Origin of the sequence: Streptomyces sp. CA-243310, assembly GCF_050936775.1 — a bacterium.
In the GTDB taxonomy this organism is placed as follows: Bacteria; Actinomycetota; Actinomycetes; order Streptomycetales; family Streptomycetaceae; genus Streptomyces.
This window is the reverse complement of sequence record NZ_JBNJMF010000002.1, coordinates 2,440,981-2,498,280: the sequence shown is the minus strand read 5'-3', so window position 1 is coordinate 2,498,280 and position 57,300 is coordinate 2,440,981. Positions and strand designations below refer to the sequence as shown.

Below are 57,300 nucleotides of genomic sequence, written 5' to 3'. Positions count from 1 at the left end.
CCGTGGGCCCCGCCGTTCGGCGGGGCCCACGGGCGTGCGGGGCCCGGTTTGACCCCCTGGAACCAGGCCCGTAACCTAGACCGTCGGCATGTCCTAGATGATTTTCCGTCTAGTGCGCGTCGCGCTCCTGAGCACCCTCCTCCTCCGTACGTCCGTGTACGCGCCTCGCGCGTGCGCGTCGCCGGGGAGAGGCCGCTCGTCCAATCCGGATCACCGTGGGCCTCGGCCCGCGTGAGCGGCTGGCTTCAGGAGCATCCGTCCCGAGTGAGAGAGAGATCCGCGTGTACGCCATCGTGCGCAGCGGTGGTCGCCAGCACAAGGTTGCTGTTGGTGACATCGTTGAGGTTGACAAGATTTCCACTGCCAAGGTTGGCGACACGGTCGAGCTCTCGACCCTGCTCGTTGTCGACGGCGACGCCGTGACCAGCGACCCGTGGGTGCTGGCCGGGATCAAGGTCCAGGCCGAGATCGTGGACCACCACAAGGGCGCCAAGATCGACATCCTGCGCTACAAGAACAAGACCGGCTACCGCCGTCGCCAGGGTCACCGCCAGCAGTACACGGCGATCAAGGTCACCGGTATCCCCACGGCTGCGAAGTAAGAGGGACTGAGACATGGCACACAAGAAGGGCGCATCTTCCACCCGGAACGGGCGCGATTCCAATGCTCAGCGGCTCGGCGTGAAGCGCTTCGGCGGTCAGGTCGTCTCCGCCGGCGAGATCCTCGTCCGCCAGCGCGGCACCCACTTCCACCCGGGCTCGGGTGTCGGTCGTGGTGGCGACGACACGCTGTTCGCGCTGCAGGCCGGTTCGGTCGAGTTCGGCACGCACCGTGGCCGCAAGGTCGTCAACATCGTTCCGGCCGCCTGATCCAGCTCCTGCTGCATCACACGCGTTCGTAACACCCCGAGGGCGGATCTCAACTCTTCCCGGCGGAAGCCGGGAAGAGAGGTCCGCCCTCGGCGCGTTGTCACATAGACACGTTTAATGGGCGGCAAGGCCTGCCCGGGACATTCCCGTATGTATCTGGAGGAACACCCATGACCACCTTCGTGGACCGCGTCGAGCTGCACGTCGCCGCGGGTAACGGGGGCCACGGCTGCGCCTCCGTTCACCGGGAGAAGTTCAAGCCGCTCGGCGGCCCCGACGGCGGAAACGGCGGCCGTGGCGGCGACGTCATCCTGGTGGTGGAGCAGGCGGTCACCACCCTGCTGGACTACCACCACAGCCCCCACCGCAAGGCCACCAACGGTCAGCCCGGCGCCGGCGACAACCGCTCCGGCAAGGACGGCCAGGACCTGATCCTGCCCGTGCCGGACGGCACCGTCGTCCTCGACAAGGAGGGCAACGTCCTCGCCGACCTCGTCGGCCAGGGCACCACCTACGTCGCCGGTGAGGGCGGGCGCGGCGGCCTCGGCAACGCGGCGCTCTCCTCGGCCCGCCGCAAGGCGCCCGGTTTCGCCCTCCTCGGCGTCCCCGGCACCACCGGTGATGTCGTCCTGGAGCTCAAGACCGTCGCCGACGTGGCGCTGGTCGGCTTCCCGAGCGCCGGCAAGTCCTCGCTGATCTCGGTCCTCTCCGCCGCCAAGCCGAAGATCGCGGACTACCCGTTCACCACCCTGGTCCCGAACCTGGGCGTCGTCACGGCCGGCTCGACGGTCTACACGATCGCCGACGTCCCGGGCCTGATCCCCGGCGCGAGCCAGGGCAAGGGCCTCGGCCTGGAGTTCCTGCGCCACGTCGAGCGCTGCTCGATCCTCGTGCACGTGCTCGACACCGCCACCCTGGAGTCCGACCGCGACCCGCTCGCCGACCTCGACGTCATCGAGGAAGAGCTGCGGATGTACGGCGGCGGACTGGAGAAGCGGCCCCGCCTCGTCGTCCTCAACAAGGTCGACATCCCGGACGGCCAGGACCTCGCCGACATGGTGCGCCCCGACCTGGAGGCGCGCGGTTACAAGGTCTTCGAGGTCTCCGCGGTGTCCCGTACGGGGCTCAAGGAGCTCTCGTACTTCCTCGCCGAGGTCATCGCCAAGGCCCGCTCCCGCAAGCCGAAGGAGGAGGCGACCCGCATCGTCATCCGTCCGAAGGCCGTCGACGACTCCGGCTTCACCGTCACCTACGACGAGGTCGAGGACGTCTACCAGGTGCGCGGCGAGAAGCCCGAGCGCTGGGTCCGCCAGACCGACTTCAACAACGACGAGGCCGTCGGCTACCTCGCGGACCGTCTCGCCCGCCTCGGTGTCGAGGAAGCGCTGAAGAAGGCCGGCGCCCGCGCCGGTGACGGCGTCGCCATCGGCTCCGACGAGAACTCCGTCGTCTTCGACTGGGAGCCGACCGTGATGGCCGGCGCCGAGATGCTGGGCCGCCGAGGCGAGGACCACCGCCTGGACGCACCGCGCCCGGCCACCACGCGCCGCAAGGACAAGGAAGCCAAGCGCGGCGACTCCGCCGAGCAGGAGTACGACGAGTTCCGTCCCTTCTAGGACATGTCCGGATCCTGACGGCGGCCCGCCGCCGTCAAGGGTCCGACGGGGGTCTTGAGGCGACCTTTACCCGGGTCGCCTAGGATCCAGCGGGTGACCAGCATCAATCCCGCAACCGTCTCCGTCGTGGTGATCGCGTACAACGACGCCGGGCTCGTGGGCGAGGCCGTCTCCTCGGCACTCGACCAGGGCCCGGTGGTCGACGAGATCATCGCGGTCAACGACGCCTCGTCCGACGACACCGGGCGGGTCCTGGACGAGCTGGCCGAGCGCCACCCCCGCCTGAAGGTCCTGCACCGCACGGAGAACAGCGGCGGTTGCGGGACCCCGCGCAACGACGGGATCGCGGCCGCGACCGCCCCGTACGTCCTCTTCCTCGACAGCGACGACGTCCTGCCGCCCGGCGCGGCCGACGCCCTCGTGCGGGCCGCCGAACGGCACCGCGCACCGGTGACGGTCGGCGCGTGCGTACGCCGCGAGCTGCCGCAACGTCAGGACGTGCCCTGGGTGCCGGGGCTGTACACCGCGGGCGACGTCATCGAGAGGCCCGCCGACCGGCCCGAACTGGTCCGCGACACCCTCTGCGTCAACAAGCTGTACGCGCGCGCCTTCCTCGACGAGCACGACATCCGCTTCCCCGACGGCCGCTTCGTCTACGAGGACTTCGTCTTCACCGCCCGCGTCCTGGCCGCCGCCCCCCGCGTCGCCGTGATCGACGACCTCGTCTACGTCTGGCACGTGCGCCGGTCCGCCGCCCAGGTGTCGATCTCCCTCGACCGCAAGGACGTCGCCAACTGGCTGTCCAGGATCGAGGCGCACCGCACCGCGGCCCGGATCCTCACCGCCTCCTCCCCGGCACTGGGCCACGCCTGCCAGGTCAAGTTCCTGGAGTACGACCTGCGCATGTACCTGCGCGAACTCGGCGACGACCCCGACTACCAGGCCGCCTGGTGGGCCGCGACGCGCGACTACCTCGACGGGTTCACGGACGCCGAGGTCGAGGCCGCAGGGCCGCACGCGCGCTGGATCGTACGACTGCTGCGGGCCACCCCGAAGCCGCCCGCCGACGTGGAGCGGCTGACGCGCTTCGCCGCCGAGCCCCCCCGCCTGCTGCCGCCGTACGCGAGCACCCCGGACGGGCTGCCCGTGTGGAGCGAGGAGCTGCCGGTGGAGCTGGACGGCATGGCGACGCTGCCGACCGGGGAACTCCCCGTCACCGTCGACGCCCGCCTGAGCGGAACCGCGGGCCTGCGGATCCGCGTCCACGACATGTACGGACGGCTCGCCGCCGCCGGGCCGCGCACCGCGTGGTTGGGCTTCCAGGCGCGCTCGGGCGGGGAACCGGTCCTCGGCGAACCCGTGGAACTGACCCCCGCGACCGACGGGGACGGCTGGACCGCCGAACTGCCGTTCCGGCTCACCGCGCTCGCGGAGGCCGGACGGCGACGCGGCGGACGCGGCATGCAGGCGTGGGGCGTGCAGATCGGAGTGCGGTGTGAGGACGGGAGCTCCCTCGTGATCCCGCCGCGCCCCCTCGACGACCTGCTGCGACGCCGGGCGCTGCCCAGCAGCCGGTACGGTGTTCTGCTGGCGCAGCCGTACCGCACCGCCGCGGGTTCACTGGGCGTGCGTCTCGCACCGGGCGCGTCCGGGGCCATGAGCCTCGTACGCAACCGCCTCGGCAGGGTCAGGGCAAGCCTTCGGTCGGGCTGACAGCAGGACACCGGTCGCAGACGGCCGGCGGAATCGGACAGGACTCGGGAGAACACGGCATGACTTTTCTGATCACCGGTGGCGCCGGATACATCGGCTCGCACGTCGTCCGCGCGATGAGGCTCGCGGGGGAGGAGGTCGTCGTCCTCGACGACCTGTCCACCGGCAACGAGAACCGGGTCCCGGACGGCGTCCCGCTGGTCATCGGCTCCGTGCTGGACCGGCCGCTCCTGGACAAGACCCTCGCCGAGCACCGGATCACCGGCGTGGTGCACCTCGCCGGCAAGAAGCAGGTCGGCGAGTCCGTCGAGAAGCCGCTGTACTACTACCACGAGAACGTGCAGGGCCTCACGGTGCTGCTCCAGGCCGTGGCCGAGGCCGGCATCCGCAACTTCCTCTTCTCCTCCTCCGCCTCCGTCTACGGCATGCCCGACGTGGACCTGGTCACCGAGGACACCCCCTGCCTGCCGCTGAGCCCGTACGGCGAGACCAAGCTCACCGGCGAGTGGCTCGTCCGCGCCGCCGGCAAGGCGCACGGCATCTCCACCGCCTGCCTGCGCTACTTCAACGTGGCGGGCGCCGCCACCCCCGAACTCGCCGACACCGGGGTCTTCAACCTGGTCCCGATGGTCTTCGAGCGCTACGAGGCCGGTGAGGGCGCCCGCATCTTCGGCGACGACTACCCGACCCCGGACGGCACCTGCATCCGCGACTACATCCACGTCGAGGACCTCGCGGACGCCCACGTGGTGGCGGCCCGCAGGCTCGCCGAGTGGGGCGCGCAGGGCGATTACAAGGACCTCACCGTCAACATCGGCCGCGGCGAGGGCGTCTCCGTCCGCGAGATGGTCGAGTTCCTGAACGCCGACACCGGCAACGACTTCGCGCCGGTGGTCACCCCGCGCCGCCCCGGTGACCCGGCGAAGGTGGTGGCCTCCGCCGACCGGATCGCCGCGGAGCTGGGCTGGAAGGCCCGCCACGACGTCCGCGAGATGATCGCCTCGGCGTGGGCGGGCTGGCAGGCGAACAAGGTGGCCGCGCAGCGCTAGCCGTCTCCCCGGGCATCGCCCCGGGCCCTGTCGTCCGCTTCGGACGTGCCACCGGCCCGCCGCCCCGATCACCCGGGCGGCGGGCCGGCGCGCGTTTCAGCGGGCCGGCGCGCGCACGATCCGGGAGACCGTCCGGCGGGCGTGCCGACCGAGCCGGCGGTGCAACGGCAGCGGTACCCGTACGGTGAGCGCCGCCCCGTCGGCCGACCGCACCGGCAGCTCCCGGCTGAACCCCCGGTCCCGTATCCGCAGCCTCACCTGCCACTCGCCCTCCGGCACCCCCCGCACCTCCGTGCGCACCCGCAGCCGACCGTCCGCATCGGTGCCGCCCACCGCCGGCGTGGTGAAGGGGGCCCGGCCCGGCGCGTGCAGCACGAAGTCCACCGGGGCGTCCGCAGGCCAGCCCGGTATGGTCGCCGTCGCCTCCAGGACCGGGGCGCCCACGACCCGTGCCGCGGCAGTGCCGCGCGCGTCGGCGGCCAGCGGTATCCGGGTGGCGCCCAGGTCCAGGTTCACGTGCTGGTGCGCCTCGGAGTGGAACACCGTCGCGGCCTGCGGCGGCTCCCCGGGCGTGCCGTGCACGATCCGGGGCACCGGGGCGGCGTCGTACTCGGCGGCCTTCGGTCTCGGCAGCCACGCCTCCTTGACGAGGGAGCCCGCCGCCACCGCGACCCGTACGGTCCAGATCCCGTCGTCGAGCCGCAGGCCCTCGGCGGCCCGGTTGACGTCCACCGCCGCCTCGTAACCACCCCGCGCGTCGGTCCGCGCCGCCGGTATCCGGATGGTGTGGCCCTGCCGCCGCAGCAGCAGCGCCACCTCCTGCTCCGCGGCCCCGCCCATGCCGTCGAGCCGGGCCGTCCCGCGCAGCCGCAGCACCGGACCGTCCCAGCTGTACGAGGCCAGCTCCTGCCGCAGCACCACCCGCGAGGTCAGGTCGTACAGCTCGTCGGGGAGACCGGCGCCGGGGGCCCGGAAGAACGGGTAGGCGGCGAAGGCGCGACCGCCCTCGATCACGGCGGGACCCAGACCGTCCACGGTGTCGGCGGTGACCACGGCGGTCAGCTCGCGGGTCCGACCCGCCTTGATCAGATGGGCGCGCATCCGCAGCCGGGGCGGCAGCGCGGCGCTGATCCGCTCGGTCAGGTAGGTCTCGACGAGCGGTTCGGCCGCCCGGAGCATCGCCTCGCGGCCCGCCTCGTCGCGGGCCAGGTACGGCTCGGCGAACATGCTCAGCACCTCGCCGTGGAAATGGCGCTCCATGAGCTTGTCCCGCACGGGACCGGCCGGCACGTGATCGGCCACCATCTCCAGGATCTCGCCGACGTAGGCCAGCTGCGCCACCCAGTCGACGTCCTGCTGCGTGGCGTTCGTGCCGTCGCCGCGGCCCTCCAGGTAGTAGCAGTCGTGATCGGCGACCACCGATATCCGGCGGGCGTGCAGCAGGGCGTGCGCGCCGAACGGGAGGTCCTCGCCGAGCAGCCGGCCCTCGGTGAACCGCAACCGGTGCGTGTCGACCAGGCTGCGGCGCCACAGCTTGTAGGCGGCGAGCGTCCAGTACACGGGGGAGTCGTGGAGCGAGACCTCGGCGCTGGTGGTGCGCAGGTCCACCGGGGCGGCCCGCCCGTTCACCCCGACGATCCGCCCGTACACCACGTCGGAGTCCTGCTCCTCGGCCATCCGGACCAGCCGCTCCAGGGCCTCCGGGCCCAGGTAGTCGTCCGAGTCGAGGAAGAACAGGTAGTCGCCGCCCGACGCGTCGATCCCGACGTTGCGCGGCTTCCCGGCGCCACCGGAGGCGGCCTGGTGGATCACGGTGGTGTTCGGGTGCCGGGCCGCCCAGGTGTCCAGCCAGTCACCGGAACCGTCGGTCGAGCCGTCGTCCACGGCGATGACCTCGATCCGGTCCGCCGTGAGGGTCTGGGCGGCCACCGAGTCGAAGCAGCGCCGCAGGTAGCGCCGGGTGTTGTGCACGGGTATGACGACGCTGACGCTCGCGCGGGAGCCCATGGGCGGTTCCTCGGATCGGGTGGACGACATCGGCCGCTCGGCGGCCTCTTGCCCCTCCGTCGAGGGTACGTGGACGGGCCACCACCGAAAAGGGTGATGGCCCGTCGTCCTGCTCCGCTGTTCCCGCTGTTCCCGCTCTGCCCGCAGGTCAGCGGTGCAGCAGCGTGAAGAGATCCTCCCAGCGCCTGCTGATCTCCTCCGTGGAGTACCGCTGGATGTCCTCGCGGGCCTGCTCGCCCATCCGGTCGCGCAGCTCGCGGTCGGACATCAGCGCGTCCAGGCGGCGGCCGAACTCACCGGTGTTCCCGGGCGGGGCGATGAGGCCGTTGACCCCGTCCGAGATGATCTCGTGGACGCCGGGGGCCACGTCGAAGGCGACGCAGGGCACCGCGGTCGCCATGGCCTCCATCAGGGCGAGGGGGAAGCCCTCACCGCGCGAGGACAGGGCGAACACCGCGCTGTCGCGCAACGCGCCGGGGACGTCGGAGGTGCGACCCATCCACTCCACCGAGGAGGAGATCCCCAGCCGGTCGCACTGCGCCTTGAGCGCCTCCTCCTCCGGACCGGAGCCGTAGAGCGTCAGCACCCACCCGGGGTGCTTCGGCGCCACCTCCGCCCAGGAGTCGAGGAGCATGTCCACGCCCTTCTCCTCGTGCAGCCGGCCGATGCTGACCACGCGCTCGGCGGTCCGCAGGGACGGCTCCTCGGGGAAGAACGGCAGCGGGTTCGGCATGGAGCCCACGTTGTCCATCCGCTGGCGGATCCACAGGTCCGCGTCCTCGCGGGTGAGGGCCAGCATCCGGTCCACGTTCTTGTAGAACCGCTTGACCCGCCCGAACCGGGAGGACCTGCGGCAGGTCTCGAAGGACTCGTGGCTCATGCCGACGAGCTTCAGACCGGAGGTGTCCGCCATGGCCACCCACTCCATCGCCCAGACCTGGCTCACGATGACCACGGCCCCCGGGCGGGCCGCCCGGAACAGCTCGGTCAGCTTCGCGGCCTGCGCGCGCATGCCCGCGTCGCGTGCGGCCCGGCGCCGGCGCTCGATGATGTCGAGCTTGCCCTTGAGGCCCCTGAGGGCCTTGATGGAGGGCGGGTGCACGTCGTACAGGGTGGTGGTGCGGTACGGCAGGTCCTCGCCCAGGTCGGCGCGCCGATCCTCGGGGGCCGGCACGACGCCCACCACGTGGACGGCGTGTCCGCGCTCCGAGAAGATCCGGGCCATCTGGTGGGACCAGCTGGTGATGCCGCCCAGCTCGTCCACGCTGTTGGAGACCAGGAAGATGTCCCGGGGCCGCCCGTCGTGCGTCCCGGACATCGCCGCCCCCGTCGTCGCGATCTCGGGGTTCGTCACGGTCGTCGTCTCGATCACCTCGGACATCAGCGGCTCCACCCGGAGAAGAACGTGTCGACGATCCGCTCGGCGGCGTTGCCCCGGTCGTACTCGCCGAACTCGGCCACGAAGCGCTTGCGGGCCTCGGCATGCGGGTCCTGCGCCGTGTCGAGGCTCTTCAGGACGTCGTGGAACTCCTCCTCGGTCCGGAACACCGGACCCGGAGCGTGCTCCACCAGGTCGAAGTAGGTGCCGCGCTCCTCGTGTACGTACGAGTCGTAGTCGTACGCGAAGAAGAGGATCGGCCGGTCCAGCAGCGCGTAGTCGAACATCACGGAGGAGTAGTCCGTGATCAGCGCGTCGGCCAGCTCCATCAGCGGCATCACGTCGTGCCGCGCGGACACGTCGATGACCTTGCCCTTGGCCGTCGGCGGCAGCACCACGTGGTTGAGGTAGTGCGCCCGGACGAGCAGCACGTACCGGTCGCCGAACTCCTCGGTGAACTTCTCCACGTCGAACGGCATCGGGAACGCGCCCGGCGTACGGAACGTCGGCGCGTACAGCAGGACCTTCTTGTCGGCGGGAATGCCGAGCTCGGCGGCCAGCGCACCGCGCTCGCGGCGCCCGTCCGGCGCGTCCTCGGCCTGCCGGGCCCGGACGAGCGCGTCGTTGCGCGGGTAACCCACCCGCAGCAGCTTCGATTCGCCGATCCGGAAGGCCTTCGCGAGGGTCCGCACGTCGTGCTCCGAGCGGCACACGAAGTGGTCGAAGCGGCTCAGGTGCCTCTCCTCCGCGGCCTGCTGCGCGTGCGTGGCCGCCTTCAGACCGGGCTGGTCGAAGCCCATCTTCTTGAGCGCGGACCCGTGCCAGGTCTGGATGTACGTGGTGTCGGGCCGCTTGGCGAGCTTCAGCGGGTAGCTCTGGTTGTCCACCCAGAACTCCGCCCGGGCCAACGCCTTCAGGTAGGGCAGCGACCAGCGGCGCACCAGATGGGCGTCCGCGGGGAAGTCCTTCGGGCTGCCCGCGTACGACCAGAACGCCTCGAACTCCAGGCCGCGGCTGCGCATCTCCTCGTAGATGGCGCGCGGGCTGTCGCTGTACTGCTTGCCGAGCATGCTCTCGAAGACGATGGTGCGCTTCTTCACCGGCAGCCGGCCGTAGACCTCGTGGAAGAGGCGCAGCTTGGTCTTCTCCGAGGTCAGCGTCTTGCGCAGCTCCTTGGCGCGGCGGTAGCCGGCCTTGGCCAGCTTGCCGGGCCTGCCGCGCACGGCGCTCTGGATCAGTTCCTCGATCCGCTCGTTGTCGTGCCGGGCGGAGACCAGCCGGAAGGCCAGGTGGCCCTTGGCCGTGGGCTGCGGCTCGATGTGGTCCGCGACCAGGCGGGTCAGGCGCGGCTTGACGGGCAGCAGACCGCTGCCGAGCTCGCTCTCGCCGATGGTCAGGCGCGTGTTGGTCTTCGCGCCGTCGACGTCCAGGATGACGCGGACGTCCCAGACGGAGTCGATGATGCCCAGCGGACGGAGCCTGGCACTGAGGTCGACGTCGGCTTCCCAGGAGATGACGCTGCCCTCGTTGCGCAGCGCCTTCACGGGGAAGTTGAACGTCTGCAGGCTGCGGCGGCGGGCCCGGAACTCGACCTGGCCCTTGATCTTCGCCTCGGGCCTGATGACACCCAGCGGGTTGGTGATGCGGCCCGCGAGCCGCACGGTGCCGTCGGCCTCCGCGTAGCGCGTCAGCTCGTTGCGCAGGAACAGTTCCCGGATCGGCTTCTGGTGGTAACCGAGGTCCGTGACGTCGAGCACGCTGCGGGCGAACTCGTCGTCGAGGTGCTCGGCGCACCAGTAGATCCGGCCGTCCTTCCTGGCGAGCGGGGAGGACACCTTGTTCCGGTGGGTCAGGGTGTCCACGGCGGGCAGCAGGTTGTCCCAGTCGCCCTGCTGGAGCAGGTAGGCGCAGATGGCCTGGATGGGCTGGACCCGGGTGTACGCCTCGCGGTCGAGGCCCTCCAGGTAGCCGCGGGAGAGCTCGGCGAACTCGCGCCGGTAGGACTCGTCGCGGAACGGCAGGTCACGCAGGTGCAGCACGAGGTCGTGCTTGAGGAACTTGACGTCCTTGGCCGTCTGCATCTCGGTCATGCCGCGCTCCGCCAGGAGGGCGTCGATCCGCCGGTGGATCTCCAACCGGTGGATGTAGTTGGTCATCTCGTGCCGGCGGTTGGTCACGGACTTGACCTTGGCCTGCGCGTAGACGTTCCAGAAGTACACCTGGTTCGGGATCAGGGTGATCTTCTTCGCGGCGAGGTAGGCCTCGGCGATGAACATCAGGTCCTCGTACAGCATCCCCTTCGGGAAGAGGAGGTTGTTGTCGAGGAGGAAGTCGCGGCGGTAGCACTTGTTCGTGGACAGCGTGTCCCACACGAACAGGTCCGGCAGCTCGCTGACCGAGTTCAGGGTGCGGGTGGTGCGGTACAGCCAGGCGTACCACTCGTCGCGCTTCTGGTTGCGGGTGTCCTTGTGGACCCGCACGCACAGCCCCGAGACGATGTCGGCGTCCGTCCGCTCGGCGGCCTCCAGCATGTTGCGGCAGGCGTTCACCTCGAGGATGTCGTCGCTGTCCAGGAACATGACGTAGCGGCCCTCGGCATGGCCGATGCCGATGTTGCGGGGCTCGCCGCCGGCGCCGCTGTTCTCGGGCAACTGGTAGGCACGCACCCGCCCCGGGTGCGCTGCTTCGAGTTCTTTGGCGACCTCGAAGGAACGGTCCTTGCTGCAGTCGTCCACGATCACGACTTCGACCCCGTGCAGGGTCTGGTCCAAAACCGACTGGACGGCTGTCGGCAGACGCTCTGCGTCGTTGTAGACGATGACGACCACGGAGACGTCAGGCACGTGCACCTCGATCCCTTTGTTCCATTGCGTTTATCCCGACAAAGCTACCGTGTGCGGCACTCGACTCGGGCAGCGCGGCTCGGCCGTGCATACTTCTCAAGAGGTGGTGGTGTCGAGTCAGTCGTCGACAATCACCCGTTCGGATCCGGCAGGAAGTGTTCATGACCAAGCTGTCCGTAGTTGTTCCTTGCTACAACGAAGAAGCCGTCATCGACCGCTTCGACGCAGAGATCCGCAGGGTTCTCGACGCCCTGCCCATCGAGTACGAGGTTTGCTACGTCGATGACGGTAGCCGGGACGGGACGCTGGAGAAACTCCGCAAGATCGCCGCGGAGTACGGGGACCAGACGCGCTACGTCTCCTTCAGCCGGAACTTCGGCAAGGAGTCGGGCATGCTCGCCGGGCTGCGCGAGGCCACCGGCGACGCCGTGGTGATCATGGACGCGGACCTCCAGCACCCGCCGGAACTCATCGCCACCATGCTCGAGCACTACCGGCAGGGACACGACCAGGTCATCGCGCGTCGCACCCGCGAGGGCGACAAGAAGGTCCGTTCCGCCCTCAGCCGCATGTACTACCGAGGCGTCAACCGCTGGGTGGACGTCGAGCTGACCGACGGGGTCGGGGACTTCCGGCTGCTCTCGCGCCCCGCCGTGGACGCCCTGCTCGCGCTCCCCGAGTACAACCGCTTCTCCAAGGGACTCTTCTCCTGGATCGGCTTCGACACGGTCCACTTCGACTACCGCAACGCCCAGCGCGAGGCCGGCGAGACGAAGTGGAAGTTCGGCGCCCTGCTGAACTACGGCATGGACGGGTTGATCTCCTTCAACAACCGTCCGCTCCGGATCGGGATCTGGCTCGGCGTGTCGTTGGTCGCACTCACCGGCCTCTACGCCCTGTGGACCACCGTGATGGCGATCACGTACGGGGTCGAGTCCCCGGGTTACGTCACGCTCGTGGCGCTCATCACAGGCCTGGGCGGCGTCCAGATGATCATGCTCGGGCTGATCGGCGAGTACATCGGCCGCATCTACTACGAGTCCAAGCGCCGCCCGCACTTCCTGGTCAAGGAAGCGCACGGCGCGGAGCGGGTGCCCGGCGTCTCCGAAGCCGTGATCTCGGAGCGCAGCCGCCGATGACTTCGAACGTCCCCGCCCCCGGTCACCCCCCGGTGACCGGGAGCACCCCGGCGCCCCGGAGCACCCGACGGGAACAGCTGGGGCAGATCATCCGCTTCGGCCTGGTGGGCGGCGTCAACACCGCGACCTTCTTCGGCATCTACCTGCTCCTGCACCCGTGGATGCCGTACTTCGCCGCGTACACGCTCGCCTTCCTGCTGTCGATGGTCGGCTCGTTCTTCATGAACACCTACTTCACCTACCGGACCCGGCCCACGTGGAAGAAGTTCGCGCTCTTCCCGCTGACGAACATCACCAACTACGTCATCCAGTCGGTCGGCCTGTTCGTCCTGGTGCAGTGGGCCGGCATGGACGACCGGATCGCCCCGCTCGTCGCGGCCGTCGTGGCCATCCCGTTCACCTTCCTGCTGTCCCGCAAGATCCTGGTCCCGGGCGCCGCTGCCGCGACGGAAGCCGAGCCGGCCCGCGGTTCGTCCACCCTCTGAAACCCGCGCGCGGCCCCGACGGGCCACCCCGTAGATTGAGTTCCCGGCACCTGCGGCAAGGCGCCGGGAACATCAGGCAAGGGGCAAGGGGACAGACGTGTCAGCGGCTAGGCAGAGCGTCGTGGACGCCCGCAGGATCGTGGTCAAGGTCGGCTCCTCCTCCCTGACCACCGCCACCGGCGGGCTCGACGCGGACCGGGTGGACGCCCTGGTCGACGTACTGGCCAAGGCCCGCAGCGGCGGCGAGAAGGAGATCGTCCTGGTCTCCTCCGGCGCCATCGCCGCCGGACTCTCCCCGCTGGGCCTGCGCCGCCGCCCCACCGACCTGGCCCGCCAGCAGGCCGCCGCCAGCGTCGGACAGGGCCTGCTCGTCGCCCGGTACACCGCGTCCTTCGCCCGCTACGGCATCCGCGTCGGCCAGGTCCTCCTGACCACCGACGACACCAGCCGGCGCGCGCACTACCGCAACGCCTACCGGACGCTGGACCAGCTCCTCGCCATGGGCGCGCTCCCGGTCGTCAACGAGAACGACACCGTCGCCACGGACGAGATCCGGTTCGGCGACAACGACCGGCTCGCCGCCCTGGTCGCCCACCTCGTCCGCGCCGACCTGCTCGTGCTGCTGTCCGACGTGGACGGCCTCTACGACGGCGACCCCTCGCTCCCCGGCACCACCCGCATCGACGAGGTGCGCGGCCCCGAGGACATCGAGCACGTCTCCATCGGCAGCGCCGGCAAGGCGGGCGTGGGCACCGGCGGCATGGTCACCAAGGTCGAGGCGGCCCGCATCGCGGCCGCCGCCGGCATCCCCGTCGTCCTCACCTCCGCCAGCCAGGCCACCGACGCCCTCGCGGGGCGCGGCACGGGCACCCTCTTCCACTCCACGGGCCGCCGCTCGGCGGACCGGCTGCTCTGGCTCCAACACGCCTCCACCCCCCAGGGGCACCTCGTACTGGACGACGGGGCGGTGCGCGCCGTCACCGAACGCGGCAGCTCCCTGCTGGCCGCCGGGATCGCCGGCGTCGAGGGCGACTTCGTCGCCGGGGACCCGGTCGAACTGCGCGCCACCGACGGCCGCGCCGTGGCCAGGGGGCTGGTCAACTTCGACGCCAAGGAACTCCCGCAGCTCCTCGGCCGCTCCACTCGCGAGCTCGCGCGGGAGCTCGGACCCGCGTACGAGCGGGAGGTCGTCCATCGTGACGATCTGGTCCTGCTGCAGGGCTGAGGTTCGGCAAAACCGCCGCGCGGCCGGCCGAGGACTGGTCAACTGTGTGGGGCGGACACGCGTAGCGCAGACAGGAGGCGGCTGGTGAGACGAGCGCTGACCAGCGTCGGCACCGGGGACGGTGACGGCGGCGTTGGCGGGGGCGGCAACGGGGACGGGCCGGACACCTCTCGCCTCTGGCACGTCACCCTGAGCGTCTCCGGCAAGCCGGCGCCGTTGTCCGAGGTCCGGCGCGGGCTGGAACAGCTCGCCCATGACCATCCCTTCCTGCTGACCAGCCGGTACGCCGACGACCACGCCGAGATCCGGTACTGGGAGGAAGCCCGCGACCTGCACGACGCGGCCGCCGTCGCCCTGCGGCTCTGGGGCGAGCACCGGTCCTCGGCGAAGCTCCCGCCCTGGGAGATCGTCGGCCTGGAGGTCATCGACCGCGCGACCTACCACCAACGCGTGGCGGAGGGCTACGGCCCGCCCCCGGCCCACCCGGTGGGCGTGCACCCCTACTGAGCGCGAGGACGTGCCCGGGGGCCCGTGAGACGGCCCCCGGGAGCCGCCCGCCCGCGGTGACCTGTCGCGCGGTGGACCGCCCCGCGGTGGGCCACCCCGCGGTGGGCCACCCCGCCGGGGGCCGTCTCGCGGGGTGAAATCCTCTCGGCCCCGTCCGGACCGGGGCATACCCTGGGCCGCATGACCTCGCTCGACGACGCCACCGCAGCCTCCCCCGTGATCGCCACCGCGCAAGCCGCCCGGACGGCCGCCGCAGCCATCGCCCCACTCCCGCGGTCCGCCAAGGACGCGGCCCTCCTGGCCATCGCGGACGCGCTGGAGGCCCGTACCGCGGAGATCGTCGAGGCCAACGCCCTCGACACCGACAAGGCCAGGGAGGCGGGCACGAGCGAGACCGTCATCGACCGTCTCACCCTGACCCCCGAGCGCGTCGCCGCCATCGCCTCCGACGTCCGCGACGTGGCCGCCCTCCCCGACCCCGTCGGCGAGGTCGTCCGCGGCTCCACCCTCCCCAACGGCATCGACCTCCGCCAGATCCGGGTACCGCTCGGCGTCGTCGGCATCATCTACGAGGCCCGCCCCAACGTCACCGTCGACGCCGCCGCACTCTGCCTCAAGTCCGGCAACGCCGTCCTGCTGCGCGGCAGTTCCTCCGCCTACGCCTCCAACAGCGCCCTCGTCACCATCCTCCGGGACGCCATCGAGTCCGCCGGACTGCCCGCCGACGCCATCCAACTCGTCCCCGGCGAGTCCCGCGACTCCGTCCGCGAGCTGATGCGCGCCCGCGGCCTCGTCGACGTGCTGATCCCGCGCGGCGGAGCCTCGCTCATCAAGACCGTCGTCGAGGAGTCCATCGTCCCGGTCATCGAGACCGGCACGGGCAACTGCCACGTCTACGTCGACGCCCAGGCAGACCTCGGCATGGCCGTGGACATCCTCGTCAACTCCAAGGCGCAGCGCCCCTCGGTCTGCAACTCCGCCGAGACCCTCCTCGTCCACCGGGACATCGCCGCCGCGTTCCTGCCGCTCGCCCTCGACGCCCTCGCGGACGCCGGAGTGACCGTCCACGGCGACGGCGAGATCCTCTCGTACGCCGAAGGGACCAAGGTCACCGCGCTGCCCGCCACCGACGAGGACTGGGCGGCCGAGTACCTCTCCTACGACATCGCCGCGGCCGTCGTGGACTCCCTCGACGACGCCGTCACGCACATCCGCCGTTGGACCTCGGGACACACCGAGGCGATCGTCACCACCTCGCAGGCCGCCGCGCGCCGCTTCACCCAACTGGTCGACTCGACCACCGTCGCGGTGAACGCCTCCACCCGCTTCACGGACGGTGGCCAGTTCGGCTTCGGCGCGGAGATCGGCATCTCCACGCAGAAGCTGCACGCCCGGGGCCCGATGGGCCTTCCGGAGCTCACCTCCACCAAGTACATCGTCACCGGCGACGGTCACGTCCGGTAGTCGTTCCGGGAACCCGGGGCGGCCGGAATTCGGCGGACACCCTGCCCAAAGCCGCCCCCCAGGTCTACGCTGGTCCCGTGCCGGACGACGTGGGGGGCAAGCCGTTCCCGGACGACGGGGAGCCCGACGACGACCGCGGAGGCGCGGATCAGCACTTCGCCTCCGTGGTGTTCGACGAGGCCTTCGTCCGGAGCGCCGAGATCCATGAACCGAGCGCGGCCGAGCGTCAGCGGGCCGCCGACCGGGCGCGTGCCGAGGCCGAGGCCGCACGCGTGGCGGGCGGCTGGACCACCGAGGACGAGCACGACGGCTACTCCTACGGCCACCCCGACGGGTACGGCCTCGACGAGCCCGGCTGGGAACACGGCCCCCACGGCCACGGTCACGGCTACGCGGAAGGCCCTTACGGGGTCTACGGCGGCAGCATGCGCCCCTACCGCGGCCGGGCACCCTGGCTGCGCCCCGTCGCCTGGGTGCTGGCCTTCGTGATGGGCCTCGGAATGATCGCGCTCGCCTTCAGCGCCGTGTACCGCAGCGCCTCAGGAGACGCGGACCACGCACCCGCCCCAGCCAGCACCCCGCAGCGCGAAGTCACCGGCGTCGGAGCGTTTACGTACCCCGTCGGCCGCCAACCCTGAAAGTACGCCCCGCTTGCGTTCACCGGATTCGGGGGCTTCTCTGAAGCGGGGACAGCGGGGAGAAGCGATGGCCGTTCCAGGAGACCCACCCAATGGCGCCCCCGACGGCATCGGCGAGGGCGATGACGAGTTCCGGTCGGACGAGTACCGGTCGGTCGTGTTCGACGAGGACTTCGTGCGGGCCGCCCGCCTCCAGGAGTACTCCGCCGAGGAACGCATGGGCGAGCACGCCCGGGCGGTCCGCAGCCGGTCCCTCTGGTCGGGAGGCGGCTCCTCGGGCCACCGCGACGGCACACCGGGCCGCGGCGCCCGGCAGGGCCTGCTGCTCGTGCTCCTCATCGCCACGGCCTTCGCCGCCGCCGTCTACATGGGCCTGCGCAACCCGTACGTGCCCGCGCCCGGCGCCACCGCGGAACAGCTCGCGGCCACCGTCGTCCCGCTCGCGCCGACCACCGTCGTGCCCGGCGGGAACCCGGCCGACCTGTTCGCGAAGAGCCCGGCGGCCGAGTACCGCATCGGAGCGGCCGGGATCACCCTGCCGGCCGTACGCCGCACCCACCATTTCAGCGAGAGCCAGATCGTCTCCGCGCTGTCCATCGCCAAGGACTACCTGGTGCAGTCGGCGCTGGACCCGGACGTGCTCGCCGGGACCGCCTCACGGCCCGTACGGGTGCTGCTCGACCCAGATCAGCTCGCTCAGTTCGACCGGAGCATGACCGCGCCCGTCGGCGACGGGCGGCACGCCGCCACAGGGTGGCTGGTGCGCTTCGATCCCACCGTCGCCGCCGTGGCCGACCCGAGGGTCCGGGTGAGCGGCGTCCTCGCCTACCAGGAGATCTCCGCCCAGGTGCTGGAGGTCACCACCGACCACACCTTCGTCTACGCCGTACGCTCCGCCGGCCGGCAGCCCTCGGCCGCCGACGGCGCCTCGCTCTTCACCGTCCGGCGGGAACTGCGGCTGCGGCTCGACCGCGAGGACCTCGTCGCACGCCGGGCGGAGCTGGCCTCCGCCTACGTGATGGCAGGCCCCCAGGACTGCGCCTCCGAGCCCGCGGCGTCCTTCCGGCCGCTGCTCGCAGGGGCCGGACCCACCACCGTCGGCCCGGCCGCGAGCGACCCGTACGCCACCGGCCACCCGCGGCGCACCGCCGGGCTCTGCGGGATCCTGGCGCCGCCCACGACCCCCCAGGCCCCTCCGCCGGCAGCCGTCGGCCCCGTCAGCCCCGTCAGCCCGGCTGTTCCGTAGCGCCGCCGGGGGAGCCCTTGCCCTCGCCGGCGCCCGCGGAACCGTTTGCCGCGCCGGCCCCGGTGAACTTGTCCCGGAGCTTGCCGCCCAGGTCGCCCGCGCCGCCGGCGAGGTCGCCGACCAGCTTCATCAGCGGGTCCTTGCTCGTGCGCACCGAGTCGGCGTAGTGCGAGGCGGACTGCCGGAAGGAGTCGCTCACCGAGGCGTCCTTGTCCTCGTCCCGCCTCGGGTAATGGCCGTCCATGATCCGCTGGTAGTCGCGGTTCTGCGACCACTTCTTCAACTCGGCCGCGCGGACCGTGGTGAAGGGGTGCGAACGCGGCAACACGTTGAGGATCTTCAGCACGGAGTCGCGCAGGTCCCCGCTCGACTCGTACTCCTCGGCCTGGGCCAGGAAGGCGTCCACGTTCATCTCGTGCAGGTGGTTGCCGCCCGCGATCTTCATGAGGCCGCGCATCGAGGCGTTGACGTCCTGGCCCACCAGCAGCCCGGCCCGGTCCGCCGACAGCTCGGACTTGCGGAACCATTCCCGCAGCGCGGTGACGAGCGCCATGATCGCCACGTTGCCCAGCGGGATCCACGCGACCTTCATCGCCAGACCCGTCAGGAACAGCAGCACCGTGCGGTAGACGGCGTGTCCGGACAGCGCGTGGCCCACCTCGTGGCCCACGACCGCCCGCATCTCCTCCTCGTCGAGGAGTTCGACGAGCCCCGTCGTGACGACGATGATCGGCTCGTCCAGCCCGATGCACATGGCGTTGGGCTTCGGGTCCTGCTGCACGTACATCTGCGGGACCTTCTCCAGGTCCAGGATGTAACAGGCGTCCCGCAGCATCCCGTGCAGGTGCGGGAACTGGGTCTCGCCCACCCGCACCGACTCCGACAGGAACAACAGCCGCAGGCTGCGCTCGGGCAGCAGCCCGCTCAGGGCCTTGAACACCGTGTCGAAGCCGCTCAGCTTGCGCAGCGCGACCAGCGCCGAGCGGTCCGCCGGATGTTCGTACGCCCGCGAGGAAATGCCGGGGAACCTCCTGCGGTTCCGCGCCGGCACCTTCTCGAAACCGGTGTCCGTCATCTTGCCCTCCCCCTTGTTCGGCCTGTCCGCTTCTGCGTCCATCCTCTCCAACGTCCGAGTCGGCGTGAGCGTGCCCAAGGGCCCCGCATACGATGTGAGGGAAGTCTCCGCCCGGTCCCCGACTCGATAGGTATCTGCCTGATGAGCCTCTCCACCACCGCCCACAACCTGGTCGTGCTCGCCTCGGAGGGCGGCGCCGAGCACGGCGGCAACCACGACAGCCTGAGCCCGTACCTGACCGGTGGCGGCGCGTTCGTGCTCCTGCTGCTGATGCTCTGGGTGACCACCCGCCTGAACCGCGACCGCTAGGCCCTGTGGCACGCGCTCGATCGAGGGTCCTCGCCGCCTCACCGGGCCAGTAGGCTCTGCGCTCATGGGAGAGCAGGAAATGCCTACCGGCCCGGTCAAGCGCCGGCTCGGCGTGATGGGTGGGACATTCGACCCGATCCACCACGGACACTTGGTCGCCGCCAGCGAGGTGGCCGCCCTCTTCCACCTCGACGAGGTGGTGTTCGTACCGACCGGTGAGCCGTGGCAGAAGTCGCAGCGGGCCGTGTCGCCCGCCGAGGACCGCTATCTGATGACGGTCATCGCGACGGCCTCCAACCCGCAGTTCTCGGTGAGCCGCATCGACATCGACCGCGGCGGCCCCACCTACACGATCGACACCCTGCGGGACCTCAAGGCGATCAACGACGACGCGGACCTGTTCTTCATCACCGGCGCCGACGCCCTCGCGCAGATCCTCACCTGGCGCAACGCCGACGAGTTGTTCGCGCTGTCGCACTTCATCGGCGTCACCCGTCCGGGTCATGTGCTCACCGACGACGGGCTGCCCGAGGGCGGTGTTTCCCTCGTGGAGGTCCCCGCACTGGCGATTTCGTCCACCGACTGTCGTGCGCGGGTGGCCAAGGGCGATCCTGTCTGGTATCTGGTGCCGGACGGTGTCGTGCGCTACATCGACAAGCGTGAGCTGTATCGGGGAGCCTGAGCTTCCGGTTTCGGAGAGAGGGGCCCGCGGTGAACGACCGACAGGATCCGTACGACCCGTACGCCGCCCAGGAGCAACAGCTCATCGGCTACGACGCGTACGGTCAGCCGGTGTACGGCCCGGTGCCCGCGCAGCCCGCCGACCAGGCGCCCCGGTACGAGCAGCAGCCGGGCGCCTCGTACGAGCAGCAGCACCAGCAGTACCAGGGGTACCAGCAGCCACAGCAGTACGGCTACGACCAGCAGACGTACGGGCAGCAGCAGTACCAGGAGCCGCAGCAGACCTCCCCGGGCGACCCGGGCCGGGAGTACACCCGGGAGTCGTACGGCCAGAACCCCGACCAGGGGTACGAGACCCCTCAGTCCCGGCAGCAGACCAGGCAGTGGATCCCGCAGCAGGGCGCCCCGCAGGCGCCCGCGGAACCCGAACCGGCCCCTGAGCACGCCACGTCCCGGATCCCCGAGCCGCGGCGGCCCGACGCCGGATCAGAGGGGGACCGGGACTACAACACCGGGATGTTCGCCTTCATCGACCAGCCGGACGAGGAGTCCGACGACGTCATCGACTGGCTCGCGTTCACCGAGAGCCGCACCGAGCGCCGCGAGGAGATCCGCCGCCGGGGCCGCAACCGGGTGGTCGCGCTGATCGTCGTGCTCGCCGTGTTCGTCGTCGGCGGCCTCGGCTACCTCTGGTACGCGGGCAAGATCCCCTTCCTCGACGGCCCCGGTGACAAGAAGGGCGCAGCGGCCGCCCCCGGCGCCCAGAAGCGCGACATGATCGTCGTCCACGTGCTCAACACCAAGAAGGGCGGCACCTCCACGGCGCTGCTCGTCGACAACGTCACCACCAAGCAGGGCGCCACCGTGCTGGTGCCCAACACCCTCGACGTCCCCCAGAACGACGGCACGGGCATCGCCCTCGGCAAGTCCGTCGAGGGCGGCGGCCTCGGCACCAAGGACGCGCTCGACTCGGTCCTCGGCACCCGCATCGGCGGCACCTGGCGCCTGGACACCCCCTTCCTGGAGCGCCTGGTCGAGCTGCTCGGGGGCATCGAGGTGGACACCGACACCGCGGTCCCGGCCGACGACAAGGCCAGGACACCGGCGGTGGGCAAGGGCCCCAAGCAGAGCCTCAACGGCGCGATGGCCGTGGCGTACGCCACCCACCGCGGCCAGGGCGAGCCGGAGGCCAGGCAGTTGGACCGGCTGGGCAAGGTGCTGTACGCGGTCCTGCGGAAGATCCCCGCCGACCCGAAGGCGGCGGCCACCACGGTCGAGAGCATGGGCCAGATCCTGGACCCGGCCCTCGACGCGCAGAACCTCGGCGGCCTGCTGTCGCGGATCGGTGAGCACGCCAAGGTGGGCGACTACCGCACCGACGTCCTCGGGGTGAAGCCGGACGGCGGCCTCAGCGACGAGGCCAACAAGAAGATCGTCAAAGAGGTCCTCGGCGGCTCCGCCACGGCCGCGCAGCCCGGCGCCACCCCCCGGGTGGGTCTCAGGGACGCCACCGGGAACGAGAAGACGCAGACCGCGGCGAAGGCGGCCCTGCTCAACGGCGGCTACACCTTCGTCGACGGCGGCAAGGCCGAGGACACGGCCGCGACCTCGCAGATCACCTACCAGGACGACGCCCAGCGGGAGCGGGCCGTCGAGGTGGCCAAGACGCTGGGGCTGCCGGAGACCGTCGTGAAGAAGGCCGAGAACGTGGTCAACGCGGACATCGTGGTGGTTCTGGGTCGGGACTACAAGGCGTCCTGAGGGTCCCGGATCCGGCCCGCACACGGCCCTGAACTGTGATTTCGCCCGCGCGGAACGTTCCGCGCGGGCGGGGTCGGCGGTACATGAGACCCTTGTAAGGATCTGCCCGCCAACCCGAAAGCATGGCCAGTGACCGCCACGGACCGCTCCATCGAGCTCATCACCGCCGCCGCCCAGGCCGCGGCCGACCGGCTCGCGCACGACATCATCGCGTACGACGTCAGCGACGTGCTGTCGATCACCGACGCCTTCCTGCTCGCCTCCGCGCCCAACGACCGCCAGGTCAAGTCGATCGTGGACGAGATCGAGGAGCAGCTGCTCAAGAAGCTCGGCGCCAAGCCGGTGCGCCGTGAAGGCGACCGCGACGCCCGCTGGATCCTGCTGGACTACGTCGACATCGTCGTCCACGTCCAGCACAGCGAGGAGCGCGTCTTCTACGCGCTGGAGCGTCTGTGGAAGGACTGCCCCGAGATCGAGCTCCCCGAGGACGCCAAGCTCACCATCGGCAAGGCCGAGGAGCACGCCAAGCTGCGCGAGGCGCAGGGCGACGACGAACTGGACGGTGATCTGTTCTGAGCGGGAACGACACGGGCACGACCGCATCGACCGGGACGGACACCTCGTCCGGCTCCGGTTCGGGCAGGACCGGCAGGAAGATCGTCCTCTGGCGACACGGTCAGACCGCCTGGAACCTGGAGCGTCGCTTCCAGGGCTCCACGGACATCGAGCTGACCGGGACCGGCGTGGCGCAGGCGCGCCGCGCCGCCCGACTGCTCGCCTCGCTGAAGCCGGACGCCATCGTGGCCTCCGACCTTCGGCGGGCCGCCGACACGGCCGCCGAACTCGCCGCCGTCACGGGGCTCGCGGTGGAGCACGACGAGGCGCTGCGCGAGACGTACGCCGGCGAGTGGCAGGGCCTCACGCACGACGAGATCCTCGCGAAGTACGGGGAGCAGTACGCGGCGTGGAAGCGCGGCGAGCCCGTCCGCCGCGGCGGCGGGGAACTGGAGACCGAGGTCGCCGACCGGGCCGCCCCGGTCGTGCTGAGCCACGCCGACCGGCTGCCGCAGGGCGGCACGCTGGTCGTGGTCAGCCACGGCGGCACCATCCGCACGACCATCGGCCGCCTGTTGGGCCTGGACTCGTACCACTGGGAGGGTCTCGGCGGGCTCTCCAACTGCTGCTGGTCGGTCCTCGGCGAGGGCGCGCGCGGCTGGCGTCTGATGGAGCACAACGCCGGCACGCTGCCGGAACCGGTGCTCGGCGACGACGACTGAGCGCTGCTCTCGGAGGCTTCCACCCGGATTTCACTTTCCGGCTGGTCACAGGCTAGAGTTCTTCTTGTTCGCAGCGCGGAACACCGGAAACGGGGGAAGCGTGGCGGAGAGCGGGGCTATAGCTCAGTTGGTAGAGCGCCTGCATGGCATGCAGGAGGTCAGGAGTTCAATTCTCCTTAGCTCCACAATCAGGATCCCGTCCCCAACAGGGGGCGGGATCCTTGCGTTTGTTCCTTTGGCGTCGGCTGACCTGGCCCGTACCGGCATGGCAGAATCGGACGGCCGGAGGGGGACACGACGGCCCGACGCGGGAGGGAGTCGCTGACGGATGGGTGCACACCGGCGGCGGTGCGACTGGTGCAACAACGGCACGCCGATCGTGCGGGACATGGACCCGGTCAATCCCGACTACCAGTACTGGTGCGAGGAATGCGCGCGGGCGCTGATCATAAAAGGCGACCCGATCGAGACCTACCGCGAGCTGGAAGGGGAACCGATCTATGGCCGCCTGCTCGATGAACACTGCACGCTCAAGCGGTTCTATCAATTCGCGAGAGCGTGACCCGCGCGGCAGACGTGAGCAGTAGGGCGCGAGTGACCGGCGAGGCATGCGAGGCCCCTGTGGGGTGCTTGGCCGGTACGGCCTGAACCTGTGACGGAGTGGATTATTTCGGACATGGCCCGAGGTCGCCGAAACCGATTTTTGGACCAGGGCCATGACCGTGTAATGTTTGGGACGTCGCCAAGGGGAACCGGCAAGGGAAACCAGAACGACAAGCACAACAAGGGGCTATAGCTCAGTTGGTAGAGCGCCTGCATGGCATGCAGGAGGTCAGGAGTTCAATTCTCCTTAGCTCCACAGTGAAGAGAAGCGGGCCACCCGGATCGGGTGGCCCGCTTCTCGTCGTGTCCGCACGGCGGAACGGCCGAGCGGCCCTGGGGGCCGCTGCGGTACCCTGACGCCATGCGTGCCGTACGCCTTCTGCTTACCGAGCCGCGCTGATCAGTCCCGACCCATCGAGCCCCACGGCGGATGCGGTCGGCATCGGCGCGGCGTCCCCTCCTGTGCGAGGGGCTTTTTCGTTTGGGCAGGCAGAGACGGCAGAGACGATCGATGGAGCTTCAGAAATCATGAGCGAGACGAACACCCCGGCCCCCGAGGCGGCCGAGGGGCACCGTTACACGGCTGCCATGGCCGCCGACATCGAGGCACGCTGGCAGGACGTATGGGACGCGGAAGGGACCTACGAGGCCCCCAACCCGACGGGTGACCTGGCCGGGGACCCCGCGGTCGTCGCGCGCCCCAAGAAGTTCATCATGGACATGTTCCCGTACCCGTCCGGCGCGGGGCTGCACGTCGGCCACCCGCTGGGGTACATCGCCACCGACGTCTTCGCCCGTCACCAGCGGATGACCGGCCACAACGTCCTGCACACCCTGGGCTTCGACGCCTTCGGCCTGCCGGCCGAGCAGTACGCCGTGCAGACCGGCACGCACCCGCGGGTGTCGACCGAGGCGAACATCGAGAACATGAAGGTCCAGCTGCGCCGGCTGGGTCTGGGACACGACCGGCGGCGCTCGTTCGCCACGATCGACCCGGACTACTACAAGTGGACCCAGTGGATCTTCCTGCAGATCTACAACTCCTGGTACGACACCGACGCGGCCAAGGCCCGCCCCATCGCCGAGCTGGTCGCCGCCTTCGAGGACGGCTCCCGTGAGGTTCCGGGCGGTCGCGCGTGGGCCGGGCTGACCGCGGGCGAGCGGGCCGACGTGCTGAACGGCTTCCGGCTGGCGTACGCCTCCGACGCGCCCGTGAACTGGTGCCCCGGGCTGGGCACCGTCCTGGCCAACGAGGAGGTCACGGCCGACGGTCGCTCCGAGCGCGGCAACTTCCCCGTCTTCAAGGCCAAGCTGAGCCAGTGGAACATGCGGATCACGGCGTACGCCGACCGCCTGCTGGACGACCTGGACGCGCTGGACTGGCCCGAGGCCATCAAGTTGCAGCAGCGGAACTGGATCGGCCGCAGCGAGGGCGCGCGCGTCGACTTCGCCGTCGGCGAGGACGCCGTCACGGTGTTCACCACGCGTCCCGACACGCTGTTCGGCGCCACCTACATGGTGCTGGCGCCCGAGCACGAGCTGGTCGAGAAGATCGTCCCGGCGGAGTGGCCCGAGGGCACCCGCCAGGTGTGGACCGGCGGCGCGACGAACCCCCGCGAGGCCGTCGACGCGTACCGCAAGCAGGCCGCGTCCAAGTCGGACGTCGAGCGACAGGCCGAGGCCAAGGACAAGACCGGTGTCTTCACCGGCGCGTTCGCGATCAACCCGGTCAGCGGCGCGAAGGTGCCGGTCTTCATCGCGGACTACGTGCTGATGGGCTACGGCACCGGCGCGATCATGGCCGTCCCGGCGCACGACACCCGCGACTTCGCGTTCGCGCAGGCCTTCGAGCTGCCGATGCGCTGCGTCGTGGAGCCCTCCGACGACCGCGACGCCGACCCGGCGGAGTGGGACGACGCGTTCGCCTCCTACGACGGCACGATCGTCAACTCGACCGGCGAGGGCATCACGCTGGACGGCCTGGGCGTCGTCGAGGCCAAGGCCGCGATCACCGAGTGGCTGACCGAACGCGGCGTCGGCGAGGGCACCGTCAACTTCCGCCTGCGCGACTGGCTGTTCAGCCGCCAGCGCTACTGGGGCGAGCCCTTCCCGATCGTCTACGACGAGGACGGCGTCGCGCACCCGCTGCCCGACTCGATGCTGCCCCTGGAACTGCCGGAGGTCGAGGACTACTCGCCGCGCACCTTCGAGCCGGACGACGCCGCCTCGAAGCCGGAGACCCCGCTGTCGCGCAACGAGGCGTGGGTCGACGTGGAACTGGACCTGGGCCGGGGCGAGGGCGTCAAGCGCTACCGCCGCGAGACCAACACCATGCCGAACTGGGCCGGCTCCTGCTGGTACGAGCTGCGGTACCTGGACCCGAACAACTCCGAGGCGCTGGTCGACCCGGCGATCGAGCAGTACTGGATGGGCCCGAGCGAGAACGCCCCGCACGGTGGTGTCGACCTGTACGTGGGCGGCGCCGAGCACGCGGTGCTGCACCTGCTGTACGCGCGCTTCTGGTCGAAGGTGCTGTTCGACCTGGGCCACGTCTCCTCGGTGGAGCCGTTCCACAAGCTCTTCAACCAGGGCATGATCCAGGCCTACGCCTACACCGACGCGCGCGGGGTGTACGTCCCGGCGGCCGAGGTCGAGGAGCGCGACGGCGGCTACTTCCACCAGGGACAGCCCGTCAAGCGTGAGCACGGCAAGATGGGCAAGTCCCTGAAGAACGCCGTCACGCCCGACGAGATCTGCGAGGAGTACGGCGCGGACACACTGCGCCTGTACGAGATGGCGATGGGCCCCCTGGACGTCTCCCGTCCGTGGGACACCCGCGCAGTCGTCGGCCAGTACCGCCTGCTGCAGCGCCTGTGGCGCAACGTGATCGACGAGGAGACCGGCGAGGTCACCGTCGTGGACGGCGAGCCCGGCGAGGACACCCTGCGGGTCCTGCACAAGGCGATCGACGGGGCCGGCGCCGACATGGCCGCGCTGCGCTTCAACACGGCCATCGCGAAGATCACCGAGCTGAACAACGCCCTGACGAAGGCCGGCCGGCCGCTGGAGCGCTCGGTCGCCGAGCGGCTGGTGCTCCTGGTCGCCCCGCTGGCGCCGCACATCGCCGAGGAGCTGTGGCACCGACTGGGCCACGGCGAGTCGGTCGTCCACCACGACTTCCCGGTGGCGGACCCGGCGTACGTCGTGGACGAGAGCGTGACGTGCGTCGTGCAGGTCAAGGGCAAGGTCAAGGCACGGCTGGAGGTGCCGCCGGCGATCTCCGAGGCGGACCTGGAGCAGCTGGCCCTGACCGACGAGGGCGTCGTCGCGGCGCTCGGCGGCGCGGAGATCCGCAAGGTGATCGTGCGGGCGCCGAAGCTGGTGAACATCGTCATCTGACGGGGTACCCCCTGATCCGACGGGGTCAGGGGCCGTCCGGCGGCCGTTCAGCGGTCATCCGGCACGGCTGGGGGTTCTCCCCTACGGGCAGGTTGGGGGTTCGATTGGAACCCCTGGCCTGCCCGTTGCGTTTACGGTGGAAGGGACGGAAAAAGCAGGGGAAAGGGAACCTCATGGAGCCGGGCTCAGTGCTCATCATCGTGGCCCTGTTGATGCTGTTCACCTTCCTGGGGCTGGGGGCGTGGGCCACCGTGAAGGTGATCGGGGCGGCGAAACGCGGCGTGGACCGGACGATCACCCAGGCCCGCCGGACCGTCGAGGACACCACCCTGAAGGCGAAGAGCCTGGGTCAGGTGGGGGTCCCGGGTGCGCTGGCCCAGCTGCGATTGGACCTGCGGACGTCGATGCGGGCCACCCAGCAGGCCCTGTACCGGGGAGCCCAGCAGGATCCCTCGCTGAAGGAGTCCATCGGCCTGTTCGAGCGACTGAGCGCGCACGGGTACGAGCTGGACGACGAGCTGAAGCGGCTGGAGCAGGAATCGGACCGCAAGCGGACCGCTGAACTCCTGCCCGACCTGCGGGAACGCACCGCGAAGATCATCGAGTCCGCCGACTCGCTGCGATGGGCCGCCCGCGACCGGGCGCGACGTTTCGCGCAGGACGACCTGTCCTCGCTGTCCGCGCAGATCGAGGTCGAGTCGGGCGCGCTGCGGGACTGGTCCCGTGAGTCGGTCGACGAGCTCGCGGAGGCCGCCGCGGCCTGGGACGCGGCGCAGGAGCGGTCCTCGGGCCCCACGGCGGCCCCGGGCGCCGGCCCGGCGCGGCCGGCGGCGCTGGACCCTTCCAAGCCGGCGCAGCGCCACCCGTGGCAGAAGACGGCCCGCCCGGAGCCCACCACCTGACACCCGCCGCGGGGGAGGTCACGCCGCGGGGAGGCCACGAGATCACGGGCCGGGGATCCCCCGCAGGGTCCTGACATGGGCCCCAGGCTGCCGGACGGGCTCCTGTGGCGGTAACCTCCGGCTCATGTCCCGCCATGTCGCGATCGTCACCGATTCCACGGCCTACCTGCCTCACCCGGCGATGGCGCGGCATGGGATCACCGCCGTGCCCCTGACCGTGGTGCTCGGCGACGAGGCCCTCGAAGAGGGCACCGAGATCTCGGCACGCAGCCTCGCCCTGGCCCTGCAGAAGCGCCGCTCGGTCACCACGTCCCGGCCCAGCCCGGAGGAGTTCTCCCGGGCCTACCGGGCGGCGGCGGACGCCGGCGCGGCCGGCATCGTCAGCCTGCACCTCTCCGCCGAGTTCTCCGGCACCTACGACGCCGCCGTGGTCGCCGCGAAGAACGCGCCGGTGCCCGTTCACGTCGTCGACACGGGCATGGTCGCGATGGCCCTCGGGTTCTGCGCGCTCGCGGCGGCGGAGGTCTCCGAGGCCGGGGGGTCCGCGGACGAGGCGGTGGCCGCCGCCGAGAAGCGGGCCGCGGACATGTCGGCGTACTTCTACGTCGACACCCTCGACTACCTCCGTCGCGGCGGACGCATCGGAGCGGCGCAGGCGCTCCTCGGCTCGGCCCTCGCGGTCAAGCCGCTGCTCACCCTGGACGGGGGGCGGATCGAGATGCTGGAGAAGGTACGGACCGCCTCCAAGGCCATCGCCCGGCTGGAGGAGCTCGCCGTCGAGCGGGCCGGCGCGGCCCGGGTGGACGTCGCGGTGCACCACCTGGCGGCGCCGGAGCGGGCCGAGAAGCTCGCGGAGCGGCTGCGGGAACGCATCCCCGGGCTGGTCGAGCTGCACGTCAGCGAGGTCGGAGCGGTGATCGGGGCGCACACCGGGCCGGGGTTGTTGGCGGCGGTCGTCGCGCCCCGCTGATCACCGGAACGGGTGGCCGAGTTTTCCACAACGGGTCGTTCATCCACCGGAATTGAAGGCTCCGAACGGGGATCGGGGCAGGCCCCTACCGTCGTGCCATGACGACTCGAACGCGTACGCGCACCCGTACTTCGCGGCCCGTGGGGGCCGCTGCCGCAGCCACCCGCGGACCTGGCCGAACGCACCGTGTCGGCGGTCGGTTCGGCGACGGTTTCGACGAAGCTTCCGGTGACCGCTTCGGCCGCCGTGCCGGTGGTGGGTTCGGTGGACGGGGCGGTGCCGGTTCCCGTGGTCGGGCGGCTCGTGTCGTCGGGCGCCGGCCACGACCGGATCCGTCTGCGGTGCGACGCAGGGCCGAGGCCATGCTGACGCCTCCGCCACCCGACGTGGCGCCCGTGGTGGTGAGATCGGATCCGGTGCCCGAACCGGTGGCGGATCCGGTGACGCATCCGGCGGCGCGCGTCGGGGAAGTGGCGACGGGCGACCCGGCGATGGGGCTCGCGGGCCGGGACGCGTGGTCGCTCGCGGTGCGGGAGCGGATGCCGGTGTGGCTACAGGCGCGCTGCGGGATGCAGCCGAGGACGGTGGCCGCCGTGGCGGTGGTCCTGGTCGGCGCCCTCGGGTTCGCCGCGCAGCAGTACTGGACGGCGAGGCCGGAGTCGGTGACGGCGCCCGCCGTGGTGGCTCCGGCCGCGGGCCCCTCCCCGGCGGCGACCCAAGCCCGGGTCGTGGTGGACGTCAGCGGCAAGGTCCGGGACCCGGGGGTGCGGCGGCTGCCCACGGGCTCGCGGGTCGAGGACGCCCTGGCCGCCGCCGGGGGAGTGCGGCCGGGCACGGACACCACCGGGCTGAACCGGGCCCGGGTGCTCGTGGACGGCGAGCAGGTCGTGGTGGGCGTCCCGGTGCAGCCGATGGCGGCAGGCGGCGCCGCTCCCGGTCAGGGCTCGGCTTCCGGGCGGGGGCCGTCAGGTTCAGGGCCCGGTTCCGCCCCGGGACCGCTGAGTCTCGCCGGCGCCACCGTCGAGCAACTGGACGGGCTGCCCGGGGTGGGGCCGGTGCTCGCGCAGCACATCATCGACTTCCGGACGGCGCGCGGCGGCTTCCGGTCCGTGGAGGAACTGCGACAGGTCGACGGCATCGGCGAACGACGCTTCTCCGAGCTGCGTGCGCTGGTGCGGCCGTGAACGGGGTCGAGCGGTCCGGCCCGACGGACCTGCGCCTCCTCGCGCCGGCGACGGCCACGTGGGTGGCCTCGGCCGTCGCACTGGGGACACCGGCCGGGTGGACCGCCGTCGGGGTGGGCCTCGCGGTGGCCGTCGCGGGCGCGCTGTTCCTCGCCGGTCACCGGCTGCCGGGGCCGTCGTGGGGGATCGGTACCGCCCTTGCCGCCGCCCTGCTGTGTGCGGCGGCCGGAGCCGGGGTGGCGGGGCTCCAGCGGGCCGAGGCGCGCGCCGGACCCGTCGAGGGCGCCGCTCGGGGGCACACCCGGGTCGCGGTGGAACTCACCGTCGAGTCGGACCCCCGTACCGTGCGCGGCGGAGGCGGGCCGCCCGCTGTGGCACTGGACGCGGTGGTGACCCGGATGACCGGCCCCGACGGAACGGCCACCAGGGTCGAGACCCCGGTACGGGTCCTGGCCGGGCACCCGGGTTGGGCCCGGCTGCAGCCCTCCACCCGGGTCGAGGCGGTGGGCCGGCTGGCGCCGGGCCGCGACGGGGAACGGGCCGTGGCACTGCTCCGTCTCTCCGGGGACACCCCGCCGCGGGTCAGCGGCGGGCCGGACGCCTCGCAGCGCGTCGCGGGGGCGCTGCGGGCCGGCCTGCGGGAGGCCACCGAGGGCCTGCCGCCCGACCCCAGGGCACTGCTGCCCGGGCTGGTGGTCGGGGACACCTCCCGGGTGCCTACCGATCTGCACGACGCCTTCCGGGCCACCGATCTGCTGCACCTGCTCGCCGTGTCGGGATCGAACCTGACCGTGGTGCTGTTCCTGCTCATCGGGCCCCCGGCCGGCGCGCAGCGCGCCGAACGCGGCGGACTGGCACCCCGGTTCGGGCTGTCGCTGCGGGCCACCGCCCTGTGCGGAGCGGCGCTCACGTCGGGCTTCGTGGTGGTGTGCCGGCCGGAGCCGAGCGTGCTGCGGGCCGCCGCCTGCGGGGCCGTCACCCTGCTGGCCCTCGCCACCGGGCGGCGCAGGTCGCTGGTCCCGGCCCTCGCCGCCGCCGTCCTGCTGCTGTTGCTCTACGACCCCTGGCTGGCCCGCAGCGTCGGCTTCCTGCTGTCCGTACTGGCCACGGGGGCGCTGCTCACCCTCGGCCCCCGGTGGAGCGAAGCCCTGCAACGGCGGGGGCTGCGGCCCAGGTTCGCCGACGCGGTGGGGGCCGCCGCGGCCGCCCAGGCGGTGTGCGCGCCGGTGGTCGTCGTGCTCACCGCCCGGGTGAGCCTGGTGGCGGTCCCGTGCAACCTGCTCGCCGAACTGGCGGCGGGACCGGCGACGGTGCTCGGCTTCGCGACGCTGGCGGTGGCCCCGCTGTGGATGCCCGCCGCCGAGTGGCTCGCCTGGTGTGCCGGGGTGCCCGCCGGGTGGATCGCCGCGGTGGCGCGGGCCGGGGCGCGACTGCCGGGGGCGGAACTGCCCTGGCCGGGCGGGTTGTCCGGTGGACTGCTGCTCGTCGCCGCGACGGCCGGCGTGCTGCTGCTCTGCGTCCGGTGGGGACGCCGGCGCGGGCTCTGCTCCGCCCTCGCCGTGCTGCTGCTCCTGGCCGTCCTGCGGCCGCCGCAGCTCACACGACCGTTCAAGGGCTGGCCTCCGCCCGACTGGACCTACGTACAGTGCGCCGTCGGCCAAGGGGACGCGGCCGTCCTCGCGGTGAGCCCGGGTACGGCCGTCGTGGTGGACGCGGGGCCGGATCCCGACCCCGTGGACGACTGCCTGCGCGAACTGGGTGTGAGCAGGATCCCATTGCTGCTGCTGACGCACTTCCACGCCGACCATGTGGGCGGAATCTCAGGAGTGCTGCGGGGGCGCACCGTCGGTGTGATCCAGACCACCGGCCTGGCGGAGCCGCATGCGCAGGCCGAGTCCGTTCGCCGAGCAGCCGCGGCGGCTCGGGTGCCCGTCGTGACCGCCGCCTCCGGGGAACACCGCCGGGCCGGAACGCTGGAGTGGCAGGTGCTGTGGCCGACGGCCGACGGCCCGGCGCCGGAGGGGCCGAACGACGCGAGCGTGGCCCTGCTCGCACGGACCTCCGGGCTGACCCTGCTCCTCCTGGGGGACCTGGAACCGCCCGCCCAGCAGGCCCTGTTGAGGAGCCATCCGGAACTGGGGCCGGTGGACGTCCTGAAGGTCGCCCACCACGGTTCGGCGCACCAGGACCCCGGACTCCAGGATCGGGTCAGGCCCAGGATCGCGATTGTTCCCGTCGGTACAAGAAACCGCTACGGGCACCCGGCGCCAGGTACGCTCGCGCGACTGCGGGCGATGGGCGCGACGGTGTTGCGCACCGATACCGACGGTTCGGTGGCGATCTCCGGAAGCGGCCCGCGGTTGCGGGCCTTTCCGTCCGGACGGCGGGGCAGGCGACGCGGGCATACCGGGCACACCCGTTCTGTTTGCCCACAACCCGGCAGCATGATCGAATGCGTCTTCGCCAGAACGGTACAAGTCCACACAGCACGGGGGTGCACCAACCATGTTCGGACGCCGACGGGGGATGGAGACGGCCGGAAGCGCCGGCTCCCTGACGACCGCCACACTCGCGCTCCCGCACACCGCGCGACTGTTGAGCTGTCGCGTTCTCGATACGGTCCACCAGCCCATCCGGCAAGCGAAGTTCGAGGTGACCGACCCGATCGGCCGACGCGTCGTCAGCGGCGAGACCGATCCGTACGGCGGGTTCACCGCGGCCATGCCCGAGGGGGAGTACCGGCTCTCGGTGACCGCCGAGGGCTACGCGCCGTTCCACGGCGCGACGCTGGTGGGGGATCCGCAGCCCGGCACCGCGGAGATCATCCTGGACGCCGTCGAGCCGCCCCTGCTGCCGGCGCCCGGCCACTGGGAACTCGACCCGACGCACTCGTCGATCGGATTCACGGCCCGGCACATCGGCTTCGCCCGGATCCACGGCCGGTTCAGCACCTTCGCCGGGGCCGTCCGGATCGCCGAGCGCATGGAGGACTCCTCCATGCGCGTGATCATCGACGCGGCGAGCATCGACACGGGCCTGCGGATGCGCGACGACCACCTGCGCTCAGCGGACTTCCTGGACGCGGCACGCCACCCCACGGTGGAGTTCTACAGCGAGCGCTTCATCCACCGCAGCGGCAGCCGTTGGGCGGTCGCGGGCGCGTTGACCCTGCACGGAGTGAGCCGCTCCGTGACCCTGGACACCCAGTACCTGGGACACGGCACGGGCCTGGAGGGCGAGCCGCGTGCCGCGTGCCGGGCCACCGCCGAACTCCAGCGCGAGGACTTCACCCTGAACTGGCAGTCGATGCTGGCGCACGGGATCGCGGCGATCGGTTCGAGCGTGGCAGTGGACCTGGACATCCAGATCGTGCACAAGGCGTAGGACCCGCCCGGCGAGGCTCAGGGAGCCTCCAGCCACCCGTCGTACTCGCCGGCGAACTCGTCCAGCGCGGACGCGTCGAGGCGTTCCCTCGGGTCCTCGACGACCACCAGCCACTGGGCGTCCTCCGCGTCGTCCTCGCCGGCGAGGGCGTCGCGGACCAGCTGGGGTTCCTCGGGCACGCCGAAGCGGTCGACGAGTTCGCGCGCCACCTCCTCGGCGGCGTCACGGTCGGGCAGGACGAGTACATGTCGCGCGTTCACCCGACCATTCTCGGGCACCGCGGAAGGGGGTACGGCGGGAGGGGGAGTGTCAGTGCGGCGTGGGATGCTGGAGGCGATGGCCACCAGGAAGAACTCCACCGACGATCCGCTCGCCCCGCTCACCCTCGCGGTGGGGCAGGAGGATCTGCTGCTCGACCGCGCGGTCCGGGAAGTGGTGATGGCGGCTCGTGCCGCCGATGCCGACACCGACGTGCGGGACCTCTCCTCCGAGCAGCTCCAGCCCGGCACGCTGGCCGAGCTGACCAGCCCCTCGCTGTTCTCCGAGCGCAAGGTCCTGGTCGTGCGGAACGCGCAGGACCTGTCCGCGGACACGGTGAAGGAGGTCAAGGCGTACCTCACGGCCCCGTACGAGGAGATCATCCTCGTCCTCCTCCACGCCGGCGGCGTCAAGGGCAAGGGGTTGCTGGACGCGGCACGCAAGGCGGGTGCCCGCGAGGTCGCCTGCCCGAAGATGACGAAGGCCGCGGACCGCCTGTCCTTCGTGCGGGGGGAGTTCCGGACACTGGGACGAGCGGCCACCCCCGAGGCCTGCCAGAACCTGGTCGACGCCATCGGCAGCGACCTGCGGGAGCTGGCGAGCGCCGCCGCGCAACTGTGCGCGGACGTCGAGGGCACCATCGACGAGGCCGTGGTCGGGCGCTACTACACCGGTCGCGCCGAGGCCTCCAGCTTCACGGTCGCCGACCGGGCGGTCGAGGGGCGTGCGGCCGAGGCCCTCGAAGCGCTGCGCTGGTCGCTGTCCACCGGAGTGGCGCCGGTACTGATCACCAGCGCCCTGGCGCAGGCGGTCCGAGCCATCGGCAAGCTCGCCTCCGCCCCGCGCGGGGCCCGCCCCGGGGACCTCGCCCGGGACCTGGGCATGCCGCCCTGGAAGATCGACCGGGTCAGGCAGCAGATGCGCGGCTGGTCGGCGGACGGCGTCTCGGACGCCCTGCGTGCGGTGGCCGCGGCCGACGCGGGCGTGAAGGGCGGTGGCGACGACCCGGAGTACGCGCTGGAGAAGGCGGTCGTGGCGGTGGCCCGGGCGGCCCGCCCGAACCGCCGGTAGCCTCCGGCGGGTTGCAGGTCCTGCGGCAGCCGCGGTTTCCGTTCCGGCGCCGTTCGTTCCCCGTGGACACCCCTCGCCTGTTTCGGCGGGATGGCGGGGTGCGGGAGTACGGGGGTGTCGGCGGACTGTGTGCGGCTCCGCGCCCTGTGGTGCGCGGGCCGGAGCTTCGCCTCGGCTGCGCGAGCGCGGCCGTGGGCTCAGGGCGGGTCGGTGGGGGCGGCTCGCGTCGGTCGTGAGGGCGGTCCCCCGAAGCGGTGGACGTAGCGCTTCTGCCAGGGCGTCTCGACGGCGCGAGGGTGATGGTTGCGACGGACGAACTCCACCGCTCGATCCGCCGGGACGCCGTCCAGCACCGCGATGCAGGCCAACGCCGTTCCCGTACGACCGCGGCCGCCCGCGCAGGCGAGTTCGACGCGGTCCGTGGCCGCGCGCTCCCAGGCCAGGGTGAGGAGTTCACGGGCGTGGGACCGGTCTGAGGGGAGCCGGAAGTCGGGCCAGCGCAGCCACTCGACCTCCCAGGCGACCTCGGGTGGTGGCGAGCCCAGCAGGTACACGGCGTACGTCGGTTCCTGACCGGCCGGGAGGGGCCGGCTGAGTCCGCGTCCCCGGACGAGCCGCCCCGAGGGGAGGCGCAGGACCCCCACGTCGGTCGAGTTCCAGGGCTCGGTCATCCGTCCAGGTTAGCCGGCGCCCGTTTGGTGCTCCACGGTGCGTGCGGCCGAGGGGCCCCGGGGCCCGGGTGAGACCCGGACCGACGTGCCGCGGGAGTTCCCCGCCGAGGTGCTCGCAGAGGTGCCCGCCGAGTTGCTCGCCGTGGCGGAGTGGGTCGCGCGGGACCCGCGCCTGCCGGTGTACGGCGCCAGGTCCCGCCCCGGGGAGGGCCGAACGGGCGCGGTCACCCGCAGGGGGTGCCGTCCGGCGGGGCAAGGGTCCTGCCCGGGCCGGCGGCGGAACCGCGCTGTGCCGGTTCTGCTCCGGCAGCGGTCGGCCGGCTCCGCGACCAGCGGTCTGCTCCCGAGCGGGCGGCCGGTCCGGCCCCGGTCGCGCGCCACGGCCCCGCCCTGGCGCCACGGACCCGGTTGCGCCACGGTCCCGCCCTCGCGCCACGGTCCCGCGCCGGCGTCTCGTCCCGAGCCGGCGGCCTGGTGATGGAGTCTCCCGATGTCGGCGGGCCCGCCCCTGGGTTCTGCGGTCCCGTACTGGCATCGGACCTGTTCGCGGGGCTGCGGTTCTGGTCCCGGGCCGCGGTCCGTCTCCTGCCGGCGATCCCGTTCGGTTTCGGGTCCCGCCCCGGGTCGGCCGCACACGGCTCTCGCGGCTCTCGCGGCTCTTGGCATCCGGCCGGCCCGGCCCGGCGCGGGCCCGGCCCGCCTTCGGTGTCAGGCAGAAGCCCCGGCCGGCCAGGGGCAGCGCCCCCCGACCCCGCCCTGGCAGCGCGCGCCCCGCACCCGCCACGGCTCGGCGGCCAGGCGCCTCGGCCCCGCCTTGACAGCGTGCCCCGCCCGGCCACGGGCAGCGCCCCCCGCACCCGCCACGGCTCGGCGGCCAGGCGCCCCGGCTCCGCCCTGGCAGCGCCCCCGGCCCCACCCCCGCAAAGGCGAAGGCCCCGGCGGCACCCTGGGGAAGGGTGGCCGTCGGGGCCTTCGGTGGTTCTGGTTGCGCCGCACCCGCGTGGCGAACGCTTCGCGTGCGGCGCGGAGTGCCGGTCAGGAGCGGGAGAGAGGGCCCGCTGCATTCCTACCCGGCGATCACATCAGGAGCTCAGCCCTGGAGGGAGGCAACCTTGATCGCCAGCGCCGACTTCTTGTTGGCGGCGGCGTTCTTGTGGATGACACCCTTCGAGACAGCCTTGTCGAGCGCACGCGAAGCGTCGCGGGAAGCCACGGTGGCCTTCTCGACGTCGCCCGCGGCCACGGCCTCGCGGGCCTTGCGGATCGCGGTCTTGAGCGAGGACTTGACGGCCTTGTTGCGCAGGCGCGCCTTCTCGTTCGTCTTGTTCCGCTTGATCTGGGACTTGATGTTCGCCACGAAAGAGCCTTTGCAGGTTCAGAGTTTGATCTTCGGATTGCGTCCCGAACGGCTTGAGGCCATACGAGACACAGCTGCTCAGGCTACCAGGCACGCTCCGGGCGGCCCAAACCGGGCGCATGCCCCCGTCCATGGGACCATGGAGCGTATATAGAGACGACTTCCCGACTACGACCCGAGAATCAGGACACTGCGTGCCCGCGATCCCCAGCCACGTGCCCGAGCCGAGCCGTACCGACCCGGCGCTGATCCGCAATTTCTGCATCATCGCGCACATCGACCACGGCAAGTCGACGCTCGCCGACCGGATGCTCCAGCTCACCGGCGTCGTCGACCAGCGGCAGATGCGCGCCCAGTACCTCGACCGCATGGACATCGAGCGTGAGCGCGGCATCACGATCAAGTCGCAGGCGGTCCGTCTGCCCTGGGCGCCCACCGAGGGCGAGGGCAAGGGCAACACGCACATCCTGAACATGATCGACACGCCGGGACACGTCGACTTCACCTACGAGGTCTCGCGCTCCCTGGCCGCCTGCGAGGGCACGGTCCTGCTCGTGGACGCCGCGCAGGGCATCGAGGCCCAGACCCTCGCCAACCTGTACCTGGCGATGGAGAAGGACCTCGCGATCGTCCCGGTGCTGAACAAGATCGACCTGCCGGCCGCCCAGCCGGAGAAGTTCGCGGAGGAGCTCGCGAACCTGGTCGGCTGCCAGCCCGAGGACGTGCTGCGGGTGTCCGCGAAGACCGGTCTCGGCGTGGAGGCGCTGCTCGACAAGATCGTCGCCACGGTTCCGGCCCCGGTCGGTCCCAAGGACGCCCCCGCCCGCGCGATGATCTTCGACTCGGTCTACGACTCGTACCGGGGCGTCGTCACCTACGTCCGTGTCGTGGACGGTCAGCTCAACAAGCGCGAGCGCATCCGGATGATGTCCACCGGCGCGACCCACGAGCTGTTGGAGATCGGTGTCTCCTCCCCGGAGATGACCCCCTCCGACGGCATCGGTGTCGGCGAGGTCGGCTACATCATCACCGGCGTGAAGGACGTCCGTCAGTCCAAGGTCGGTGACACCATCACCAGCCTGCACAACGGCGCGACCGAGGCCCTGGGCGGCTACAAGGACCCGCGTCCGATGGTCTTCTCGGGCCTGTACCCGCTCGACGGTTCGGACTACCCCGACCTGCGCGAGGCCCTCGACAAGCTCCAGCTCAACGACGCCGCGCTCGTCTACGAGCCGGAGACCTCGGCGGCGCTGGGCTTCGGCTTCCGCGTGGGCTTCCTCGGCCTGCTGCACCTGGACGTGGTCCGCGAGCGCCTGGAGCGCGAGTTCGGCCTCGACCTCATCGCCACCGCGCCCAACGTGATCTACCGGGTCGTCCTGGAGGACGGCAAGGAGGTCAACGTGACCAACCCGAGCGAGTTCCCCGAGGGCAAGATCTCGGACGTGTTCGAGCCGGTCGTGCGCGCCACCCTGCTCGCGCCCTCCGAGTTCATCGGCGCGATCATGGAGCTCTGCCAGCAGCGCCGCGGCACGCTCCTCGGGATGGACTACCTCTCCGAGGACCGGGTCGAGATCCGCTACACGCTGCCTCTCGCGGAGATCGTGTTCGACTTCTTCGACCAGTTGAAGTCCAAGACGCGCGGTTACGCCTCCCTCGACTACGAGCCCACCGGCGAGCAGGCCTCCGGGCTGGTCAAGGTCGACATCCTGCTGCACGGCGACAAGGTCGACGCCTTCTCCGCCGTCACGCACAAGGACGCCGCCTACGCCTACGGCGTGCGCCTCGTCGCGAAGCTGCGCGAGCTCATCCCGCGCCAGGCCTTCGAGATCCCGATCCAGGCGGCCGTCGGCTCCCGCGTCATCGCCCGCGAGACCATCCGCGCGATCCGCAAGGACGTCCTCGCCAAGTGCTACGGCGGTGACATCTCCCGTAAGCGGAAGCTGCTGGAGAAGCAGAAGGAAGGCAAGAAGCGGATGAAGATGGTCGGCTCCGTGGAGGTCCCGCAGGAGGCCTTCATCGCCGTCCTCTCCAGCGACGAGTCCGGCAAGAAGAAGTAGCGGACGCCGGACCGGTGTAAAGGGCAGGTCAAGAAGCGCGCCTGTCCCATGTCGTGAGAAACGGGCCCACATGCACCCGCATGGGGGCCCGTTTCGTTATGAAGCGGCTGCTTGCCGCCTCTTACGCGTCGGGCGGGCGGCCTCTAGTCTGATCACTGCTTGATGGTTACTCGCCAGTCACAAACTCGCCAGCCGTACGCGCAGGTCCCCACCCGCCCGTCCCAAGCGCCCCACGCCCACGCACTGCCGCGTGGACCGGTCCGGAGGATGTCGTGAGCGACACACAGACCTTGATCGAGAACCGCCCGCCCACCGTGGCGGCCCTCTTCCTTGAGCGCGTCGCGGCCACGCCGAACGCCGAGGCCTACCGCTATCCGGTCCCCGCGGCCGGCGGCTCGGGGGGCCCCGACGACTGGAAGTCGCTCAGTTGGGGGCAGGCGGCCGAGCGGGTGTTCGCCATCGCCGCCGGCCTCGCGGACCTCGGACTCCAGTCGGAGGACCGGGTCGCGCTCGCCTCCAACACCCGGGTCGAGTGGATCCTGGCCGACCTCGGCGTGATGTGCGCCGGCGCCGCGACCACCACGATCTACCCGAGCACCAACGGCGAGGAGTCGGCGTTCATCCTGGCCGACTCCGAGAGCCGGGTGCTGATCGCCGAGGACGCCAAGCAGCTGGCCAAGGCCCGCGCGCACCGCGCCGACCTGCCCCGCCTCGCCCACGTGGTGGTGCTGGACGCCGAGGACGCCGTCGCGCACGAGAGCGACCCCGAGGGCTGGGTGCTCTCCCTCGCCGACCTGGAGGCGCGCGGCAAGGAGTACCTTGCCAAGCACCCCGAGGCGGTCAGGGAGCGGATCGCGGCGATCACCGCCGACCAGCTCGCCACCCTGATCTACACCTCCGGCACCACCGGCCGCCCCAAGGGCGTGCGGCTGCCGCACGACAACTGGTCGTACATGGCCAAGGCCACCGTCGCGACCGGCATGATCAACTCGGACGACGTCCAGTACCTGTGGCTGCCGCTCGCGCACGTCTTCGGCAAGGTGCTGACCTCCGGCCAGATCGAGGTCGGCCACGTCACCGCCATCGACGGCCGGATCGACAAGATCATCGAGAACCTGCCGATCGTGCAGCCGACCTACATGGCCGCCGTTCCGCGCATCTTCGAGAAGGTCTACAACGGCGCCGCCGGCAAGGCGCGCGCCGCAGGCGGGGCCAAGTACAAGATCTTCAAGTGGGCGGCCGGCGTCGCCCGCGAGTACGCCAAGGTCAGCCAGGACAACTTCCGGCGCACCGGCAACGCCTCCGTCCCCTTCGGCCTCGCCACCCGCCACAAGGTCGCCGACGCGCTCGTCTACTCCAAGCTCCGCGACGCCTTCGGCGGAAAGCTGCGCGCCGCGATCTCCGGCTCCGCGGCCCTCGCCCCCGACATCGGCTACTTCTTCGCCGGCGCCGGCATCCACATCCTGGAGGGCTACGGCCTCACGGAGTCCAGCGCGGCCTCCTTCGTCAACCCCGGCGAGGCCTACCGCACCGGCACCGTCGGCAAGCCGCTCCCCGGCACCGAGGTCCGCATCGCCGACGACGGCGAGATCCTGCTGCGCGGCCCCGGCATCATGCAGGGCTACCACGGGCTGCCGGACAAGACCGCCGAGGTGCTGGAGGCCGACGGCTGGCTGCACACCGGCGACATCGGCGAGCTCTCCCCGGACGGCTTCCTGCGCATCACCGACCGCAAGAAGGACCTGATCAAGACCTCGGGCGGCAAGTACGTCGCCCCGGCCGAGATCGAGGGCCGGTTCAAGGCGATCTGCCCGTACGTCTCCAGCATCGTGGTGCACGGCGCCGACCGGAACTTCTGCTCCGCGCTGATCGCCCTGGACGGGCCCGCCATCCTGACCTGGGCGGCCGACCACGGCCTGGAGGGCAAGACGTACGCCGAGGTCGTGGCCGCGCCCGAGACGGTACGGCTCGTCGAGACCTACGTGCAGACCCTCAACGAGGGCCTCCAGCGCTGGCAGACGATCAAACAGTTCCGGCTGCTGCCCCGCGACCTCGACGTCGAGCACGGCGACCTCACCCCGAGCCTCAAGCTCAAGAGGCCGGTCGTGGAGCGCGAGTTCAAGTACCTCATCGACGAGATGTACGCGGGCTCGAACGAGGCGTGACCCCTGGCGGCCCGGGCCTCCGGGCCCTCCGCGGTCGCGGAGCGTAAACGACCTTCGGGCGGTGCGGGACAATGGGCTCATGCCTTCCGCACTGCCCGACGGTGAACCCATGCCCGAAGACGGCTCGCTGCCGTCGCACGCCCTGGCGGGCGCCGGCGAGCGGCCGCTCGGCTTCTACCTGCACGTCCCCTACTGCGCGACGCGCTGCGGGTACTGCGACTTCAACACCTACACGGCCACCGAGCTGCGGGGTACCGGCGGCGTGCTCGCCTCCCGTGAGAACTACGCCGACACCCTGATCGACGAGGTCAGGCTGGCGCGCAAGGTCCTCGGGGACGACCCGCGGGCCGTGCGCACCGTGTTCGTGGGCGGCGGCACGCCCACCCTGCTGCCCGCCGGGGACCTCGTGCGGATGCTCGCGGCGATCCGCGACGAGTTCGGGCTCGCCGAGGACGCCGAGATCACCACCGAGGCCAACCCGGAATCGGTGGACCCGCGGTACCTCGCGGAACTGCGCGCGGGCGGCTTCAACCGGGTCTCCTTCGGCATGCAGAGCGCCAAGCAGCACGTCCTGAAGGTGCTCGACCGCACCCACACGCCCGGGCGCCCCGAGGCGTGCGTGGCGGAGGCGCGGGCGGCCGGCTTCGAACACGTGAACCTCGACCTGATCTACGGCACTCCCGGCGAGTCCGACGAGGACTGGCGGGCCACGCTGGCGGCCGCGCTGGGGGCCGGTCCGGACCACGTCAGCGCCTACGCGCTGATCGTCGAGGAGGGCACGCAGCTGGCCCGACGGATCCGCCGCGGCGAGGTCCCGATGACGGACGACGACGTGCACGCCGACCGGTACCTGATCGCCGACTCGGTGATGGCCGAGGCCGGCTACTCCTGGTACGAGGTGTCGAACTGGGCCACCTCCGAGGCCGGGCGCTGCCTGCACAACGAGCTGTACTGGCGCGGCGCCGACTGGTGGGGGGCGGGCCCCGGCGCCCACTCGCACGTGGGCGGGGTGCGCTGGTGGAACGTGAAGCACCCCGGCGCCTACGCCGCGGCGCTGGCCGAGGGCCGCTCGCCGGGCGCTGGCCGGGAACTCCTGTCGGACGAGGACCGACGCGTCGAGCGGATCCTGCTGGAGCTGAGGCTCGTGGACGGCGTACCGCTGTCGCTGCTGGCCCCCGCGGGCCTGGCGGCGTCCCGACGCGCCCTGGCGGACGGACTGCTGGCCCCCGGCCCGTACGAGGCCGGGAGCGCCGTGCTGACCCTGCGGGGGCGGCTGCTGGCCGACGCGGTCGTCCGCGACCTGGTGGACTAGGGCCGGTCCTTTCGGATCCTGCCGCGCCCCGTCAGGCGGTGACGTGGTCGATCAGGTGCTCCACCGCGCCCAGCAGGGTCGGCTCCAGATCGCGGTACGAGGTCACCCTGGACAGGATGTGCTGCCAGGCGGCGCCCGTGTTCGGCGGCCAGCCCAGCGCCCGGCAGACGCCCGTCTTCCAGTCCTCCCCGCGCGGGATCACCGGCCAGGCCGCGATGCCCAGGGCGGACGGTTTCACCGCCTGCCAGACGTCCACGTAGGGATGGCCCACGATCAGGACGTGCGCAGAGGTCACCTCGGCGGCGATCCGCGACTCCTTCGAACCCGGCACCAGATGGTCCACCAGGACCCCCAACCGGGCGTCCGCGGCCGGCGCGAAGTCCGCCACGATCGTCGGCAGGTCGTCGATGCCCTCCAGGTACTCCACGACCACGCCCTCGATGCGCAGGTCGTCGCCCCAGACCCGCTCCACCAGCTCGGCGTCGTGGCGGCCCTCGACGTAGATCCGGCCCGCCCGGGCCACCCGGGCCCGGGCCCCGGGGACGGCGAGCGAGCCCGAGGCCGTACGGGCCGGGGCGGCCGGGGCGCGGGACGGGCGGGTCAGGGTGACCACCGCCCCGTCCAGCAGGAAGCCGCCGGGCTCCAGCGGGAAGACCCGCCGCTTGCCGAAGCGGTCCTCCAGGGTCACCGTGCCGGCCTCGCAGGCCACCACCGCGCCGCAGAAGTCCGTACCGGCCACCTCGACCACCAGGTCGCGGTCCGCCGGCACCTCGGGCACGGCCTTGGCGCGCTTCCACGGCGGGGTCAGGTCGGGGGAGTACTCACGCATTCGGCGACCGTACGAGAGAGCCCGGGCTCATGCCGTCGACACGCCGAACCTCGTTGCCAGTGTGTCGCGGTGCGCACGGACGAAGGCCGCGTCGACCACCGCTCCGTGACCCGGCACGTACAGTGCGTCGTCGCCGCCCAGCGAGAGCAGTCGGTCCAGGGCCGCCGGCCACTGGCCGGGCACCGCGTCCGATCCGGCCTGGGGTTCGCCCGACTCCTCGACCAGGTCCCCGCAGAAGACGACCTCCCGTTCGCCCGGCACGAAGACCGCCAGGTCGTGCTGGGAGTGCGCGGGCCCGAGGTTCGCGAGGAGCACCTGTACGGCGCCCAGGTCCAGCGTCCGTTCGCCCGACACCGGGTGCCCCGGCGCCACGACCAGGTCGGCGGCCTCCGCGGCCTCCGCCGCGTCCAGGCCCTGCGCGGTCGCGCTGTGCCGCAGCTCCTCGCGGCCGGTGGGCGTCGACAGCACCTTGTCCAGGCCGACCGCGCCGTGGAACTCGGCGCCCGTGAAGGCGGAGCCACCGAGTACGTGATCGAAATGTCCGTGCGTGAATGCGATATGGGTCACGTGCCGGCCGGTCAGCCGCTCCGCTTCGGCCCGCACCCGCGCACCCTCGCGCACGCACGAACCGGGGTCGACGAGGAGGACCGAATCGTCGCCCACCACCAGTCCCACGGTGCAGTCCCACACCGGCAGCCGACGCCGTCCGACCCGCCCGGTCAGCCGTTCCCAGCCCGCCTCTTCCCATTGCACGTCCATGCCGCGACGCTACCCTGACGGGCCGCCCTTGCCTCCCGCGTACCACCCGGCCGTACACTGACCGGGGGATCTCTGGCACTCGAATGTGCAGAGTGCCAACAAGGCCCGGGAACGGGACCGAACGAAGACCGAAGACGACCGACCGCATCCGGAGGTGTGCGCGATGCTCAGCGAACGCAGACTCGAGGTGTTGCGCGCCATCGTCCAGGACTACGTCGGGACGGAGGAGCCGGTCGGCTCCAAGGCGCTCACCGAGCGGCACCGGCTCGGCGTGTCGCCCGCCACCGTGCGCAACGACATGGCGCTGCTGGAGGACGAGGGCTACATCGCCCAACCCCACACCAGCGCCGGTCGGATCCCCACGGACAAGGGCTACCGGCTCTTCGTGGACAAGCTGGCGGGGGTCAAACCGCTGTCCACGCCGGAACGGCGGGCCATCCAGAACTTCCTCGACGGCGCCGTCGACCTCGACGACGTCGTGGGGCGCACCGTACGGCTGCTCGCCCAGCTCACCCGGCAGGTCGCCGTGGTGCAGTACCCGTCGCTGACCCGTTCCACCGTCCGGCACGTCGAGCTGCTGTCGTTGGCGCCCGCGCGCCTGATGCTCGTGTTGATCACGGACACCGGGCGGGTCGAGCAGCGGCTGGTCGACTGCCAGACGCCCTTCGGGGAGACCTCGCTCGCCGACCTGCGGGCGCGGCTCAACAGCCGGGTGGTCGGCCGTCGGTTCACCGACGTGCCGCCGCTGGTACAGGACCTTCCGGAGTCCTTCGAGACCGAGGACCGGGCGACGGTCAAGGCCGTCCTCGACACCCTTCTCGAAACGCTCGTGGAGGAGGCGGAGGAGCGGCTGATGATCGGCGGCACCGCCAACCTCACACGGTTCGGACATGACTTTCCCCTGACGATCAGGCCGGTGCTCGAAGCGCTGGAGGAGCAGGTCGTGCTCCTCAAGCTGCTGGGCGAGGCCAGTGAGTCGGGGATGGCCGTGAAGATCGGGCATGAGAATGCCTACGAGGGACTGAACTCCACGTCCGTCGTCTCGGTCGGCTACGGTTCGGGCGGCGAAGCAGTCGCCAAACTCGGCGTGGTCGGACCGACCCGCATGGACTACCCCGGAACGATGGGAGCGGTACGCGCAGTGGCACGTTACGTCGGACAGATCCTGGCGGAGTCGTAAGTGGCCACGGACTACTACGCCGTTCTCGGCGTGCGCCGCGACGCATCGCAGGACGAGATCAAGAAGGCCTTCCGTCGCCTCGCGCGCGAACTCCACCCGGACGTGAATCCGGACCCGAAGACGCAGGAGCGCTTCAAGGAGATCAACGCGGCCTACGAGGTGCTCTCGGACCCGCAGAAGAAGCAGGTCCACGACCTCGGCGGCGACCCGCTGTCCTCCTCGGGCGGCGGCGGCGCGGGCGGATTCGGGGCGGGTGGCTTCGGCAACTTCTCCGACATCATGGACGCCTTCTTCGGCCAGTCCCAGCAGCGCGGACCGCGCTCGCGGACCCGCCGCGGCCAGGACGCCATGATCCGCCTCGACCTGGAACTGGACGAGGCGGCCTTCGGGACGACCAAGGACATCCAGGTCGACACGGCCGTGGTCTGCACGACCTGCTCCGGTGAGGGCGCCGCCCCCGGCACCTCGGCGCAGACGTGTGACATGTGTCGCGGTCGCGGTGAGGTCTCGCAGGTCACCCGGTCCTTCCTGGGCCAGGTCATGACCTCGCGGCCCTGCCCGCAGTGTCAGGGCTTCGGCACCGTCGTCCCCACCCCGTGCCCCGAGTGCGCGGGCGACGGGCGGGTGCGGTCCCGCCGCAGCCTCACGGTCAAGATCCCCGCCGGTGTCGAGAACGGCACCCGCATCCAGCTCGCGGGCGAGGGCGAGGTCGGCCCCGGCGGCGGCCCCGCCGGCGACCTGTACGTGGAGATCCACGAGCTGCCCCACCCGACCTTCCAGCGGCGCGGGGACGACCTGCACTGCACGGTCACCCTCCCCATGACGGCGGCGGCCCTGGGCACCAAATGCCCGCTGGAGACGCTGGACGGCCTGGAGGAGATCGACATCCGGCCCGGCACCGGCTCCGGGCAGGCGATCCCGCTGCACGGGCGCGGCGTCACGCACCTGCGGGGCGGCGGGCGCGGTGACCTGATCGTCCACGTCGAGGTCACCACCCCCGGCAAGCTGGACGCCCAGCAGGAGGAGCTGCTGCGCCAGCTCGCGAAGCTGCGCGGCGAGGAGCGGCCGATGGGCCAGTTCGCGCCGGGCCAGCAGGGTCTGTTCAGTCGTCTGAAGGACGCGTTCAACGGCCGCTGACCGGCCGCCCGCGGTATCCCGCACGAGCCCGATCCGGGGAGGTCCCGGGTCGGGCTCGCTGCCGTGCGGGCCGGGGCGCGACGGTGGATCGGCCGGCCCGCCGACGCCGGGTCGACAGACTTTGGAAGCGGACCGGAAGCGGACTATGCCAGGCGAACGTGATGATTCGGCCCGGTGCGCCGGACGTGGCACGATGCAGTCCATGTCCTCCTCGCCGAACGGTCTCACCCCTTACCCGATCGTGCAGGCGCCCATGGCGGGCGGCGCCTCCTGTCCGCCGCTGGCCGCCGCCGTGTGCGAGGCGGGCGGGCTGGGCTTCCTGGCCGGCGGCTACAAGACCGCCGACGGGATGTACCAGGAGATCAAGCGGCTGCGCGCGCTCACCCGACGTCCGTTCGGCGTCAACCTCTTCATGCCGCAGACCGGCTACGTGGACCCGGCCGAGATCGAGACGTACCGGGGACAGCTCGCCGGCGAGGCCAACTGGTACGAGGTGTCGCTCGCCGAGGAGGACATCATCGGCACCTCCGACGACGGCTACGAGGCCAAGCTCGCCATCCTCGTCGAGGACCCCGTCCCCGTCGTCTCGTTCACCTTCGGCTGCCCGCCCGCGGCCGTCTGCGCCCGGCTGCGCGAGGTCGGCACGTACACCGTCGTCACGGTGACCTCGGTGGAGGAGGCGCGGGCCGCCGAGGCGGCGGGAGCCGACGCCGTCTGCGTCCAGGGCGTGGAGGCGGGCGGCCACCAGGGCACGCACCGCGACGACCCCGAGATCGACGGCACGGCCGGGGTCGGACTGCTCGTGCTGGTCGCCCGGGTGCGGGAGGCCGTGGCCCTCCCCATCATCGCGGCGGGCGGGCTGATGCGCGGCGCGCAGGTCGCGGCGGTGCTCGCGGCGGGCGCGGAGGCCGCCCAGCTCGGCACGGCCTTCCTGGCGTGTCCGGAGTCGGGGGCGCACCCCCTGCACAAGAAGGCGCTGACGAACCCGCTCTTCCCGCACACGGAACTCACCCGAGCCTTCTCCGGCCGGCCCGCGCGGGGCCTGGTCAACCGCTTCATGCGGGAACACGGCCCGTACGCCCCGGCCGCCTACCCGCAGGTCCACCACCTGACCTCGGGCCTGCGCAAGGCGGCGGCCGCCGCCGGGGACCCGCAGGGCATGGCCCTGTGGGCGGGCCAGGGCCACCGGCTGGCGCGGACGCTGCCGGCCGGGGAGCTGACGGAGGTGCTCGCGGCCGAACTGGCCGAGGCACAGCGCGCGTTGAAGGTGTTGCAGATGAGGAGAGCGTCATGACGGCCCCCGTGTTCGTGGTCGAAGAGGTCCCCGCGGGGCCGGAGTTCACCCTGGAGGGCGCCGAGGGTCGGCACGCGGTGTCGGTCAAGCGGCTCAACCCCGGCGAGGCGGTGGTCCTCACGGACGGCCGGGGCCGCTGGGCCGAGGCCGTCGTGAAGGCGGCCGAGGGCAAGGACCGGCTCGTCGTGTCCGTGTCCGGGGCCTTCGAGGAGCCGGCGCCCGCCGTCCGGATCACCGTCGTGCAGGCACTGCCGAAGGGCGACCGGGGCGAGGTCGCGGTGGAGACCATGACCGAGACCGGCGTCGACGCGATCGTCCCCTGGCAGGCCTCGCGCTGCATCACCCAGTGGCGCGGCGACCGGGGCGCCAAGTCCCTCGCCAAGTGGCGCAACACGGCCCGGGAGGCGGGCAAGCAGTCCCGCCGGGTGAGCTTCCCGGAGGTGGCCGAGGCCCTCTCCACCAAGCAGGTGGCGGCGCTGCTCGCCGAGGCCGATCTGGCCGTGGTCCTGCACGAGGACCGGGACGCGCCCTCCGGAGCCCTGGCGACGGCCGAACTGCCCTCGTCCGGGTCCGTCGTCGTGGTCGTCGGCCCCGAGGGCGGGGTCTCCCCGGAGGAACTCGCGGCCTTCGCGGAAGCCGGCGCCCTCCCGTACCGGCTGGGGCCCTCCGTGCTGCGCACCTCCACCGCCGGCACCGCCGCGGCCGCGGTCCTGCTGGCCCGCACGGGGCGTTGGGGCTGATCGGGCCGCGCCGGAAACCCCTGGCCGGGGCGGGGGCGCCGGCGGATACGATGCCGGGACCGATCACCTTCACGGGAGGCTCAGCAATGGCCGGGGAACCCCAGGCGGACTGCCTGTTCTGCAAGATCGTCGCGGGCGACATCCCGGCGACCGTCGTCCGGGAGACCGAGACGACCGTCGCCTTCCGGGACATCAGCCCGAAGGCGCCCACGCACGTGCTCGTCATCCCCAAGGTGCACTACCCCGACGCCGCCACCCTCGCGGCCGCCGAGCCGGGTGTCGCCGCCGACGTGCTGCGCGAGGCCGGTCGGGTCGCCGCGGACGAGAAGGTCGACGACCAGGGCTACCGCGTCGTCTTCAACACCGGCGCCGGCGCCGGGCAGACCGTCTTCCACGCGCACGCGCACGTCCTCGGTGGCCGCGGCCTCGAGTGGCCCCCCGGATAAGCCGTGTCCGTACGAGAGTTCGTGGTGCTGGGCACCGCCAGCCAGGTGCCCACCCGAAGCCGCAACCACAACGGCTACCTGCTGCGCTGGGACGGCGAGGGCATCCTCTTCGACCCGGGCGAGGGCACCCAGCGTCAGATGCTGCGCGCCGGGGTGGCCGCGCACGACATCAACCGGATCTGCGTCACCCACTTCCACGGTGACCACAGCCTCGGCCTGGCCGGGGTGATCCAGCGGATCAACCTCGACCGGGTCCCGCACCCGGTCACCGCGCACTACCCCGCCTCGGGGCAGAAGTTCTTCGACCGGCTCCGGTACGCCACCGCCTACCGCGAGACCGTCCCGCTCCGCGAGGAACCGGTGTCCGCCGACGGGACGTTGGCGCGCGAGTCCGCGTACGTCCTGGAGGCGCGACTGCTCTCGCACCCGGTGGAGGCCTTCGGCTACCGGCTCGTCGAGCAGGACGGGCGCCGCATGGTGCCGGGGCTGCTCGCGGAACGCGGGATCAAGGGCCCGGACGTGGGCCGGCTGCTGCGCGAGGGGGAGTTGAACGGCGTCACCCTGGACGACGTCAGCGAGCACAGGCCCGGGCAGCGGTTCGCCTTCGTCATGGACACCCGGCTCTGCGAGGGCGTGTACGCGCTCGCGGAGGGCTGCGACATGCTCGTCATCGAGTCGACCTTCCTCGACGAGGACGAGCGACTCGCCACCGACCACGGCCACCTGACCGCAGGTCAGGCCGCCCGGGTGGCACGCGACGCGGGCGTCCGGCACCTGGTGCTGACGCACTTCTCGCAGCGCTACTCCGACCCGACCGAGTTCGAGCGGCAGGCCCGCGAGGCCGGCTACGCGGGCGAACTGACGATCGCCGCCGACCTCGTACGGGTACCGGTGCCGAAGCGGAGTTAGACGGAGACCCGCCGGCCTGGCGCCCTGTCCTCGGTTCGGGCGCGGGCGCGCCGGGCCGCGGGGGAGAGCAGCAGCACCCTGCGGGGCAGCCGGCGCACGGGGCGCACCGAGATCTCGGCGACCTCCAGCTCCGGAGCGCCGACCCGGGGCACCGCGCCCGTCGGGGCGCCCGCGCTCGCGGCCAGCACGGCCGCCGGCGCGCCGCCGCGGCGCCGGACCGAGCCGGGCACCAACGGTCGACCGCCCGCGTGCAGCGCGACGGCGGTCATCGGCCAGGCCACCGCCACCAGCAGGGCGCCCAGGGTCAGGCCCATGGCGGGGAAGCCGACGGCCTCGGCGAGCAGGCTGCCGGTGACGGGCCCGCAGGCCACCCCGAGGGAGGAGGCGGAGCCGGCCAGCACCGCCCACCGGCCGCGCGGGTCCAGGGCCGCCGCCAGACCGATGACGTACGAGAGGACCACCGGGTAGAAGGCGTTCCAGAGGATCTCCCCGGCCGCGAAGCCGCCCAGGCCCCGAGCGGAGGTGGCCACCACCAGGCAGCAGGCGATCACCGCGGTCCCCGCGCCGATCGGGACGGCCCGGCCCCACCGGGAGCCGAGGGCGGAGGCGGCCGTGACACCGACCAGGCCCGCGCCCAACGCCGCGGCGAAGACCACGCCGAGGGTGACCTCGGACAGGCCCGCCTGCTCGGCGCCGATCCGGCCGCTGACCCCCCACAGCGAGTTCTGGGCGAGCGACCACAGCAGCAGGCCGCCCGCCAGGACCACCCCGGCGCGCGGGTAGGGGAGCCGCCCGGTGGTCCGTGCGGCGGGGCCGGGGGCGGCCGGGCCGCCGAGTCGGGAGGTCGCGGGCCAGACCGCCGCGGCGACCAGGGCGATGGCCGCGAAGGGCAGCCCGTGCCCGAGCAGGTCGCCGCCGAACCGGGGCAGCGTCAGGTAGAGCGCGCCCGCGGTCGCCGACACCGACAGCAGCCCGAGGGCGGAGGTGCGGTGCGGATCGCGCGTCCCGGCGATCCCGGAGGCGGCCACGGCGGTCGCCGTCCCGGAGCCGAAGCCGCCGATCACGGCGCCCACGACGACCAGGGGCAGGAGGGAGGTCGACGCCGCGGTGCCGTAGCCCGCGACGGCGAGCAGCAGTCCGAGCCGGGCCAGGGCGCGGGGCCCGTGGTGGGGGATGCGGGAGGCGAGGGTGAACCCGGCGCCGGCGGATCCGAGGAGGAGGGCCGAGCCGATCAGACCGGCCTGGGCGGGACTCAGCGGAAGGTACGCGTCGAGTCGACCGACCACGGTCGGGAGGAGGTAGGGCGCCGCGTATCCGGCTGTGAAAAGGGCCACCAGGGGCCAGGCGGCGGGGTGCGCGGACGAGGGCGCGGGGGAGGTGATCGACACGGGTGTTTCCGTTGCAGCGCAGCTGGAACCAGGGTTCCGGAGAGTGGGCGGTGCACCTGTTTATCAAGCGCTCGGCGGTCGACAGAAGAGCCACCAGGTGGTGATCTGCGTCACACTGGGGTTTGCGCCTGTCGAACCGGGGCAGGGGTGGCTGTTTTCCGCCTCAAGCCGACTTGCAGAAACGACTCTTCGCCACATCCACGAGACTTCGATCCGCACACGCACGAAACGGGGAGCACACCGTGACCAGTCGGGACAGCCGCACCAGCCGACCCATGACACTGGACCCGCTCGGTCCGGTGCGGGATCCCCAAGAACCGGGCTGCGACGTCTTCCTGACGGGGACGGTCTTCCTCGACATCATCTTCACCGGCCTCGACTCCGCGCCGGTCCGCGGCACGGAATCCTGGGCGCGCGGCATGGGCTCCAGCCCCGGCGGCGTCGCCAACATGGCCGCCGCGCTCGCCCGGCTCGGCCTGCGGACCTCGCTCGCCGCCGCCTTCGGGGACGACCACTACGGCGAGTACTGCTGGGACGCGCTCGAACAGGGCGAGGGCATCGACCTGTCGATGTCCCACACCCTCCCCGGCTGGCACAGCCCCGTCACCGTCTCGATGGCGTACGAGGGCGAGCGCACGATGGTCTCCCACGGCCACGAGGCCCCGCCCCCGGCGGGCCCCGACCCCTTCCCGCTGTGCCCGCCGCGCGCCCGCGCGGCCGTGGCCTCGCTGGCGCCGGGCCGGGGCGAGCCCTGGGTCGCCGAGGCCGCCCGGCAGGGCTCGTTGGTCTTCGCCGACGTGGGCTGGGACGAGAGCGGCCGGTGGGACCTGGGGGCGCTGGACGATCTGGAGCACTGCGAGGCCTTCCTGCCGAACGCGGGCGAGGCGATGCGCTACACCCGGACCGACTGCCCGCGCGCGGCGGCCCGGGCGCTGGCCGAGAAGGTGCCGCTGGCTGTGGTGACGATGGGCGCGGAGGGCTCGTACGCGGTCGACGGGCGGACCGGGGAGACGGCCGAGGTCCCGGCGATCGTCGTGGACGCGCTGGATCCCACGGGCGCCGGCGACGTGTACGTGGCGGGGTTCGTGACCGGCACCCTCGCGGAGTGGCCGCTCGTGGACCGGCTGGCCTTCGCGGGGCTGACGGCGGCCCTGTCGGTCCAGGAGTTCGGCGGCTCCCTGTCGGCCCCCGGATGGCCGGAGGTCGCGCACTGGTGGCAGACGGCCCCGGCCGAGCTGCGGGGCCGGTACGCCTTCCTGGAGGAGCTGGTCCCGTCCGGGACGACACCGGGACCGAGGCGCCGCGCGGTCCCCACGATCGGTTTCCGGCACCCCGTCTAGGCCCTGTCGTCGAAGTCTCGCCTGGCCCGCGGCGCCACTTCGACGACAGGACCCGGGCCCGGGGCGCGCCGCGCCCCGACAGGCCGGGACGCGTGCGGGAAAACCTCTCGGGGAAGCGGCGACGGAGACGTACGCTTGGTAGTCCGGAGGTCGACGACCCGAGCGACCCCTCAGTGGGAGGTATGCGCAGGCCACAGTGCCGGCCCATGACTCAGACACCGACAGCCCGCACCCCCGCGCCGGGCCAGGCGCGCGCCCACTTCACCGTTCCGGCCACCCATCCCATGGTGACCGTGCTCGGATCGGGCGACGCCCTGTTGCGCGTGATCGAGAAGGCCTTCCCGAAGGCCGACATCCATGTTCGGGGCAATCAGGTCAGCGCGATCGGCGACGCGGCGGAAGTCGCGCTGATCCAGCGCCTGTTCGACGAGATGATGCTGGTGCTGCGCACCGGGCAGTCGATGACGGAGGACGCAGTGGAACGTTCGATCGCCATGCTCAAGGCGAACGGCAACGGAAAGGGCGGCGCCGGGGACGAGACACCCGCCGAGGTGCTCACCCAGAACATCCTGTCCAGCCGCGGCCGGACCATCCGTCCCAAGACCCTCAACCAGAAGCGGTACGTGGACGCGATCGACAAGAACACGATCGTGTTCGGCATCGGTCCCGCGGGCACCGGCAAGACCTATCTGGCCATGGCCAAGGCGGTCCAGGCCCTGCAGTCGAAGCAGGTCAGCCGGATCATCCTGACCCGTCCCGCCGTCGAGGCGGGCGAGCGGCTCGGCTTCCTGCCGGGCACGCTGTTCGACAAGATCGACCCGTACCTGCGCCCGCTCTACGACGCGCTGCACGACATGATCGACCCGGATTCGATCCCGCGACTCATGGCGGCCGGGACCATCGAGGTGGCGCCCCTGGCGTACATGCGGGGCCGCACCCTGAACGAGGCGTTCGTGGTGCTCGACGAGGCGCAGAACACCACCACCGAGCAGATGAAGATGTTCCTCACCCGACTCGGCTTCGACTCGAAGATCGTCGTCACCGGTGACGTGACGCAGGTCGACCTCCCGGGCGGGGCCAAGAGCGGCCTGCGGCAGGTGCAGGACATCCTGGAAGGGGTGCCGGACATCCACTTCTCGCGGCTCACGTCCGAGGATGTCGTCCGGCACAAGCTGGTCGGCCGTATCGTCGACGCGTACGAGAAGTACGACGACAGCCGGGACCCCACGCAGTCCCGGAACGGCCACCAGCGGAAGTAGAACCCAGCGCACCATGTCGATCGACGTCAACAACGAGTCCGGAATCGAGGTCGACGAGCAGGCGATCCTCGACATCGCCCGCTACGCGCTCGCCCGGATGAGGATCCACCCGCTGTCCGAGCTGTCCGTCATCGTCGTCGACGAGGCGGCGATGGAGCAGCTCCACATCCAGTGGATGGACCTGCCCGGGCCCACCGACGTCATGTCCTTCCCGATGGACGAACTCCGTCCGCCGGCGAAGGACGACGAGGAGCCCCCGCAGGGGCTTCTCGGCGACATCGTCCTGTGCCCCGAAGTGGCCAAGCGGCAGGGCGAGGAAGCGCCGACGCGGCACTCCATGGACGAGGAGCTCGGGCTCCTGACGGTCCACGGGGTGCTGCACCTGCTCGGGTACGACCACGAGGAGCCGGACGAGAAGGCCGAGATGTTCGGCCTCCAGGCGGCCATCGTCGACGGCTGGCGCGGTGAGCGCGGCCTGACCGGTCCGTCACCCGCACCCACCGTCTCGTGAACGCCGCGCAACTCATCACCGGCGCCGTCCTGCTGGTCGTGGTCGCCTGGTTCGCGGCGTGCGCCGAGTCCGGGATCGCCCGCATCTCCGCCTTCCGGGCCGACCAGGCCGTACGGGAGGGGCGGCGCGGCAGCGCGAAGCTCCTCCAGGTCTCCGCCGACCCCACCCGCTACCTCAACGTCGCGCTGCTGGTGCGCGTGACCTGCGAGATGGCGGCGGGCGTGCTCGTCACCTACGTCTGCCTCGACGAGTTCGGCGACACCTGGACCGCGCTGCTCGTGGCCATCGGGGTCATGGTGCTGGTGTCGTTCGTCGCCGTGGGGGTGTCGCCGCGCACCATCGGCCGGCAGCACCCGCTGAACACGGCGACGGCGGCCGCGTACGTCCTCGTGCCGCTGGCCCGGGTGATGGGCCCGATCCCGCAGCTCCTCATCCTCATCGGCAACGCGCTCACGCCCGGGAAGGGCTTCCGCAAGGGGCCGTTCGCCTCCGAGGCCGAACTGCGGGCCATGGTCGACCTGGCGGAGAAGGAATCGCTGATCGAGGACGACGAGCGCCGGATGGTGCACCAGGTCTTCGAACTCGGGGACACCCTGGTGCGCGAGGTGATGGTGCCGCGCACGGACCTGGTCTGCATCGAGCGGTACAAGACGATCCGTCAGGCGACCACGCTGGCGCTGCGGTCCGGCTTCTCGCGCATCCCGGTGACCGGGGAGAACGAGGACGACATCGTCGGGATCGTCTACCTCAAGGACCTCGTCCGCAAGACGCACATCAGCCGCGAGTCGGAGTCCGACCTGGTGTCGACGGCGATGCGGCCGGCGGTGTTCGTGCCCGACACGAAGAACGCCGGTGACCTGCTGCGTGAGATGCAGTCGGTGCGCAACCACGTGGCCGTCGTCATCGACGAGTACGGCGGCACGGCCGGCATCGTGACCATCGAGGACATCCTGGAGGAGATCGTCGGCGAGATCACCGACGAGTACGACCGGGAGCTGCCGCCCGTCGAGGACCTGGGCGAGGACCGCTACCGGGTCACGGCCCGGCTCGACATCACCGACCTCGGCGAGCTGTTCGGCGTCGAGGCCTTCGACGACGAGGACGTGGAGACGGTCGGCGGACTGCTGGCGAAGGCGCTGGGCCGGGTGCCGATCACCGGTGCCTCGGCGATCGTGGACCTGCCCGAACCGGACGGGCGGCCCCTGCGGTTGACGGCCGAATCCCCGGCGGGACGGCGGAACAAGATCGTGACGGTGCTGGTGGAGCCGGTGGTCGCGGCGACCGGTGAGGGCGAGGAGGGCTCGGAGTGACCCCGGAGCAACTGCGCGCGTTCTGCCTGGACTTCAACGAGGCCGTGGAGGAGTTCCCCTTCACCCCCGAGACCTCGGTGTTCAAGGTGCTGGGAAAGGTGTTCGCGCTGTCGGCGCTGGGCGCCTCTCCGTTGAAGATCAACCTGAAGTGCGATCCGGACCTCGCGGTGCGGCTGCGGGCCGACCACGAGGCGATCGTGCCGGGTTGGCACATGAACAAGCGGCACTGGAACACGGTGACGGTGGGCGGGCTGCCGGATGCGATGGTCCGGGAGCTGGTGGAGGACTCGTACGACCTGGTGGTCGCCGGGCTTCCGAAGGTGGAGCGGCTGCGGCTCGACCGGCCGTGACGCGTGGCGGCCGTGACGCGTGCGGCCGACAGGTCTGATCCGGTGCGCCGGGAGGCCGGGGTGTCGGGGGCAACGGGGCGTTCGGGGCAGCGGGGCAGGGGCGAAGGTCACCTGCTTCCGGGGCCCATGGATCGTTGGTCGTTCTCGGCCGGTGCTTGGGTTTGGTGCATCCCGAGCAAGATCCGTCTGCCGGGCACCCCGCGTCCACGGGGGGCGAGGGGACGGAGGGGAGAGCGCCTCGGCGGGGTCGTCGCACGGCCCGTCGAGGCGCTCCTTATGCTTTCGCCCATGACCGAGAGCACCGGGAACACCGGGATCGACCCCGAGGACCAGAAGATCATCACGCTGGCGCGCAGCGCCCGTGCCCGCAACGGGGTGCCCGAGGGGGCGGCGGTCCGGGACGAGACGGGTCGTACGTACGTCGCCGGGACCGTGGACCTGGACTCCCTCAAGCTGAGCGCGCTCCAGACGGCCGTCGCCATGGCCGTGGCCAGCGGGGCGCGGTCCCTGGAGGCCGCGGCCGTGGTCAGCGCGGCCGATGCCCCGTCCGACGCCGATCGCGCCGCGGTCGGCGACCTCGGCGGCCCCGACACCCCGGTCCTCCTCGCGGCCCCGGACGGCACCCTCAGGTCCACGACCCCGGCCGGCTGACCGGCTCCGGAGCGTCCGCCGCGTCCCGACGTCCGCCGGGCCGGGCCGTGCCCGGTCGGCGGCACGGGGCGCTCAGGCCGTGGCGGCGGCCGTGGTCACGGCCGGCCGGCGGCGGATGACCATCGCCATCAGCGCGGCCATCGCGCACAGGCCGCCCGACGCGTACCAGACCAGGTCGTACGAGCCGAAGGCGTCGCGGGCCAGGCCGCTCAGGAAGGCCACCACGGCCGCGCCCACCTGATGCGAGGCCAGGACCCAGCCGAAGACGATCGCGCCGTCCTCCCCGAACCGCTCGCGGCACAGCGCGATGGTCGGCGGGACGGTGGCGACCCAGTCCAGGCCGTAGAAGATGATGAAGAAGATCATCGGCGGGTGGATGGACGGGGCCAGCAGCATCGGCAGGAACATCAGCGAGATCCCGCGCAGGGCGTAGTACACGGCCAGCAGGCGGCGCGCCTCGAAGCGGTCGGTGAACCAGCCCGAGGCGATCGTGCCGACCACGTCGAACACGCCGATCACCGCCAACAGCCCGGCGGCGGCCGTCACCGGCATGCCGTGGTCGTGGGCCGCCGGCACGAAGT

50 protein-coding genes, 2 tRNA genes and 1 pseudogene (1 of these 53 only partly in view) are annotated in these 57,300 nt (G+C 71.8%); 42 read left to right on the top strand and 11 right to left on the bottom strand.

All coding sequences use genetic code 11. From position 1 onward, the window contains the following. Nucleotides 1-281: 281 nt before the first annotated feature. The 5 genes from rplU to galE all read left to right on the top strand — a co-directional run bounded on the left by rplU (nt 282) and on the right by galE (nt 5,248). A complete protein-coding gene (rplU, locus tag ACQEVM_RS28925; protein WP_030159347.1) occupies nt 282-602 on the top strand; it encodes a 50S ribosomal protein L21 in 321 nt (106 codons plus the stop codon). A gap of 13 nt (nt 603-615) precedes the next feature. Further along, on the top strand, nt 616-870 hold the full coding sequence (gene rpmA / locus ACQEVM_RS28920; protein ID WP_030013081.1) for a 50S ribosomal protein L27: 255 nt from the start codon (nt 616-618) through the stop codon (nt 868-870). A gap of 170 nt (nt 871-1,040) precedes the next feature. Then, complete coding sequence (gene obgE, locus ACQEVM_RS28915) at nt 1,041-2,486, top strand: GTPase ObgE (RefSeq protein WP_433083806.1); 1,446 nt, start codon at nt 1,041-1,043, stop codon at nt 2,484-2,486. Nucleotides 2,487-2,579: 93 nt separating this feature from the next. Beyond that, on the top strand, nt 2,580-4,199 hold the full coding sequence (locus ACQEVM_RS28910) for a glycosyltransferase family 2 protein (protein WP_433083804.1): 1,620 nt from the start codon (nt 2,580-2,582) through the stop codon (nt 4,197-4,199). A gap of 59 nt (nt 4,200-4,258) precedes the next feature. Then, on the top strand, nt 4,259-5,248 hold the full coding sequence (gene galE, locus ACQEVM_RS28905; protein WP_433083802.1) for a UDP-glucose 4-epimerase GalE: 990 nt from the start codon (nt 4,259-4,261) through the stop codon (nt 5,246-5,248). Between the two features lie 96 nt (nt 5,249-5,344). On the opposite strand, the gene ACQEVM_RS28900 is transcribed toward galE, so the two are convergent. From ACQEVM_RS28900 to ACQEVM_RS28890, 3 genes are all read right to left on the bottom strand, one after another. Next, complete coding sequence (locus ACQEVM_RS28900) at nt 5,345-7,255, bottom strand: glycosyltransferase family 2 protein (protein ID WP_433083800.1); 1,911 nt, start codon at nt 7,253-7,255, stop codon at nt 5,345-5,347. 148 nt (nt 7,256-7,403) lie between these two features. Further along, nucleotides 7,404-8,573 carry a glycosyltransferase gene (locus ACQEVM_RS28895; RefSeq protein ID WP_433085443.1) on the bottom strand — a complete coding sequence of 390 codons (1,170 nt, stop codon included), beginning with the start codon at nt 8,571-8,573 and terminating at the stop codon, nt 7,404-7,406. A gap of 62 nt (nt 8,574-8,635) precedes the next feature. Continuing rightward, a complete protein-coding gene (locus ACQEVM_RS28890) occupies nt 8,636-11,476 on the bottom strand; it encodes a bifunctional glycosyltransferase/CDP-glycerol:glycerophosphate glycerophosphotransferase (RefSeq protein ID WP_433083798.1) in 2,841 nt (946 codons plus the stop codon). Between the two features lie 161 nt (nt 11,477-11,637). Between ACQEVM_RS28890 and ACQEVM_RS28885 the strand changes: the two genes are divergently transcribed. The 7 genes from ACQEVM_RS28885 (at nt 11,638) to ACQEVM_RS28855 (ending at nt 18,180) form a co-directional block, all read left to right on the top strand. Then, nucleotides 11,638-12,615, top strand: a complete 978-nt coding sequence (locus tag ACQEVM_RS28885) for a glycosyltransferase family 2 protein (protein WP_053674968.1) — start codon at nt 11,638-11,640, stop codon at nt 12,613-12,615. After that, complete coding sequence (locus tag ACQEVM_RS28880) at nt 12,612-13,100, top strand: GtrA family protein (protein ID WP_433083796.1); 489 nt, start codon at nt 12,612-12,614, stop codon at nt 13,098-13,100. Before ACQEVM_RS28885 ends, ACQEVM_RS28880 begins: the two co-directional genes overlap by 4 nt. A gap of 97 nt (nt 13,101-13,197) precedes the next feature. Then, a complete protein-coding gene (proB, locus tag ACQEVM_RS28875; protein ID WP_433083794.1) occupies nt 13,198-14,325 on the top strand; it encodes a glutamate 5-kinase in 1,128 nt (375 codons plus the stop codon). A gap of 42 nt (nt 14,326-14,367) precedes the next feature. After that, nucleotides 14,368-14,832 (top strand): hypothetical protein, encoded by a 465-nt coding sequence (locus ACQEVM_RS28870; protein WP_433085441.1) that lies wholly within the window; start codon nt 14,368-14,370, stop codon nt 14,830-14,832. Between the two features lie 180 nt (nt 14,833-15,012). After that, nucleotides 15,013-16,296 (top strand): glutamate-5-semialdehyde dehydrogenase, encoded by a 1,284-nt coding sequence (locus ACQEVM_RS28865; RefSeq protein WP_433083792.1) that lies wholly within the window; start codon nt 15,013-15,015, stop codon nt 16,294-16,296. Between the two features lie 77 nt (nt 16,297-16,373). After that, complete coding sequence (locus ACQEVM_RS28860; RefSeq protein ID WP_433083790.1) at nt 16,374-16,934, top strand: hypothetical protein; 561 nt, start codon at nt 16,374-16,376, stop codon at nt 16,932-16,934. 67 nt (nt 16,935-17,001) lie between these two features. After that, entirely contained in the window at nt 17,002-18,180 is a 1,179-nt protein-coding gene (locus ACQEVM_RS28855; RefSeq protein WP_433083788.1) for a hypothetical protein, read from the top strand. Here ACQEVM_RS28855 and ACQEVM_RS28850 read toward each other — a convergent pair. Then, nucleotides 18,161-19,255 (bottom strand): M48 family metallopeptidase, encoded by a 1,095-nt coding sequence (locus tag ACQEVM_RS28850; protein ID WP_433085439.1) that lies wholly within the window; start codon nt 19,253-19,255, stop codon nt 18,161-18,163. The two genes, ACQEVM_RS28855 and ACQEVM_RS28850, sit on opposite strands and share 20 nt — an antisense overlap. 141 nt (nt 19,256-19,396) lie before the next feature. Between ACQEVM_RS28850 and ACQEVM_RS28845 the strand changes: the two genes are divergently transcribed. The 14 genes and pseudogenes from ACQEVM_RS28845 (at nt 19,397) to ACQEVM_RS28780 (ending at nt 33,725) form a co-directional block, all read left to right on the top strand. Then, nucleotides 19,397-19,564 carry a hypothetical protein gene (locus ACQEVM_RS28845; RefSeq protein ID WP_433083786.1) on the top strand — a complete coding sequence of 56 codons (168 nt, stop codon included), beginning with the start codon at nt 19,397-19,399 and terminating at the stop codon, nt 19,562-19,564. Between the two features lie 64 nt (nt 19,565-19,628). After that, on the top strand, nt 19,629-20,246 hold the full coding sequence (gene nadD, locus ACQEVM_RS28840; RefSeq protein WP_433083784.1) for a nicotinate-nucleotide adenylyltransferase: 618 nt from the start codon (nt 19,629-19,631) through the stop codon (nt 20,244-20,246). Between the two features lie 29 nt (nt 20,247-20,275). Then, on the top strand, nt 20,276-22,006 hold the full coding sequence (locus ACQEVM_RS28835; RefSeq protein ID WP_433083782.1) for an LCP family protein: 1,731 nt from the start codon (nt 20,276-20,278) through the stop codon (nt 22,004-22,006). A 129-nt stretch (nt 22,007-22,135) separates the two neighbouring features. Continuing rightward, the gene (rsfS, locus tag ACQEVM_RS28830; RefSeq protein WP_053674983.1) at nt 22,136-22,582 is read left to right on the top strand and encodes a ribosome silencing factor; all 447 of its coding nucleotides are present in this window, start codon (nt 22,136-22,138) and stop codon (nt 22,580-22,582) included. Next, nucleotides 22,579-23,283, top strand: coding sequence for a histidine phosphatase family protein (locus ACQEVM_RS28825; RefSeq protein WP_433085437.1), 705 nt, complete (start codon nt 22,579-22,581; stop codon nt 23,281-23,283). Before rsfS ends, ACQEVM_RS28825 begins: the two co-directional genes overlap by 4 nt. Nucleotides 23,284-23,395: 112 nt before the next feature. Continuing rightward, nucleotides 23,396-23,468 (top strand) — tRNA-Ala (locus ACQEVM_RS28820). 143 nt (nt 23,469-23,611) lie between these two features. Further along, the gene (locus ACQEVM_RS28815) at nt 23,612-23,845 is read left to right on the top strand and encodes a hypothetical protein (RefSeq protein WP_008738908.1); all 234 of its coding nucleotides are present in this window, start codon (nt 23,612-23,614) and stop codon (nt 23,843-23,845) included. A gap of 224 nt (nt 23,846-24,069) precedes the next feature. Beyond that, nucleotides 24,070-24,142 (top strand) — tRNA-Ala (locus ACQEVM_RS28810). Nucleotides 24,143-24,414: 272 nt separating this feature from the next. Continuing rightward, the gene (gene leuS, locus ACQEVM_RS28805) at nt 24,415-27,285 is read left to right on the top strand and encodes a leucine--tRNA ligase (protein WP_433083778.1); all 2,871 of its coding nucleotides are present in this window, start codon (nt 24,415-24,417) and stop codon (nt 27,283-27,285) included. Between the two features lie 173 nt (nt 27,286-27,458). Beyond that, on the top strand, nt 27,459-28,187 hold the full coding sequence (locus ACQEVM_RS28800; protein ID WP_433083776.1) for a hypothetical protein: 729 nt from the start codon (nt 27,459-27,461) through the stop codon (nt 28,185-28,187). A gap of 124 nt (nt 28,188-28,311) precedes the next feature. After that, the gene (locus ACQEVM_RS28795) at nt 28,312-29,157 is read left to right on the top strand and encodes a DegV family protein (protein WP_433083774.1); all 846 of its coding nucleotides are present in this window, start codon (nt 28,312-28,314) and stop codon (nt 29,155-29,157) included. Between the two features lie 341 nt (nt 29,158-29,498). Beyond that, complete coding sequence (locus ACQEVM_RS28790; protein WP_433083772.1) at nt 29,499-30,341, top strand: helix-hairpin-helix domain-containing protein; 843 nt, start codon at nt 29,499-29,501, stop codon at nt 30,339-30,341. Then, nucleotides 30,338-32,722: pseudogene (locus tag ACQEVM_RS28785) on the top strand (ComEC/Rec2 family competence protein); the annotation flags it as partial. The gene ACQEVM_RS28790 and the pseudogene ACQEVM_RS28785, both read left to right, overlap by 4 nt. A 124-nt stretch (nt 32,723-32,846) precedes the next feature. Further along, on the top strand, nt 32,847-33,725 hold the full coding sequence (locus ACQEVM_RS28780) for a YceI family protein (protein WP_433083770.1): 879 nt from the start codon (nt 32,847-32,849) through the stop codon (nt 33,723-33,725). A gap of 17 nt (nt 33,726-33,742) precedes the next feature. Here ACQEVM_RS28780 and ACQEVM_RS28775 read toward each other — a convergent pair whose 3' ends face one another. Then, on the bottom strand, nt 33,743-33,985 hold the full coding sequence (locus tag ACQEVM_RS28775) for a hypothetical protein (RefSeq protein ID WP_351375876.1): 243 nt from the start codon (nt 33,983-33,985) through the stop codon (nt 33,743-33,745). A 76-nt stretch (nt 33,986-34,061) separates the two neighbouring features. On the opposite strand from ACQEVM_RS28775, the gene holA reads away from it, so the two are divergent. Continuing rightward, on the top strand, nt 34,062-35,054 hold the full coding sequence (gene holA / locus ACQEVM_RS28770) for a DNA polymerase III subunit delta (protein ID WP_433083768.1): 993 nt from the start codon (nt 34,062-34,064) through the stop codon (nt 35,052-35,054). A gap of 197 nt (nt 35,055-35,251) precedes the next feature. Here the strand turns inward: holA and ACQEVM_RS28765 are convergent, their stop codons facing one another. Further along, nucleotides 35,252-35,725, bottom strand: coding sequence for a protein-tyrosine phosphatase family protein (locus ACQEVM_RS28765; protein ID WP_433083766.1), 474 nt, complete (start codon nt 35,723-35,725; stop codon nt 35,252-35,254). Between the two features lie 1,090 nt (nt 35,726-36,815). Continuing rightward, entirely contained in the window at nt 36,816-37,082 is a 267-nt protein-coding gene (rpsT, locus tag ACQEVM_RS28760) for a 30S ribosomal protein S20 (protein WP_361784135.1), read from the bottom strand. Between the two features lie 194 nt (nt 37,083-37,276). Here rpsT and lepA point away from each other — a divergent pair, with 194 nt between their 5' ends. The 3 genes from lepA (at nt 37,277) to hemW (ending at nt 42,616) form a co-directional block, all read left to right on the top strand. Continuing rightward, nucleotides 37,277-39,139: a translation elongation factor 4 gene (lepA, locus tag ACQEVM_RS28755; RefSeq protein WP_433083763.1), complete on the top strand. Its 1,863-nt coding sequence runs from the start codon at nt 37,277-37,279 to the stop codon at nt 39,137-39,139. Nucleotides 39,140-39,411: 272 nt separating this feature from the next. Next, nucleotides 39,412-41,304 (top strand): AMP-dependent synthetase/ligase, encoded by a 1,893-nt coding sequence (locus ACQEVM_RS28750; RefSeq protein WP_433083761.1) that lies wholly within the window; start codon nt 39,412-39,414, stop codon nt 41,302-41,304. A 79-nt stretch (nt 41,305-41,383) separates the two neighbouring features. Next, the gene (hemW, locus tag ACQEVM_RS28745) at nt 41,384-42,616 is read left to right on the top strand and encodes a radical SAM family heme chaperone HemW (protein WP_433083759.1); all 1,233 of its coding nucleotides are present in this window, start codon (nt 41,384-41,386) and stop codon (nt 42,614-42,616) included. A gap of 31 nt (nt 42,617-42,647) precedes the next feature. Here the strand turns inward: hemW and ACQEVM_RS28740 are convergent, their stop codons facing one another. Further along, entirely contained in the window at nt 42,648-43,445 is a 798-nt protein-coding gene (locus ACQEVM_RS28740; protein ID WP_433083757.1) for a DUF3097 domain-containing protein, read from the bottom strand. Nucleotides 43,446-43,472: 27 nt separating this feature from the next. Beyond that, nucleotides 43,473-44,204 (bottom strand): MBL fold metallo-hydrolase, encoded by a 732-nt coding sequence (locus ACQEVM_RS28735; RefSeq protein ID WP_433083755.1) that lies wholly within the window; start codon nt 44,202-44,204, stop codon nt 43,473-43,475. A 163-nt stretch (nt 44,205-44,367) separates the two neighbouring features. Between ACQEVM_RS28735 and hrcA the strand changes: the two genes are divergently transcribed. The 6 genes from hrcA (at nt 44,368) to ACQEVM_RS28705 (ending at nt 49,910) form a co-directional block, all read left to right on the top strand. After that, entirely contained in the window at nt 44,368-45,384 is a 1,017-nt protein-coding gene (gene hrcA / locus ACQEVM_RS28730) for a heat-inducible transcriptional repressor HrcA (RefSeq protein WP_433083753.1), read from the top strand. Then, on the top strand, nt 45,385-46,521 hold the full coding sequence (gene dnaJ, locus ACQEVM_RS28725) for a molecular chaperone DnaJ (RefSeq protein ID WP_433083751.1): 1,137 nt from the start codon (nt 45,385-45,387) through the stop codon (nt 46,519-46,521). A gap of 202 nt (nt 46,522-46,723) precedes the next feature. Beyond that, a complete protein-coding gene (locus tag ACQEVM_RS28720) occupies nt 46,724-47,815 on the top strand; it encodes a nitronate monooxygenase (protein ID WP_433083749.1) in 1,092 nt (363 codons plus the stop codon). Then, on the top strand, nt 47,812-48,555 hold the full coding sequence (locus ACQEVM_RS28715; RefSeq protein ID WP_433083747.1) for a 16S rRNA (uracil(1498)-N(3))-methyltransferase: 744 nt from the start codon (nt 47,812-47,814) through the stop codon (nt 48,553-48,555). Before ACQEVM_RS28720 ends, ACQEVM_RS28715 begins: the two co-directional genes overlap by 4 nt. An 86-nt stretch (nt 48,556-48,641) precedes the next feature. Beyond that, nucleotides 48,642-49,001, top strand: a complete 360-nt coding sequence (locus ACQEVM_RS28710; protein ID WP_433083745.1) for a histidine triad nucleotide-binding protein — start codon at nt 48,642-48,644, stop codon at nt 48,999-49,001. A 3-nt stretch (nt 49,002-49,004) separates the two neighbouring features. Then, nucleotides 49,005-49,910, top strand: a complete 906-nt coding sequence (locus ACQEVM_RS28705) for a ribonuclease Z (protein ID WP_433083743.1) — start codon at nt 49,005-49,007, stop codon at nt 49,908-49,910. On the opposite strand, the gene ACQEVM_RS28700 is transcribed toward ACQEVM_RS28705, so the two are convergent. Beyond that, complete coding sequence (locus ACQEVM_RS28700) at nt 49,907-51,298, bottom strand: MFS transporter (protein ID WP_433083741.1); 1,392 nt, start codon at nt 51,296-51,298, stop codon at nt 49,907-49,909. The genes ACQEVM_RS28705 and ACQEVM_RS28700 overlap by 4 nt on opposite strands. A 275-nt stretch (nt 51,299-51,573) precedes the next feature. On the opposite strand from ACQEVM_RS28700, the gene ACQEVM_RS28695 reads away from it, so the two are divergent. The 6 genes from ACQEVM_RS28695 to ACQEVM_RS28670 all read left to right on the top strand — a co-directional run bounded on the left by ACQEVM_RS28695 (nt 51,574) and on the right by ACQEVM_RS28670 (nt 56,719). Further along, on the top strand, nt 51,574-52,638 hold the full coding sequence (locus tag ACQEVM_RS28695; protein ID WP_433085435.1) for a carbohydrate kinase family protein: 1,065 nt from the start codon (nt 51,574-51,576) through the stop codon (nt 52,636-52,638). Nucleotides 52,639-52,844: 206 nt separating this feature from the next. Further along, complete coding sequence (locus ACQEVM_RS28690) at nt 52,845-53,897, top strand: PhoH family protein (protein ID WP_433083739.1); 1,053 nt, start codon at nt 52,845-52,847, stop codon at nt 53,895-53,897. Between the two features lie 13 nt (nt 53,898-53,910). Next, nucleotides 53,911-54,408 (top strand): rRNA maturation RNase YbeY, encoded by a 498-nt coding sequence (gene ybeY, locus ACQEVM_RS28685; protein ID WP_053681985.1) that lies wholly within the window; start codon nt 53,911-53,913, stop codon nt 54,406-54,408. Further along, nucleotides 54,405-55,718 (top strand): hemolysin family protein, encoded by a 1,314-nt coding sequence (locus ACQEVM_RS28680; protein ID WP_433083737.1) that lies wholly within the window; start codon nt 54,405-54,407, stop codon nt 55,716-55,718. Before ybeY ends, ACQEVM_RS28680 begins: the two co-directional genes overlap by 4 nt. Continuing rightward, a complete protein-coding gene (locus tag ACQEVM_RS28675) occupies nt 55,715-56,068 on the top strand; it encodes an MmcQ/YjbR family DNA-binding protein (protein ID WP_433083735.1) in 354 nt (117 codons plus the stop codon). The genes ACQEVM_RS28680 and ACQEVM_RS28675 overlap by 4 nt, the downstream gene beginning before the upstream one ends. 288 nt (nt 56,069-56,356) lie before the next feature. After that, a complete protein-coding gene (locus ACQEVM_RS28670) occupies nt 56,357-56,719 on the top strand; it encodes a cytidine deaminase (protein ID WP_053681982.1) in 363 nt (120 codons plus the stop codon). 72 nt (nt 56,720-56,791) lie between these two features. On the opposite strand, the gene ACQEVM_RS28665 is transcribed toward ACQEVM_RS28670, so the two are convergent. After that, nucleotides 56,792-57,300, bottom strand: partial view of an MFS transporter gene (locus ACQEVM_RS28665; protein WP_433083733.1) — the 3' portion only. It continues 823 nt past the right edge of the window; 509 of the gene's 1,332 nt are visible here — the last part of the coding sequence; its start codon lies beyond the right edge, outside the window; it ends in the stop codon at nt 56,792-56,794.

What these genes read in the sequence shown, in the direction of transcription:
- rpmA (WP_030013081.1), top strand. Translation starts at nt 616, where the DNA reads ATGGCACACAAGAAGGGCGCATCTTCCACCCGGAACGGGCGCGATTCC.
- obgE (WP_433083806.1), top strand. Translation starts at nt 1,041, where the DNA reads ATGACCACCTTCGTGGACCGCGTCGAGCTGCACGTCGCCGCGGGTAAC.
- galE (WP_433083802.1), top strand. Translation starts at nt 4,259, where the DNA reads ATGACTTTTCTGATCACCGGTGGCGCCGGATACATCGGCTCGCACGTC.
- ACQEVM_RS28900 (WP_433083800.1), bottom strand. Translation starts at nt 7,255, where the DNA reads ATGGGCTCCCGCGCGAGCGTCAGCGTCGTCATACCCGTGCACAACACC.
- ACQEVM_RS28895 (WP_433085443.1), bottom strand. Translation starts at nt 8,573, where the DNA reads ATGTCCGGGACGCACGACGGGCGGCCCCGGGACATCTTCCTGGTCTCC.
- ACQEVM_RS28885 (WP_053674968.1), top strand. Translation starts at nt 11,638, where the DNA reads ATGACCAAGCTGTCCGTAGTTGTTCCTTGCTACAACGAAGAAGCCGTC.
- ACQEVM_RS28880 (WP_433083796.1), top strand. Translation starts at nt 12,612, where the DNA reads ATGACTTCGAACGTCCCCGCCCCCGGTCACCCCCCGGTGACCGGGAGC.
- ACQEVM_RS28865 (WP_433083792.1), top strand. Translation starts at nt 15,013, where the DNA reads ATGACCTCGCTCGACGACGCCACCGCAGCCTCCCCCGTGATCGCCACC.
- ACQEVM_RS28855 (WP_433083788.1), top strand. Translation starts at nt 17,002, where the DNA reads ATGGCCGTTCCAGGAGACCCACCCAATGGCGCCCCCGACGGCATCGGC.
- ACQEVM_RS28850 (WP_433085439.1), bottom strand. Translation starts at nt 19,255, where the DNA reads ATGACGGACACCGGTTTCGAGAAGGTGCCGGCGCGGAACCGCAGGAGG.
- ACQEVM_RS28845 (WP_433083786.1), top strand. Translation starts at nt 19,397, where the DNA reads ATGAGCCTCTCCACCACCGCCCACAACCTGGTCGTGCTCGCCTCGGAG.
- nadD (WP_433083784.1), top strand. Translation starts at nt 19,629, where the DNA reads ATGGGAGAGCAGGAAATGCCTACCGGCCCGGTCAAGCGCCGGCTCGGC.
- ACQEVM_RS28815 (WP_008738908.1), top strand. Translation starts at nt 23,612, where the DNA reads ATGGGTGCACACCGGCGGCGGTGCGACTGGTGCAACAACGGCACGCCG.
- leuS (WP_433083778.1), top strand. Translation starts at nt 24,415, where the DNA reads ATGAGCGAGACGAACACCCCGGCCCCCGAGGCGGCCGAGGGGCACCGT.
- ACQEVM_RS28800 (WP_433083776.1), top strand. Translation starts at nt 27,459, where the DNA reads ATGGAGCCGGGCTCAGTGCTCATCATCGTGGCCCTGTTGATGCTGTTC.
- ACQEVM_RS28795 (WP_433083774.1), top strand. Translation starts at nt 28,312, where the DNA reads ATGTCCCGCCATGTCGCGATCGTCACCGATTCCACGGCCTACCTGCCT.
- ACQEVM_RS28780 (WP_433083770.1), top strand. Translation starts at nt 32,847, where the DNA reads ATGTTCGGACGCCGACGGGGGATGGAGACGGCCGGAAGCGCCGGCTCC.
- holA (WP_433083768.1), top strand. Translation starts at nt 34,062, where the DNA reads ATGGCCACCAGGAAGAACTCCACCGACGATCCGCTCGCCCCGCTCACC.
- ACQEVM_RS28765 (WP_433083766.1), bottom strand. Translation starts at nt 35,725, where the DNA reads ATGACCGAGCCCTGGAACTCGACCGACGTGGGGGTCCTGCGCCTCCCC.
- hemW (WP_433083759.1), top strand. Translation starts at nt 41,384, where the DNA reads ATGCCTTCCGCACTGCCCGACGGTGAACCCATGCCCGAAGACGGCTCG.
- ACQEVM_RS28740 (WP_433083757.1), bottom strand. Translation starts at nt 43,445, where the DNA reads ATGCGTGAGTACTCCCCCGACCTGACCCCGCCGTGGAAGCGCGCCAAG.
- ACQEVM_RS28735 (WP_433083755.1), bottom strand. Translation starts at nt 44,204, where the DNA reads ATGGACGTGCAATGGGAAGAGGCGGGCTGGGAACGGCTGACCGGGCGG.
- hrcA (WP_433083753.1), top strand. Translation starts at nt 44,368, where the DNA reads ATGCTCAGCGAACGCAGACTCGAGGTGTTGCGCGCCATCGTCCAGGAC.
- ACQEVM_RS28720 (WP_433083749.1), top strand. Translation starts at nt 46,724, where the DNA reads ATGTCCTCCTCGCCGAACGGTCTCACCCCTTACCCGATCGTGCAGGCG.
- ACQEVM_RS28715 (WP_433083747.1), top strand. Translation starts at nt 47,812, where the DNA reads ATGACGGCCCCCGTGTTCGTGGTCGAAGAGGTCCCCGCGGGGCCGGAG.
- ACQEVM_RS28710 (WP_433083745.1), top strand. Translation starts at nt 48,642, where the DNA reads ATGGCCGGGGAACCCCAGGCGGACTGCCTGTTCTGCAAGATCGTCGCG.
- ACQEVM_RS28695 (WP_433085435.1), top strand. Translation starts at nt 51,574, where the DNA reads ATGACACTGGACCCGCTCGGTCCGGTGCGGGATCCCCAAGAACCGGGC.
- ACQEVM_RS28690 (WP_433083739.1), top strand. Translation starts at nt 52,845, where the DNA reads ATGACTCAGACACCGACAGCCCGCACCCCCGCGCCGGGCCAGGCGCGC.
- ybeY (WP_053681985.1), top strand. Translation starts at nt 53,911, where the DNA reads ATGTCGATCGACGTCAACAACGAGTCCGGAATCGAGGTCGACGAGCAG.
- ACQEVM_RS28670 (WP_053681982.1), top strand. Translation starts at nt 56,357, where the DNA reads ATGACCGAGAGCACCGGGAACACCGGGATCGACCCCGAGGACCAGAAG.